Genomic DNA, 55,739 nt, shown 5'->3' with positions numbered 1-55,739 from the left:
TACCGGCGGAAGATGCTCGGCCTGCCGGTGCTGCCCAAGCCCGAGGATCTGCAGGCGATCTCCTTCGTCTGTCACAACGAGCAGGCGCCGAACCCGGACAGCCGCGTCACCCTGACGGGCGACCGGGACAGGTTCGGCATGCAGCGGGTCCGGCTCGACTGGCGCACCGGCGAGCTCGACAAGCGGACCGTGATGCGGCACGCCCGGGCGCTGGGGGCGGAGTTCTCGCGGACGGGCGCCGGGATCTTCCGGATCGAGCCCTGGGTGGAGGACGAGAGCATGTCCTGGTCGCCCAGGATGGAAGGTGGATACCACCACATGGGGACGACCCGCATGGCGGCCGACCCGCGCCAGGGCGTGGTTGACGGCGACTGCCAGGTCCATGGGGTCCGAAACCTCTACATAGCCGGGAGCTCCGTCTTCCCGACGGGGGGCAACATCAATCCGACGCTGACGATCGTCGCGCTGGCGCTGCGCCTCGCGGATCATCTGAAGGATGCCGACGCCGCCTGAGCGACAAGGTCTTCTCGGTCGAGTAATGAATGGACAAAATAAGAGGCGCTGGCGGAAGATTCCGCCAGTGCCTTTTGCTGTCCAGCGTGCATGCAGGGAGGGTACCTCGGCGCCCGGAGAAGGCGTCTAATCCCCCACGGCTAATCCGTAGGATGTTCCTTCCGGCCTGGAAATGAAGTGGCCCTTCGCGTGTTTGGAAGGCAGCGTTGATGCCGTCGACGTCCCTGTTCAAAGACAGACTAAGAACAGGTTGGGAGAGCCAACATTACGCATTTGACGGGCCCTCGCGGGTTGAACGGAATTCTATAAAAAGCATTCCGGTTCGTCTTTGTGCGTGATGCTGATGCTGTGCCCTGCCGACGTCACGACCGACGGCCTCGGCCGCGGGAGAACGGGCTGCCCTGGGCCGGCGGCCGCATGGAGCTGGAGAGAGCATGTCATCGGAGCGTTCGTTCCTCGTCGATCCGGATGTCGGCCGCGACGGCCTTCTTGTGGCTGCCAGCCAGGGCAAGGCCGTTCCCCAGCCAGTGCCTGCAAACGAGACCGAGACGGCGCTCGGCGAGCTGGCGCGGATGGGACGACCCGCGAGCCCGGTAATCCTGCCGGTCCTCGATCTGGCCGCATGCTTCTCCATTCTCGCCTTCGCGACGGCGAGCCTGGATACGGCGTCGCTCCAGGGGCGCTGGGCACTTTTCGGCCTCGCCATGAACCAGATGGCGCTGCTGGCGCTCTTCCTCGCCAACGGCCTCTACGACCGCCGCATCCTGCGGAGTGCGGGCCGCATCTTCCGCGCAACGGCGCTGCCCGCGGCCTTCGTGGTCCTGGCTTCGCTGGCCATGGGCCAGCTCGCCTCGGGCGCGTCCGTCGTTACGGGCATGCCCGCGGTCTCCGGTGCTGTCGCCGGCCATGCCGCCGCAAGCTGGGCGGCACTGGTCCTGGTCCGGCTCGGCTGGCTGGCCTACATGCGCGCCGCGGCGCGGCCCATGGACGACCCCCTGGTCCTGGTCGGCCGCGCCGAGGACGTCCGCGAGTTCCTTGACGAGACGCGCATCGCCTTCAGCCGCGATCCCGACCGTCTCCGCCAAGTGGTGGGCTACATCGCGACCGAGGGCAGCGGTCCCGTCCTGCCGGACCTGCCCAGGCTCGGGCGGATCGACACCGTTCCAGGCAACCGGAGCCTGCTCGCCAGTCTTCCGCCGACGACCCAGATCGTGGTCGTCGTGCGGGATGCGCAGGATCCCGCGGTCCAGCCGCTGCTCCACCAGCTCTACGAGACCTGCTTCGCAGTCCGCATGGCGGTCTTGCCGGCCCTGCGCCTGCGGCGCGGCGCGCTGTCGGTCGCCCTCGGCGCGGACAGCTCGTTCCTGCTCCAGCCGCCGTCGCTGTCGCCGGCGCAGTGGGTGGCCAAGCGCACCCTCGACCTGTCGATCGCCTCGGTGGGGCTGCTGCTGATCGGGCCGCTGCTGGCGATGATCGCGCTGGCCATCAAGCTCGACAGCCCCGGACCCGTGTTCTTCCGCCAGGCGCGCCACGGCATGAACAACCGGCCCTTCAGCATCCTGAAGTTCCGGACCATGCAGCATCGGCCGAACGCCGCCTTCGAGCAGGCGCGCCGCAACGATCCCCGTGTCACCCGCGTCGGCGCCTTCCTCCGGAAGACCAGCCTCGACGAGCTGCCGCAGCTCTTCAACGTGATCGGCGGGAGCATGAGCCTGGTCGGGCCGCGGCCCCACCCGCTGGAGCTGAACGAGCGCTACGAGCCGATGGTCGAGCGGCTCTTCGCCCGGCACCGCCTGCCGCCCGGCCTCACCGGGCTCGCCCAGATCAACCACAACCGTGGCGAGACCGCGACCGTGGACGTGATGCAGGACCGCGTCGACTACGACCTCCGCTATGTGCGCGAATACTCCGTCCTGAACGACGTGAAGATCATCCTGCTGACCTTCGTGATGATCTGGCGCAACAAGGACGTCTACTAGATGGCGCATCCCGGCCTTGCCAGGGCGCGATCCCGCATGGCAAGGCTGGTGTCCGAGACGGCCTGCGAGGGCAGGGCACATGGACGGAACGGTGTTCGCCGAGCGGCTTTTCGAGCTCGGCGATGAAGAGGTCGTCGCGCGGTTCTACACGCCCATGCCAGCGCCCGGCGGCGAGTTCCGATGCCGCTGGACCATCGTCTGGCCCGACCGCGAGCAGGAGCGCAGTGTTCCCGGAATAGACGGCGTCCAGGCTCTGATGCACGCGATGCGGTGCGTCCACACCGAGCTCGCCGAGAGCGACGCCTACCGCTCGGGACGGCTGACCTATCTCGGGCAGTCGGATCTGGACCTGCCGCCGAGCTGGGCCCTGGGGCCTCTCTACACCATGCGGCCGCAGGACCGGGTTCCACGCGGCTAGGCCCCGCCCGCCGGTCCGGCCGCTTGGGAGCGCAGGGCTTGCGCGCGGCGGGCCGCGGCGCCATCATCCCCGCAGGCTTGGTCGAGCCTTCCCGCCCGCGGAAAGGGCTGCGCCCGCGACCCACCGGCACCGCTGACAGGTTCCGCCGACCCCTTTTTCCGTCTGACCGCGGGCACGGACGCAGGAAAAGGGAGTCTGCCATGACCGACCTGGCCGGCCGGGCCGGATTACCATTCCGGATCGATTTCGAACAGCAGCGCAAGCGCGCGAAGGAGCTTCTCCGCGGCCTGCGCGAGGCCGAGCCCTGGGCCCTTTCGCGCTGGCGCGCGCACGGTTTCCATGCAGCCGGCGGAACGGTGCTCGGGAACCGGCCGACATTCCGCCTGGCCGACGCCCAGCGCGTGATCGCACGCGAGCTCGGCCTTCCGGGCTGGCCTGCACTGAAAGAACATGCCGGTGCCTTGGCACGGTCCAGGCGCGCGATTGCGGCGGATCCCGCACCGGACGGCGACCGGCCGACCCTGCATGTCCGCTGCGGCTCCGACATCTGCGAGACCCTTCGCGAGGCCGGGTTCGTCGGCGACTTCCTGGAATACGCCGATCCGGTCTGCCATGGCCCCGTTCCCGAGGCTGCCGACCTGCCTGCCCTGCGCGCGCGCTTCATCGCCGAGGCCTATGGCCGGGCGCTCGCCCTGTCCGAGGCCACGGTGCTGAACTCCCTGCGCCGCGCCGAAGAGGCATTGGCGCGCGCGGCGGAAGCCTATGACCGCGTGGTGCTCTGGTTCGAGCACGACAGCTACGACCAGCTCGTGCTGGCACGCTGCCTCGCAGCGCTTCGGGAGGCCGGGGTGTCGCGCTCGCTGGAGCTTGTCTCCGTCAATCGCTTTCCCGGCTCGGCACGCTTCATCGGGCTGGGCCAGCTGCCACCGGAGGCGCTGCGCATGCTGTGGCACGCGCGCCGGCCGCTCGGCCGAGCGGATCTCGACCTCGGAAGCCGCGCGTGGGATGCCCTGCGCAGCGCCGATCCGACGGCGCTGGCCGCCATCGGCCGTTCGCCGGCGGCCGGACTGCCGGACCTCGCGCCCGCGCTTCTGCGTCACCTGCGCGAGCTGCCCTGGACGGCGGACGGCCTGTCCCTCACGGAGCGCCTGACGCTCGGTATTCTGTCGGAGGGCGGGCACAGCATCGGTACAGCCTTCTCCCGTCTGATGCGCGAGCGCGAACCCTTGCCCTGGCTCGGCGATGTGATGTTTCTGGCCGTGGTGGAGGCGATGGGGCGCGCCGCAGCGCCGCCCTTCCGGGGTCCGTCAGGGGCGCCGGAGCTACCCTGGCCGCAACACCGGCTCGAGCTGACGGATGCCGGGCGCGCTGTCCTCGAAGGCCGCGCGGACTGGCTGTCGCTCGGCCCCGAGGCGCGCTGGGTCGGTGGCGTCCGGATCGTGCCCGGGGAGCCGGCATGGCGCTGGGACGAGGCGGCGAAGGCTCCGCTGCGCTCCTGAGGGGGGCGGACCTATTCGCCGGCCTCGACCGTGCCGGCCAGCGGCTTGGGCGGGGCGGGCTCGGGCGTGGCCGCAGGGCGCGCGCCGGCAACCCTGTAGGGCCGGGTCCGGCGGTGAAAGCGGGCCCAGTTGAGGCCCTTCCGGGCCTGGTCGCGTGCGAGCTGGCCAAGCTTCTCCAGGTAACTCGGCGGGCGCGGGTTTCCAAGCATGGGCTCGTAGCCGAGATAGCCCAGCAGGTCGCCGCTGACGGCCTCGAAGATCTCGATCTCCCGGCTCGTTAGGCGCCGCTTCCAGGCATCGATGCGGGCCGGATCCGGCAATGCCCCCACGAGGCGATGCTGGCTCCGGGTGAAGCGCGGCACGCGAAGCCCGCCGGACTCGGTCATGGCGTCGTCGAAAGGGATGCCGACGAAGCCTGCGATGCGACGCATTGTCTGCTCGGGCTCCCGGACGAGATCCTCGTAATGGACGTGGATCAGGCGCTCGGATCCCAGGAATGCGCCGGCCGCGAATCCGCGCGCCACCCGCTGCTCCCAGAAGTTCGCAGCGGGAAGGATCTCGTTGGGACCCCAGTCGAGCGGCATCAGCGAGGCCGCGACCGCCCGCCCGTCGCGGATGATGTGAATCGCCCTGGCATCTGGAAAATGCTGGAACAGCCGCTGCAGATGGCGTACGTGCCCCGGTTGCTGCTCGACCCACACCGATGAATGGCCGCCCTTGGTGTCGCGGTCGTATTGGCGTACCAGCCACTCCATGGCGCCACGATAGGTGGCGGGGCAATCGCCGGGCCCCGGGCGACGCCCGTCCAACGCCCACTCCCAGGCTCGGAACCGCCAGTGGCGCTCCACCGCATCGATCAGCGGGCGCGGCGCGATCTCTTGGTTGCGCGGCGACGGCGGCATCAGCTCGGCCAGGAACTGGGCTTCGGGAATGCAGACGACGTCCGGATGCGATCCCAGCATGGCGCCGAGCAGGGTCGAGCCGCTGCGCTGGCAGCCGACGACGAAAACGGGACGGAATGGCGTCTTCATGCCAGAACCGGGACCTGATGTGATGCGCGGGCTCGCCCGATGCGGGTCCGCAAGTATTCAACACCTAGGAACCGCTTTTTGTCCTAAGGAATCCGAGCGTTGGGGGACACCTTCAGGAGTCCCTATCGGGGTAGGGGGGCTGACCGATTTGCGCATTGATCCGATCAAGACCGGAAAACATTGTACCAGCGGGCCCAGGCCGTTCTCAGACAGGGATTCCGCCGTCTTGACCATCCAGGACATTGAGCTCGAAGCCGGCCGCGCCACGGCGACCGCCTCGCGCGCCGCGTCCCGTCGCCGCAGGATCGCGGTATTCCTTCAGGATCTCTACGGCGGCGGCGCGGAGCGGGTGATGCTTCTGCTGGCCGGTGCGATCGCGCGGCGCGGTGTCGATGTGGACCTCGTCCTGATCCGGCGCGAGGGCGCCTATCTGGAACAGGTGCCGCCCGGCGTGCGGGTCCACGAGCTCGGCACCCGGCGCATGTCGAAAAGCGTCGGGGCCCTCGCGCGCTACCTGCGCGCCGAGCGGCCCGAGGCGGTGCTGACCGCACTGGTGCATGTGAACGTGGGCGCGCTCCTCGCCGCGATGCTGGCGGGACGCACGCGCGTCATCGTGACCGAGCACAATCAGATCTCCCGGAACTACGCGGCCCTGCGCTCGCCGCTGCTGCGTGCCGCATACCGCCTGGTTCCGCAGCTCTACCGCCGTGCCGCGCGGATCGTCGCGGTCTCCTCCGGCGTCGCCGACGACCTGCACCGCTTCAGCGGGCTGGACCGCCGCCGCATCGACGTCGTGCACAATCCCATCGTCGCCGCCGATCTGCCGGCGCGCGCCGCCGAGCCGGTCTCGCATCCCTGGCTCAGGCCCGGGCAGCCGCCCGTGGTGATGGCGGTCGGCCGGCTGAACCCCCAGAAGGATTTCGAGACGCTGATCCGGGCCTTCGCCGCGTTGCGCGCACGGCGCGCGGCCAGGCTGATCATCCTGGGCGAAGGGGACGAGCGTGCGGCGCTCCAGCGCCTGGCGGGCGAGCTGGGCGTGGCCAACGAGGTCGACATGCCGGGCTTCGTCGACAACCCGTATGCCCACATGGCGAAGGCCAGCCTGTTCGTCCTCAGCTCGCGCTTCGAAGGGCTGCCAACGGTGCTGGTCGAGGCAATGGCCTGCGGCACCCCCGTCGTCGCCACCGATTGCCCGAGCGGCCCGCGCGAAATCCTCGAGGACGGGGCGCTGGGCGGGCTCGTGCCCGTGGGCGACGCCGACGCGCTGGCCCTGGCGATGGAACAGGCGCTCGATGCCCCGGTCACGGCCGAGCGCCTGAAGGCGCGGGCGTCCGACTTCGCGGTGGAGCGCGCGGTCGACCGGTACCTTGAGCTGGTCCTGGAGCCGGCGCGATGAGCGGCGAGTTGGCTGGCGTTCCGGCGCGGCGGCTCGACGTCGTCTGCCTGATCACGCATATGGACCAGGGCGGCGCGCAGGAGGCGATCCTGCGCCTTGCGCGGCAGCTCAGGGCGCGCGGACACAGGGCCGAGGTCTGGTTCCTGTACCAGAAGGACGCGCACTACGCCGCCGAGCCCCATACCCGGGTCCTCCTGCCGCGGGCCCGTCCGGGCGTGTCGGGCTATGCGCGCATCGCGGTCCGGCTCGTCTCGGCACTGGCGCGGCGGCGCCCGGACGCGGTCGTCTCGTTCCTGCCTCTCGCCAATGTCCTGGGGCAGGTGGCTGCACGGCTGACCGGGGTGCGGTGCCGCATTGCCTCGCAGCGCAATCCCGGCTGGACCTACGAGCCCGCCATGCAGCGGGCCGACCGGATCGTCGGGAGCCTCGGCTTCTATACCGGCAACGTCGTGAACTCGCGGGCCGTGCGCCAGAGCTTCGATAGCCATCCCGCCGCCTATCGGCGCCGCATCTCGCTGGTCTACAACGGCATCGAATGGGCGGGGTCGGACCTCGACCCGGGGCAGGCAAGGGCCCGCTTCGACCTTCCCGCGGCGCCGCCGCTGGCGCTGGTGCTCGGCCGCCTGTGCGACCAGAAGAACCAGGCCGTCGCGGTCGAGGCCCTGACGGCCACCCCCGATGCCGTCCTGGTGCTGGCGGGCGACGGCGAGGACCGCGACGAGCTCGCCGCGCTGGCCCGGGCGCGCGGGGTATCGGACCGCGTCGTCTTCCTGGGCAAGGTCGCGCGCCAGGAGGTGCCGCACCTGCTCCGGGCCGTCGATATCTTCGTCCAGCCCTCGCGCTACGAGGGCCAGAGCAACGCGCTGCTCGAGGCCCTGAACGAAGGGCTGCCCGTGATTGCCAGCCGCATCCCGCCGCAGGTCGAGACGCTGGGCGAGCCCGGCGAGCAGCCCGCCGGGATCCTGGTGGATCTCGACGACGGTCCCGGCTGGGCGGCAGCCCTGTCCGCGCTCTGCGCCGACCCGGGCCGACGGGCCGAGCTCGGCGCCCGTGCGAAGGCCAGGGCCAGGGCCTTCACGGTGGAACGGATGGCCGAGGGGTTCGAGAAGACCCTGCTGGACCATGTCCCGGCCGTGCCAGCGCAAACCGCGGTCGCCTGAGCGCCGCGCCGGAGGGAATTGATGCGTCTCGCCTACATCATCACGGCCTACAAGCAGCCCGAGCAGTTCAAGCGCCTGCTCGACGCCCTGTGGCACCCCGACGACGCCTTCGCCGTCCATGTGGACGCAAAGACACCGACAACGGTCCGCGTGGCCTTCCAGGCCGCGGCGGCCGGGCGCGAGAACGTCCATTTCGTGGACCCGATCCCGGTGGCCTGGGGCGGGTTCGGCCTGTGCGAGGCCGAATGGCGCTGCCTCACCTGGCTCGTGACGCAGGGCGAATGGGACTATCTCGCCAACATCACGGTCCAGGACTTCCCGCTGAAGCGCCGTGACGAGATGCTGGCGGAGCTCGCCCGGCACCCCGGCGCGAACTATATGGACATTCGCCGGATCGACGAGCTTCCGCCCCATTTCGCACGGCGGAGCCGCTGGCTTTGCTGGGAGACGCCCAAGAAGGTCCGCCGTCTGCCAATCCCGAACCTGCCGCCCCGAGGCTTCCGCAACGCCTATTACGGCATCGGCTTCCACGTGCTCAGCCGCGCCTTCTGCACCTGGCTGACCGAGACGCCGCTGATGGAGGAGTGCCGGCGGTATTTCCGGCGGACTTGGCACCCGCACGAGCACTGGCTGCAGGCGATGATCATGGCCAGCCCCTTCCGCGACACCGTGGTGCTCGACAACAAGCGCCACATAAACTGGGGCGGCGGCTCCGGCCATCCGAAGCTTTTGACCATGGCCAACCTTCCCGAGCTCGAGACCAGCACCGCCTTCTTCGGAAGGAAGTTCGACATGGCCATCGATGCCGAGGTGATCTCGGCGCTCGAGAAGCGTCTGAGGCTGCGCGCAGCCGCCTGACCGGCGCCCACTCTCACCGGGATCCTCCGGGAACCCGGCGCGCCGCTGCCCGGTTGGCAGGGTCGAGGAGGCGGGCGTGACGGAGTGGCTTCACCAGATCCTCGACACCATGGGCTATGGCGGGATCTTCCTGGCCCTGGTCCTGGCGCGGATGGCGCCGCCGGTCCCGGCGGAGACCGTGATCCCGCTCGCGGGGATGGGCGTCATGCGCGGCGAGTTCGATCTCGTCGGCGTCGCCGTCGCCGCCGGCCTGGGCTCCGCCGTGGGCGAGCTTTTCTGGTATCTGCCCAGCCGGCTGATCGGTCCCGAGCGGCTCTCGGCCTTTCTGGGCCGGCACGGGCATTGGCTGACCGTGAAGCCCGAGGAGGTCCGCCGCGCGACCCGCTGGTTCCAGCGGCACGGCGGGGTCGCCGTGTTCCTGTGCCAACCGCTTCCGGGGCTGCGCACGCTGATCTCCGTGCCGGCCGGAGCGTGCCGGCTGCCCGTCCTGACCTTCCTGCTCTTCGCTGCGGCCGGATCGGGGCTGTGGAGCTTCGTGCTCGCCTCGGGCGGATTCCTGCTCCAGGCGCGGCTGCCGGGCATCGCCGATTACGCCGGCCTGTTCGTTCTGGGCCTGCTGGTCACGCTGGTCGGGCTCTACCTCCTGCGCCTCGTCCGGCAGGCCAGGCGCGGGCCGACCGGCCCCTGAGCGCGCCGCCTCAGCGTCGGCGGAGCGGCCTGATGCCCAGAAGGAGGCAGACCAGGGACAGGGCGAGCCACGCGGCCCCGAGGCCCAGCAGGATCTCGGCCCCGAGGCCGTAGCGGGCCTCCCGCACGATCATCGAGGCGATGCCCACCAGCAGGGGCCCGATCAGATTGAAGGCGATCCACATGGGCGTTGTTAGCGGCTCTCGAGGTTGCGCTCGGTTTCCAGGGCCAGGATCTGGGTCGCCAGCAGCGCGGCGGCCTGCAGGTCCAGGTCCGGGCGCAGGCGGCGCACTTCGTCCCGGGCCGCGATCCAGGCATGGTACTCGGGTCCCTGGACTGAGCGGCGGCGGCGGTTGTAGACGTCGACGACGGCGCTTGCCAGGTCCGGCGCGGGAACGGAGGACATCTCGTCGGGCATGAAAACCTGCCGGGGCGGATCGGGCCTGAAGGCGAAGCAGCCGGACTCTACCGCAATGCGGCGGCGGCGCGATACCGAAACATGACACCCGCCGGCAACCGCCGGCAGGGCGTTCCGACCCGCCCGAGCGCATTCGGGCGCCGGGCCGGAACGTCGCAAGACCATTGCCGTTGTGGTGACAGGACCTGTTCCTATGGGCGCTGTTTGCGCGGCCCGGGCTGGGATGGCCCGTCGGGACGCCGTGCTGCCGTTGCCTGCGGTCCTGCAGACATCGGCAATGCATGAGCACCGGCATGGATGACAGGAAGCGGGACGAAGACAAGCACCTCGACGTGCAGGGGGACGGCCAGAGCGCCGGGATACCTGCCGCCGGCGAGCACGAAGGCCAGAGCTACTCGCCCATAGGCAATCCGGGCCTGCGGCACTGGCAAAGCGGGTACATCACGCGGCCGGGCCTCGACGACCGCAGCAGTGTCTTCTTCGCCGCCGTCGAGATGACGCGGATGCCGATGGTCGTGACCGATGCGAACCAGCCCGACAATCCCATCGTCTTCGTGAACCGCGCCTTCCTCGACCTGACGCTGTACGCCGAGGACGAGGTGCTGGGGCGGAACTGCCGGTTCCTGCAGGGGCCCGAGACAGATCCCCACACCGTCGGCGAAGTCCGCGCCGCCCTAGCGGATCAGCGCGCCATCGCCGTCGATATCCTGAACTACAAGCGCGACGGATCACCCTTCTGGAACGCGCTCTTCATCGGCCCGGTCTTCGACAGGGACGGCCGACTCCTCTACTGGTTCGCCTCGCAGATGGACGTGACCCGCCGGCGCACCTCGGAGCATGCCGCCCGGCAGGCCCAGAAGATGGAGGCGATCGGCCAGCTCACGGCCGGCCTCGCGCACGACTTCAACAACCTGCTCCAGGTCATCACCGGGAACCTTGAGATCGCCACCGCCCGCGCCGGCAGCGACGAGGCCCTGCGCCGCGCCATCGGTCATGCCGACCGGGCGGCCAGGCATGGAGCCAGGCTTACCCAGCAACTCCTGGCATTTGCGCGCAAGCAGCGGCTGGACCCGAAGCGGGTCAGCCTGAACACGCTGGTGCTCGAGTTCAGCGAGATGCTGATGCGAACGCTCAGCGACAGGGTGGACCTGCGTCTCGACCTGAAACCGGGCCTGCCCACCTGCACGATCGACCCCGTTCAGCTCGAGATGGCGCTCCTGAATGTGCTGATCAATGCGCGCGACGCGATGTCAGGCGGCGGAAAGGTCACCGTCGCCACCGCGACGCTCAGCCTGGACGGCAATGCCGCGGCCCATCACCTGCCGTCGGGCAACTACGTGGTGCTGTGCGTCACGGACGAAGGGCCGGGCATGCCGCCCGAGATTCTTCAGCGCGCCGCCGAACCGTTCTTCACGACCAAGCGTCCCGGCACCGGCCTCGGCCTCTCCATGGTCCATGGTTTCCTGCAGCAGTCCCACGGGCGGCTCGAGATCGACAGCACCCCGGGCCGCGGCACGACGGTGCGCATGATCTTCCCCGTGGATGTCGAGCGCGCCGTGCCGCCGCAGCCGAGCGTGGAGCCCGGCGAAGGTCCCGCGCCCGGTGCCGAGACCATCCTGCTCGTCGAGGACAGCGACGATGTGCGGCAGGTCGCCGAGACGCATCTGCGTGGCCTCGGCTACCGCGTCGTGCCGGCACGCAGCGGCGAGGAGGCGCTGGAACTGCTGGAACGGCAAGGACCCGTCGACCTGCTCTTCACCGATCTCGTGATGCCAGGGGGCATGGGCGGCCTCGTCCTCGCGCAGCGCGTCCGGGAGCAGCATCCGGGGACGCCCGTCCTGCTGACGACGGGCTACACCGACGACGTGGCATCCCACGGCTCTGCACCCGGTTCGACGATGCGGGTGCTGAGCAAGCCCTACCGGCGCAGCGAACTCGCCGAAGCCATTCGTGCGGCGCTGAGCGGGACCGGACGAGGAGAAGGCGGGCAGCCCCGTTTCCGCCATGAGGGTTAGCGGCCGCCAGGGGAGCGGCGAAGGATCCGCGGGCGGGCTCAGACGACGAGCGGGAAGCTGATCTCCGTGGCTGTGCCGGCCCGGCTGGGAAGCTGCTGCACGCGCCCCCCGATCTGCCGCGCCAGCCCAGCCACGAGCTCCAGGCCCGAGCCGCCGGGCCGCGGCGGTCCCATGCCGACGCCGTCATCGGCAACCGTGATCACCGCCTCCTTTGCCTCGGAGGCCAGGCTCAGCGATACGGTGATGGTGCCCTCCCGACCGTTGGGGAAGGCATGCTTGATGGCGTTCGTCACGAGCTCGTTGACGATCAGGCCGACGGGCACCGCACGGTCATGGGCGATCTCGATCTCCGCGAGCTCGTGCCGGATCCCGACCCGCTCGCTCCGATGGGTGAGATTGCCGCACAGGGCGCCCAGATACTGCCCGAGCTGGACGAGCCCCTTGCCGTCGCGTGCCGCGAGCTGGTCATGGGCAAGGCCGATTGCGGCGACGCGGTCGATGACGTGCAGGAATCCGCGGCGGGCCTCCTCGTCGGCCTGCTTGCGCATCTGCTGCATCAGCAGAAGGGTGATCAGCTGGAAATCGTTCCTGTCCCGGTGCAGCAACTCGCGCAGCAGCGTCTTCTGGGCCGCCAGGGACGCCGCGGCCTCGGCAAAAGCCTCGTCGGTGCGCGCGGCCTGCTGCCGGAAGGCGACGGCCTGGCCGAGCGTGTTCGCCAGCGCCGACAGGAAGGCGATCTCGGGCCGGCCGAAGCTCCTCGGCCGTTCGCTGTCGATCTCCAGCACGCCCCAGACCTCGCCGTCGACGCGGATCGGGACATTCATCGCGGAAACGATGCCATGGTCGCGCAGAACAGGCGAATAGCGGAACTCCGGGTCGTTCGGCAGGTCCTCGATGACGACCGGCACTCCCGTCTGCAGGCAGCGGCCGGGCGGCGAGGCGATATCGGTGCCGACGCGGACGTGACCCACGACGCGCGGCTTCCATCCCACGCCGGCGACCGTCAGCATGTCGCCATGCTCGCGCTCGTAGCGCATGATCTTAGATCGCTCCACCGCGGTCGCGCGGGCAGCCTGCAAGCACGCGAGGTTCAGGAGGCTTCCCAGGTCCGTGGCGTCACCGATCGCGCGGCTGAAATCCGCCATGATTTCCAAGTAATGGCTGCTGGCCGGCTGGCGCTTCTCCTGATGGTCTCCATCTTCCACCATTTCGCGCTCCGTGCTGGCGAACCTCGTCTGTTTTCAACAACCCGCCAGCACCCGGGATGTCGCGTCGGGGGAGCTTTCGACGCCGGCACGCAGCGCCGTCCTCACAAGGATGCCTGTCGCGGAAAAGCCAAGGGCCCGGCGCCTTCCGGCGTCCGGGCCCTTGCCACGTCTGGTCGGAGAGAGAGGATTCGAACCTCCGGCCCCTGCCTCCCGAAAGCAGTGCTCTACCAGGCTGAGCTACTCTCCGGCATCGCGTGGACCGGCGTTATAGCGGCCCGGGACGGCCGCCGCAAGCCCAAGATCGGCGATCAGAATTCGCGGTCGACCACGAAGTCGAGCACGTCCAGCATGCTCCGCTTCACCGGGCTTTCCGGGAAGAGGCCGAGCGCGTCCCGCGCGATGGCGGCGTAGTGGCGCGCCCGCTCGACGGAGTCCTTCAGCGCGCCATGGCGCGCCATGATCTCGATGCCGCGCTCGAGGTCGCCGTCCTGCTGGTCCATCTCCTCGAGGGTCCGGCGCCAGAAGCCGCGTTCCTCGTCGGTGCCGCGGCGGAAGGCCAGGACCACGGGCAGGGTGATCTTGCCCTCGCGGAAGTCGTCGCCGACGGTCTTGCCGAGCCGGGCCTGACGGGCGGAGTAGTCCAGCACGTCGTCCACGAGCTGGAAGGCGATGCCGAGATTCATGCCGTAGTCGCGCAGCGCCCGTTCCTCCGCCGAGGGGCGGGATGCGACGACCGCGCCGATCTGGCAGGCGGCGGCGAACAGCTCCGCCGTCTTCGAGCGGATCACCTCGAGATAGGCCTGCTCGCTGGTCTCGGTGTCGTTGGTCGTGGTGAGCTGGAGGACCTCGCCCTCGGCGATCACGGCCGAGGCGTTGGCGAGGATCCGCAGGACGTCGAGCGAGCCGTCCTCCACCATCAGCTGGAAGGCGCGGGAGAACAGGAAGTCGCCGACCAGGACGCTGGCCTTGTTGCCGAACACCGCATTGGCCGAGGCGCGCCCACGGCGCAGGTCGCTTTCGTCCACCACGTCGTCGTGCAGCAGCGTCGCCGTGTGGATGAACTCGACGCAGGCCGCCAGCATGAGCTGGCGCCGGCCCTCGTAGCCGCACAAGCGCGCCGAGGCGAGCGTCAGCAGCGGCCGCAGCCGCTTGCCGCCGGCGGCGACGATGTAGCCGGCGAGCTGGGGGATCAGGTCGACCGAGGACTGCATGCGCTGGACGATCAGCTCGTTGCAGGCTTCCAGATCCTCGGCGACCAGGGCCGTCAACGCGTCCAGCGCGTTCGTCTCCGGCTTGCGCCGGCCGGGGTCGAAATTGGTGACGACGGCCAAACTGGTCTCCACGGATTGACGGTCCCGATCGCTCCGGCGAGCATAAGGGGGCGGAATCTCCGGTCAAGGCCGCTCTCCGGCCGCACTCCCTTCCACCGTTCCGGTCCCATGAAGGAACTCCTGCGCACGAACGATGCCGTCCTGCTGTCCTGGGTCCAGGCGCTGCTGGCCGGCGAGGGGATCGAGGTGATCGTCCTGGACGCCCATGCCAGCGTGGTCGAGGGCAGCATCGGCGCCATCCAGCGCCGGCTGGTGGTCGACGACGACGATCATGCCGAGGCCTGCGCGCTGCTGCGCGAGGCGGGCGTGCTGCCTCCGGCCGCGGGGGCTGCAGGCCCGTGAGCGCGCCGGAAGCCGGCGGCCCCGAGCCTGGTGGTGCCGAGCCTGGTGGCTCCGAACCAGGCCGCGATGCGACGGGGGCGGCATCCAGGCGTGACCGCCTGCTGGGCGGGCGGGTCGTGCTGTCCCAGCCGGAGTCGGGCTATCGCGCGGCCATCGATCCCGTGCTGCTGGCGGCCGCGGTGCCGGCCGCGCCCGGCGAGCGCGCGCTCGACCTCGGTTGCGGCGTCGGCGCTGCGACGCTTTGCCTCGCCGTCCGCATCCCCGGGCTGAGGGTCGCTGGGATCGAGCTGCAGCCACAGCTCGCGGCGCTGGCCCGGCTGAACGCCGCCCAGACGGGTATCGCGGACCGCGTCTCGATCGCCGAGGGAGACCTGCGTGACCTTCAGGCCGGGGCGGCAGGCTACGATCACGTGCTCGCGAACCCGCCTTATCTCAGGGCCGGCACCCACACGCCGCCCCCCGATGCCTCGCGCGCGGCAGCCCATGGCGAGGGGGAGGCGGACCTTGCGGCCTGGATCGCGGCGGCCGCGCGGATGCTGCGCCCTCGGGGCTTGCTGACCCTTGTCCATAGGGCCGACCGCTTCGACGAGGTCGTGGCCTGCCTGCGGCCGCGCTTCGGAAGCATCGCGCTGTTCCCACTCTGGCCGCGGGCGGGCGTGCCGGCGCGCCGGGTGCTGGTGCAGGCGTGCAAGGGCGCGCGCGGTCCGGCGCGCGTGCTGCCGGGCCTGATCCTGCATGGCCCCGATGGCCGCTACACCGCGGAGGCCGAGGCGGTGCTGCGCGACGCGGCTGCACTGACGCTCGCAGGGCAGGGGGGCGCAGGGCAGAGGAGCGCGGAGCAGGGGGCCGTTGCAACCCGGCCGGGCAGCCCCATCTCTGGAACATGATCGTGAATCGCGTCCTCAAGGCGCTGGGGCGGACACCCGCGCCCGTCGTCCCCGTTATCCGCCTTTCGGGCGTGATCTCCGCCGGCGGCGGCCTGCGCCCCGGCATCCATCTGGCCGCGCTGGCCGGAGCCATCGAACGCGCCTTCGCGGTCCCCGACCGGCCGGCCGTGGCGCTCGCCATCAACTCGCCCGGCGGCTCGCCGGTGCAGTCGGCCCTCGTCGCCGGCCGGATCCGCCAGCTTGCCGAGGAGAAGGGCGTCCCGGTCCTGGCCTTCTGCGAGGACGTCGCGGCCTCGGGCGGCTACTGGCTTGCCTGCGCCGCCGACGAGATCTGGGCCGACCCTTCCTCGATCGTGGGTTCGATCGGCGTCGTCAGCGCCGGCTTCGGCTTCCATGCCCTGATCGACCGATGGGGCATCGAGCGGCGCGTCCACACGGCCGGGGAGCGCAAGGCGCTCCTCGATCCCTTCCGGCCCGAGGACCCGGAAGACGTGGTCCGGCTGAAGCGCATCCAGGTCGAGATCCACGACCAGTTCAAGGACATGGTGCGTCGCCGCCGCGGCGGCCGGCTCAGGGCCGAGGAAAGCGAGATCTTCACGGGCGACGTGTGGACCGGCCGCCGCGCGCTGGAGCTGGGCCTGGTCGACGGGCTCGGTGATCTGCGCACCGTGCTGCGCGGACGCTTCGGAGACAAGATCCGGCTTCGTGCCGTGCCGACCGAGCGACGCTGGCTGCCGCGCGGCCTCAGGCTGATGGGGCCCGGGTCGGGCCGCGGAGGGGGATTGATCGGTGCCGACCGGCTGGGCGACTGGGCCGCCGAGGTCGGGCACGGCGTGGTCGCCGCCGCAGAGGAGCGGGCTCTGTGGGCCCGCTACGGCCTTTGAGGGCGCCGGAGACGGGGTCGATATCGGTCCTCTTGACCATGCTGCGGCCGACGCGTAGGCAGGCGCCATGAGCAAGTGGATCTTCCTGGCCCTGGTGGTTCTCGCACTCTGGTACGGCTATCGCTGGTACGAGCGGACCAAGCGCATCCGGGCCGAGGAGCGCGGCCGCGTACGCGCCGGCGCGGCGCCGGCTTCCCGCACGTCCGAGGACATGCGCCAGTGCCCCGCCTGCGGCGTCTACATCGCCGCCGATGCGGCGCCCTGCGCGCGGCCGGACTGCCCGCAGCGCGCCCGCCGAGCCTGAACCGCCGCTTCCGACGGCTGGCTGCGCCGGACGGCGCCGGCAGGGCTCAGGCCGCGGGCGGGCGCGGTTCTTCCGGCTTGCTGTCGAGCTTCTTGGCTGTGACCTGGTCCGGCTCGTCCTCGCTGAGGCCGCGCTTGAACGATTTCATGCCCTTCGCAAGGTCGCCCATGGCCTGGGGGATGCGTCCCGCCCCGAAGAGCAGGATCACGACAACCAGCACCACGATCCAGTGCATCAAGCTGAACGAGCCCAATCCGACCTCCGTTCCTTCGGTCGCTCGGGCAGACAATAGTCGCGCGCGCAGGCCGGCGCGACGGGTTTTCAACCGATCCGCGCTCCTTCCTGCCGCCGCAAAAAAAGCCGGGCCCGCAGGCCCGGCCAGTCCTGGGAGGAGATGCGTCCTGAGACGCAGCCGTCGTTCAGCCGGTACCCCACCGGCCCCGCCGACGGCGGCGGATCTCGTCGACTTGTTCCGGCCTCACATCAGGAGGTTCGGCAGGAACAGCGAGATCTGTGGGAAGAGGACCAGCACCGTCACGAGGATCAGGATCGTGGCGATGTGCGGAAGCGCCTCCACGAAGTATTCCTCGATCGTGCAGTCGAGCAGGCTGCACACCGCGAACATGGCGACGCCAACCGGCGGGGTCATGCCGCCGAAGGTCACGATCGTCATCATCACGATGCCGAAATGGACGTCGTCCACGCCGAGCTGCCGGACGATCGGCAGGAAAATCGGCGTCAGCAGCAGGACCAGCACGGTCGATTCGACGAAGCAGCCGGCGATCAGCAGGAACACGACGATCAGGAACACCAGTGCGATCGGGTTGGTCGTGAGCTCCAGCATTGCCGCGGCGATGGTCTGGGGACCTTGCTCGAAGATGATCGCGTAGCCGACCATGCCGGACAGCATGATGATCAGCACGATCATGCCGTTGTCGATCACGCCGTGCAGCAGGGCCTCGGCCGCGCCCTGCCAGGTCAGTTCCCTGTGCAGAAGCACGCCGACGATCACGGCATAGACCACCGCGAAGGCGCCGACCTCGGACGGGGTGAAGACGCCGCCACGGATCACGACCAGGAGCGCGATCGGGAACAGCAGCGCCCATTTGGCGTCCCACACCGCGGCGCCGATCTGCGCCAGGGTCGGCCGATGCAGCGTCGCGGACTTGTAGCCGCGCCGGCGCGAGATGAACCAGACCGTGAACATCAGGCCGGCCATCATCAGCAGGCCGGGAATCACGCCAGCCAGGAAGAGCCGGCCGATTGAGACGTTGCCGACGAAGCCGTACAGGATCAGCCCCAGGCTCGGCGGGATGGTGGCGGTGATCAGCGAGCCCACCGCGATAGTGGCGCAGGTGAAGCCCTTGGAATAGCCGTTCCGGATCAGGTCCGGCCCCAGGATCCGCGCCTCCATGGCGGCGTCGGCCACGGCCGAGCCGGAGACGCCACCCATCAGCGTGGACAGCACGATGCAGACCTGGGCCAGGCCGCCCGACATCCAGGAGACCAGGACCTCGGAGCAGCGGATCAGGCGGCTGGTGATGCCGGTCTTGTTCATCATGTGCCCGGCGAGCACGAAGAACGGCACGGCCAGGAGCGGGAAGCTCTGCGAGGCGGTCGCGACCTGCTGCACGCTGATCGACAGCGGGATCATGTCGCTCATGACGAAGAAGGAGAAGCCCGAGAGGCCGATGGCGAAGGCGACCGGCGCGCCCAGCACCATCAGGCCGAAGAAGATGACGGCAAGGAGCGTCACAGCGCGGTCTCCTCGAAGTTCGGCACCGCGGCGCGCGGGCTCGTGAAGACCGGCAGGGGCTGGTTCCAGAGCGAGCGCACCGTCTCGATCAGCTGGCCCGTGAGCGTGATCGCCAGCAGCAGACAGCCCACCGGCACGGCCGAGGTGACCCAGGCATAGCTGATGCCGCTGTCGCCGAACTCGCGCTCGAGGTTGAGCATGACGAGCCGGTAGCCCATCACCACCATGGTGACGAGAAAGGCCAGGATCAGCACGCCGCAGAAGAGGTCGACGAAGGCGCGCTGGCGCGGCGACGTCCAGCGGATGAAGAGGTCGACGGCGATCAGGCTGCGCTTGCGCATGGTCATGTCGGCGCCGATGAACGTTGTCCAGACGAACAGCAGCTGCGCCACGTCCATCGACCAAACGAGCGGGTAGCCGAACGAGCGCGATACGCCCGCGCAGAAGACCAGGAGGACGATCGTGGCCAGGAGGATCCTGCCGACGACTGACTCGATGAAGTAGATCGTGTTGGACATGGTGACGCAGTCCAATGACGTTGCCGGGACGAAGGGGAAGAAGCGACCGGGCGTCTCCGCCCGGTCGCGATCATCTGGTAAGGCGGATGCCGGAGGGCCTTACTTGACGGCCTGGTCCAACTCCTTCTTCAGGTCGGAGTAGCCGAGCTTCTCGTAGACGCCCGCGGTGGCCTGGCGGAACGGGGCGACATCGATCTCCTCGATGGTGACGCCCTTTTCCTGCATCTTCTTCTCGAAGTCGGCGAGCGAGGCCTGGGTCGCCCGCGAGGCGTTGTCGCCGGCCGCCAGGGCCTCCTCGCGCAGGACCTTCTTGTGGTCGGCCGGCAGCTTGTCGAACCAGGCGGCGCTGGTGACGATGCCGGTGATCAGGTTGATGTGGCCGGTCTTGGTGATGCGGTTGGTGACCTCGTAGAGTCGCGCGCCGAAGCTGGCGGGGTGCTGGGCTTCGACCGCGTCGATCACCTTCTGCTGCAGGGCGGGGTAGACCTCGGACCAGCCCATGGGCGTCGGCGTCGCGCCCATGGCGCGGATCGTCTCCATCCAGACCGGCGCGCCCGGGGTGCGCATGCGCAGGCCTGCCAGGTCGGCGGGCGTCTTCACCGGCTTGTTGGTCAACAGGTGGCGCTCGCCCTGCCACCAGTTGAAGGACAGGACCTGCAGGCCGGCGGACTTGCGCAGCTTCTCCGACCAGCCCTCGAACTGCGGCGAGGTCACGACCTTGCGCACGCCCTCGAAGCCCGAGGCCAGGTAGGGGGCGCCGAGGACGCCGAATTCCTTGGTGTAGACGGCCAGGCGGCCGCCATCGACGACGACCGCGACGCCGGCGCCGGCACGGGCCTGCTCCAGCACGTCCTCGTCCTTGCCGAGCTGCGAGCCCGGGAACAGGCGCACCGCGACCTTGCCCTGGGTCTTCGTCTCGACGCGCGCCTTGAACTCCTCAAGACCCTTGTAGAGCGGGTCCTCCATGGTCAGCGCGGTGTTGACGTTCAGCGTGTAGTCGGCGGCCCAGGCGCCGGTGGCGGAGACCGCGAAGGCCGCGCCAAGAGCAGCGGCACGCAGGCTTGTCAGCAAGGTCATCGTTTCCTCCAGGGAGTGTGCGCGCCGTTGCGGCGGCCTTGTTCGACGCGTGGTATGGTAGTATGTTGGCCAAGCAATTGGCAATGGCCTACTTTCCACACCTCCGAGGGGACCATCCCGCGATGCTGGCAAAGCTCGACACCAACTCCGACGAGCCAATCGCGAAGCGGGTGTTCCGGGAGCTGCGGAACGCCATTGTATCCATGCGGTTCCGGCCCGGCCGCGCCCTGTCCGAGCAGGAGATCGCGCGCCAGCTCGGTGTCAGCCGCCAGCCCGTGCGCGAGGCCTTCATCAAGCTCAGCGAGGCCGGCCTGGTGACGGTGCGCCCGCAGCGCGGGACCTTCGTCGTGAAGATCTCGGTGAAGCAGGTCTTCGACGTGCGATTCGTCCGGGAGGCGGTGGAGCTGGCCGTCGTGCGCAGGGCCTGCGAGGCGCTTTCGGCCGAGTCGCTCGACGAGATCCATGCGAACATGGCCGCTCAGCGCGCGGCCGCGGAGGCGCGGGACAACGAGCGTTTCCTGGAGCTGGACGAGGCGTTCCATCGCGCCATCGCGCTCGGCGCCGGGTGCGAGCGGGCGTGGCGCGTCGTCGAGGAAGCCAAGGCGCAAATGGACCGCGTGCGTTATCTGAGCCTTCCGAACGCCACGCCCATCGAGCGACTGATCGAGCAGCATCAGGAGGTCGTGGACGGCATCATCGCCCACGACGCCGAGCGCGCCGAGAGCGCCATGCGGCTGCACCTGCGGGAGATCCTGAGCTCGCTGCCCGAACTCGAGCGACGGTTCCCCGATCTGTTCGAGCATGACGGGCCGGGGACATCCAGCGCGGCGGCTTAAGCCGGACGGGGTATGTCGCCTCGGCTTGATCGCGTCGGAACTTGTATACTAGTATACAAAATTATTTCGGAAGGTTGCTCATGGTTGCCCTGGCCGTCGATAAGCCGCACGTACTGACTCTCCGCGAGGACGAGGCGCCCGCACCTCGGGCCGGCGAGGTGCTCGTCAAGGTGGCGCGGGCGGGGATCTGCGGCTCCGACCTGCACATCTTCCATGGCTCGAACCCCTTCGCGCGCTATCCGCGGATCATCGGCCATGAATTCGCGGGAGTGGTGGAGCAGGTCGGAAGCGGGGTCGAGGGGATCTCGCCCGGCGACCACGTGGTGGTCGACCCCGTGGTCGCCTGTGGGCACTGCTATGCCTGCCGGGTCGGCCGGCCGAACGTCTGCGCCAATCTCGAGGTGTTCGGCGTGCACCGGGACGGCGGCTTCCGGACCCGGGTTCCCGTGCCCGCCGGCAATGTCGTGAAGGTCGCGCCCGACCTGCCCCTGCCGATCGCGGCGCTCGCCGAGCCCTTCTCCATCGCGGCCAACGTGCTCCTGCGGACCGGGATCGATTCCGGCGATACGGTGCTGATCTACGGAGCCGGCACGGTCGGCCTGACCGTGCTGCAGGTCGCGCGCATGCACGGCGCGCGTTGCATCGTGACGGACCTCGATGATTCGCGGCTGGAACGCGCCCGCGCCTTTGGCGCCGATGTCGTGGTGAACCCGCGCCGTCAGCCGGTGCCGGACGCCGTCCGGGACGAGAACGACGGCCTGGGCCCGACCATCGTGATCGATGGCGCGGGCGTGCCGGCGCTGCTCGAGGAGGCGTGCCGCGTTGCGAGCCCGGCCGGTCGCATCGGCGTGCTGGGCTTCTCGCCCGCGCCCTGCAACATCAGCCAGCAGGAGATCGTCAAGAAGGAGCTGACCCTGGTCGGCTCGCGCCTGAACCGGGCCCTTCTGCCGCAGGTCATCCAGTGGCTCGAGACGGGCCGCCTGTCTCCTGCCGCGATGATCACCCAGACCTTCCCGATCGAGGCGGCGCCCGATGCCTTCGCCCTGATTGAGAAGGACCCGGGCTCGACCGTGAAGGTCCAGCTCGCCTTCGACGCCTAGAGCGGATCGCTCCCAGCCACCGCGTGTCAGTCAACGAAAGCGGGCGGAAGCCAGCCGCCCTGCCATAGGAGAGGATGCCATGGTTCTGAAGACCCCGATCACCCGCCGCGCCGCCACCGTCGGCCTCGGCGCCGCCTTCGCGCTCGGCATGGCCCCGGCCATCGTGCGCGCCCAAGCCAAGACGACGCTGAAGCTCGGCCATCTCGGCAACGAGGACAATGTCTGGCACAAGGCGGCGCTGCGCTTCGCCGAGGAAGTCGCCAAGCGCACCAACGGCGAGATCGAGGTCCGCGTCTTCCCCAACGAGCAGCTCGGCAAGGAGACCGACCTGATCAAGGGGATCCAGCTCGGCACCGTGGACTTCACCATCACCGGCGAATCGCTGCAGAACTGGGCACCCAGCGCCGCCCTGCTGGCGGTGCCCTATGCGATCCGCGACCTCGACCACCTCGACAAGATCGTGAACGGCGCGGTCGGGCAGAAGATCTCGGCCAATATCGAGGACAAGACCCAGCTCCGGACGCTGGCCTTCTTCGCCCGCGGGCCGCGGAACCTGACCTCGAACCGGCCGATCCGCACGCCGGACGAGCTGAACGGCCTGAAGATGCGCGTGCCCAACGTGCCACTCTTCGTGAAGTTCTGGGAATCCCTCGGTGCCAAGCCCACGCCCATGGCCTTCTCCGAGGTTTTCACCGGCCTGCAGAGCCATGTGATCGAGGCGCAGGAGAACCCGCTGGCCCTGATCAAGTCGGCGAGCTTCCACGAGGTTCAGTCCCACCTGAACCTCACCGAGCACGTGATCAGCTGGATCTATCTCGTGGGCGGCGCGCGCAAGCTCTCCCGCATGCCGCAGGCCCAGCAGCAGGCCATCGCAGAGGCCGCGAAGGCCGCCCAGGCCTACGAGCGCGGCCTCTTCGTCGAGGACGAGAGGCAGCTCGCCGCCGACCTAAAGGCCAAGGGCATGCAGTTCGTGGAGGTCGACAAGAAGGCCTTCGCCGAAAAGGGGCGCGCCGCGGTCGTCGCGGCCCTGAATCCCGAGGTCAAGCCGATCTACGAGGAAATCCTCGCGGCCTGAGGCATCGGCGCCGCGCGGCGCTTCAGGCACGAGACGACAAGCACGGGACAAGGGGCAGGAGTTCGGGATGCGTGGGATCCTCGGGGGGCTGGTCGCCGTCGTCGGCGCGATCTGCCGGTACGGCACGCTGGCGGCCTTCGCCGTCCTGGTGGCCGTCGTCACGTTGCAGGTGCTGGGACGGATCCCGGGCTTCCCCTCGCCCTCCTGGACCGAGGAGGTGGCGCGCTTCGCCCTGGTCTATCTCGTGGCCTTCTCCTGCGGCCTTGCGCTGCTCCGGGGCGAGCTCGTGAACGTCGACCTCTTCGTCGCCCCGCTGTCCGAGGGGGCCCGGCGCGTCGTCGACCGCGTCGTGGACCTGGTCATCCTGCTCTTCTCGCTGGCGATCATTCCGGGCGCCTATCTCTACGTCATGAACAGCTTCGGCGAGCGGGCGCGCTCCATCGACCTGCCCATGGTCGCGGTCTATCTGGTCGTGCTGATCATCCCGGTCTCGCTCGCCTTCTTCGCCTTCATCCGGCTCATCGGCGCCGCGCCAACCGCGCATCCGGCCAGCCATGGGGAGCTCGTCTGATATGGTCGCTGCGCTTTTCGGCACCTTCGCGGTCGCCCTTATCCTGGGGGTCCCGGTCGGCATCTCGCTCGGCCTCGCCTCGGCGGTCTATCTCTTCATGGCGGATATCGACCTCGCGGTCGTGTCGCAGTTCATGTTCGCGGGGATGGATTCCTTCGTCCTTCTCTGCATCCCCGGCTTCGTGCTGGCCGGCAACCTGATGAACGGCGGCGGCATCACCGACCAGATCGTCCGCTTCGGCAACTGCCTTGTCGGCCATATACGCGGCGGGCTCGGCCTCGCCAACGTGACGGGCTCCATGATCTTCGCCGGAATCTCCGGGACCGCGGTCGCCGAGACCGCCTCCATCGGCTCGGTGATGATCCCCGCCATGCGCAAGTCCGGCTACGACGCGCCCTTCGCGGCGGCGGTGACGGCGGCGGCCTCGACGGTCGGGCCCATCATCCCGCCCAGCGTGCCGATGATCATCGTGGGCACGCTGACGGGCCTTTCCGTCGGCAAGATGTTCCTGGCGGGCGCCATCCCCGGGCTGCTCCTCGGGCTCGGGATGATGCTCACGGTCTGGATCCTGGCCCGCCGGCGCGGCTATCCCAAGGGGACCTGGGTGGGCTTCCGGGAGCTCCTGCGGTCGAGCCGCGGCGCCTTCTGGGCGCTGCTGATGACGGCGATCATCCTGTTCGGCATCATCGGCGGCTACTTCACGCCGACCGAGGCCTCGATCGTCGCGGCCCTCTACGCCTTCGTGATCGGCCTCTTCGTCTACAAGGGCTTCCGGCTGTCCGACCTGCCGGGGATCATGCTGGAGAGCGCCATCGGATCCGGCGGGCTGATCCTGCTGGTCGGCCTCGCCAACGTGTTCGGCTGGATCCTGACCAGCGAGCAGATCCCGCAGGCCATCGCCGCGGCGATGCTCTCGGTGACGACCAACAAGTACATCATCATCCTGCTGATCAACATCCTGCTGCTGATCGTCGGCACCTTCATGGAGACGATCGCGGCGCTGATCATCCTGTTCCCGCCGCTGCTGGCCGTGGCGACCCAGGTGGGCATCGATCCCATCCACTTCGCGACCTTCGCGGTGCTGAACCTGATGATCGGGCTGACGACACCCCCGGTGGGCGTCTGCCTCTTCGTCGCGGCCAACATCGCCAAGATCTCGCTGGGCGCCATCACCCGCGCGGTCTGGCCCTTCCTGGTCTGCAACATCCTGATCCTGTTCCTGGTCTCCTTCGTCCCGGCGATCTCGCTGTGGCTGCCCAACCTGCTGCTGGACTGAGGGAGCGATGGTCCTGGCGCGGGGAACCGTGATGGACCGGCAGCGCGCCCAGGCGGCCGAGGGGCCGGCCAGCGCGCCCGGCATCCATGCCGCGCTGCGCCGGGACATCGTGGTGCTGGGCCTGCGGCCGGGCACGCGCCTCTCGGAGAACGAGCTGGCGGAGCGCTTCGGCACCAGCCGCACCCCCGTGCGCGAGGCGCTGATCCGCCTGGCCGAGGAGGGGCTGATCGAGGTGCGTCCGCAGCGCGGCAGCTTCGTGACCCGGATCTCGCTGCGCGCAGTGCGGCGCGCCCGCTTCGTGCGCCTCGCCCTCGAGGTCGCGATCGTGCGCAAGGCGGCGGAGGACGGGCTGTCGGCCGCCGCGATCGCGGAGATCGAGGCCGCCCTGGCCGAGCAGGAGGCTGAGAGGGCGGTCCCCGTGCGCTTCACTGTCGCCGACGAGCGCTTCCATCAGGCGCTTGCGGTCGGTATCGGGCTGGGCGAGGTCTGGGCCGTGGTCGAGCGGGAGAAGGCCCAGTTCGACCGGATCCGGTTCCTCAGCCTGTCGCGGGCGACGCCGGTCGACCTGCTGATCGAGCAGCACCGCGCGATCTTCAGCGCGGTCATGGCGCGCGATGCCGCCGCGGCCGAGGGTGCCATGCGGCGCCACATGGCCGAGGTGCTGAAGGTGGTGGACGACCTCGCGGCTGCCCATCCCGAACTGATCGCCGCGGACGAATGACTTGAAACCGCCGGAGCGCCGGGCCCTGTGCCGCGGCGCCCGGGAACGACGACGCCACGCCGCCGCACGGCCGGGCGCGAGCTTGAGGAGAGACGAGAATGGAACAGACGTGGCGCTGGTTCGGACCGGAGGATGCGATCCGGCTTCCGCACATTACCCAGGCCGGGGCGAGCGGCATCGTGACGGCGCTGCACCACATCCCCTACGGCGTCGAATGGACCGTCGAGGAGATCGAGAAGCGCAAGGCCGAGATCGCAGCCGATCCCGCGCTCGGCCTGCGCTGGAGCGTGGTCGAGAGCCTGCCGGTCCACGAATCCATCAAGATCGGGGAGGGCGACCTGGAGCCGCTCTTCGAGAACTACCGGCGCTCCATGCGCAACCTGGCAGCCTGCGGCATCACCAACATCTGCTACAACTTCATGCCGGTCCTCGACTGGACCCGCACCGACCTGGCCGCGCCGGTTCCGGGCGGCGGCCGCTCCCTGCGCTTCAACGCCCATGAGTACGCCGCCTTCGACTGCTTCATCCTGGAGCGTCCGGGCGCCGAGAACGACCACGCGCCCGAGGTGATGGCGCGCGCCCGCGCCTGGTTCGAAAAGGCCTCGGAGAGCGACAAGGCCAAGCTCCTCGGCAACATCATGGCCGGGCTTCCTGGCGCATTCGACCGCTACGACGCCCCGGGCCTGCGGCGCATGCTCGACCGCTACCGCGACATCGACCGCAACCGTCTGCGCGAGAACCTCGCCCGCTTCCTGCGCGAGGTGATCCCCACGGCCGAGGAGGTCGGGATCACCATGGCGATCCACCCCGACGACCCGCCGCGGCCGCTGCTGGGCCTGCCGCGGATCGTCAGCACCGAGGACGATCTGGCCTTCATCGTGGGCGCGGTCGATTCGCCGGCAAACGGCCTGACCTTCTGCACGGGGTCTCTGGGGGCGGGGCAGACCAACGACGTCCCGGCCATGGCCAGGCGCTTCGCGCGGCACGTCCACTTCGCCCATCTGCGCAACGTCCGCAAGGACCCCGACGGCTCGTTCGAGGAGGCCGCCCACCTGGGCGGCGACGTGGACATGGTCTCGGTGGTCACGACCCTGCTCCAGGAGCAGAAGCGACGCCGCGATGCCGGCCAGGAGCGCTGGCGGATCCCGTTCCGTCCCGACCACGGCCACGAGCTGCTGGACGACATCGGCAAGAAGACCCACCCGGGCTATCCGATGATCGGACGGCTGCGCGGCCTCGCCGAGATCCGCGGCGTGATGACCGCGGTCTCGTCGTTGCAGGGGTTGCCTCTCTGACCAGGCCAGCGGGCGGAGGGGCCCCGCTGAGTGGAAGCCCCTCCGCCGCCCTCAGCCCCGCGCTGCGGGCGGCTCCGGCCAGGGGCGCCGGGGGCCGCGGCGCTCCTCGTAGGCGCGGGCCAGGCGCAGCACGCCCAGGTCGTCGAAGCGGCGCCCGACGATCTGCAGCCCGATGGGCATGCCGTCGGGACCGAAGCCGCAGTTCAGCGAGACCGCGGGATTGGCGGCCATGTTCCAGACGACCGTGTAGCCGATATGCTCGAAGGGGCGCTCGGGGTCGTTGACAGGCGAGGCCCAGTCGGCCGGGAAGGCGCCGTTCGGCGAGGTCGGGGACAGGACGAAGTCGAGGTCGCGGAACAGCAGGGCGGCGCCCTGCGCCATCTCGACGGTGCGGTTGTAGCCGCGCATCACGTCCAGGCCGGAGCGGGTCGCCCCGGACTCCGCCCATTGCCTGATATAGGGCAGGATGCGGTCCCGCTCGCCCGGCGACAGGCGCGAGATGTCGTCCCAGGCCCGGGCACGCCAGAAATCGTCGAGCCCGTCCAGCATCGCCCGGGTCAACACGGGCGCGACCGGAACGATGTGGCAGCCCGCCTCCTCCAGCAGCCGGGCCGCCGCGGCGACCGCGTCGAGAATCTCCGGCCGGGGATCCATGCCCGCTCCGATGTCCAGCATCAGGCCCAGCCGCAGGCCGCGCAGGTCGATGCCGAGGTCCGACCAGTCGATCTCCGCGGGCGGCAGGCTCGACCAGTCGCGCCAGTCCGGCCGGGACAGGACCGACATCGCAAGCGCCGCATCGGCCACCGTGCGCGTCATGGGCCCCGCGACCCGGCCGAGATAGGCGGGATCGATGGGAACCCGACCATTGCTGGGCTTCAAGCCGACGATCCCGCACCAGGCGGCGGGAAGGCGGATCGAACCGCCGATGTCGGTCCCGAGATGCAGCGGGCCGTAGCCCGCCGCAGCGGCGGCGGCTGCCCCCGCGCTGGATCCGCCGGGATTGCAGGCGGGCTGCCAGGGGTTGCGCGTCAGCGGATGGAAGCTGGAGAGTCCGGAGGACAGCATCCCGAAGTCCGGCATCGTCGTCTTGCCGAGGATCACGGCGCCGCCCTCCCGCAGGCGGGCCGCGGGCGGGGCGTCCGCCCGCGCGGGCTCCAGCGGCCTGGCCGCGGTGCCGAGCGGGACCGGTGTCCCGGCGGTGGCGATGTTCTCCTTGATGGTCACCGGCACGCCGTCCAGCGGGCCGAGCGGCTCGCCGGCCAGCCAGCGCGCGTCCGATGCCGCGGCCGATGCCAGTGCCGCTTCGGGATCGAAGGCGTAGAGCGCCCGGAGGTGCGGCTCCCACGCCGCGATACGCCCGATCACCGCCTCGGCCACCTCGCTCGGCCGCAGCGCCCGGCGGCGGTACAGGGCGGCGAGCTCATGGGCCTCGATGTCGGGGATTCCGTTCATGGGTCTGCGCCTCGGGCTACGGTTGCGGGGCGGTGATGGCAGGCCGGTAATGGCAGGGCTGGGCTGGCCCGGTGCCGGCCGCGGGTGATGCGACCTCGGACGGGCCCGGCAAGGTTCCCGTAGGAGAGCCGCGAGCGTCAACCGCCAAGCAGCCGCCGAGCGCTGCCTGCTGCCCGAACGGGGCCGCCCCTCCGCGCCCGGAAGCCGTCCGGGCGACCCCGGCAGGGCACCGCGCGGCCGGGCTGGCAGCCTTGATTCCGGGGTATCGCCCGCGTATCGTGCGCCGCACCGCAACGAAACCCATGTGACGAGAATGGCGCCAGCCAGCGCGCCCCCGGCCGCTACCGGGTCCGGCGACCGGCCCCTAGCCTTCCAGGGGCTGATCCTCAAGCTTCAGGAGTTCTGGGCGAGGCAGGGATGCGTGATCCTGCAGCCCTATGACATGGAGGTGGGCGCGGGCACATCGCATCCCGCGACCACGCTGCGGACCCTGGGGCCGAACCCCTGGCGCACGGCCTATGTGCAGCCGTCCCGCCGGCCGAAGGACGGCCGCTACGGCGACAACCCCAACCGGCTCTACCAGCACCACCAGTTCCAGGTGATCCTGAAGCCCTCGCCCGAGAACGTGCAGGAGCTGTACCTGGAAAGCCTGCGGGCGCTCGGGGTCGACACGCTTCAGCACGACATCCGCTTCGTCGAGGACGACTGGGAAAACCCGACGCTGGGCGCCTGGGGCCTGGGCTGGGAAGTCTGGTGCGACGGGATGGAGGTGACGCAGTTCACCTACTTCCAGCAGCTCGGCGGCTTCGACTGTACCCCCGTGGCGGCGGAGCTGACCTACGGGCTCGAGCGGCTGGCCATGTACATCCAGGGCATCGAGAACGTCTACGATCTCGACTTCAACGCCGCCGGCTTCTCCTACGGGGACGTCTTCCGTCGGCCGGAATACGAGCATTCCGCCTACACCTTCGAGCATTCGACGGTGGAGCGGCTGTTCCGCTGGTTCGGCGACTACGAGGCCGAGTGCAAGGTGCTGCTGGAGGCGGGCCTGGCGCTGCCGGCCTACGAGTACTGCCTGAAGGCCGGGCACGTCTTCAACCTGCTGGATGCGCGCGGCGTGATTTCGGTCGTCGAGCGCGCCGCCTATATCGGCCGGGTGCGCACCCTGGCCCGCGCCTGCTGCGAGGCCTGGATGGCCGGCCTCGCCGCGGCCGAAGCCTGAGCCCGGGACGCGAACCATGGCCGAACTCCTGATCGAACTCTTCTCCGAGGAGATCCCCGCCCGCATGCAGGCGAAGGCGGCGGAGGACCTCCACCGGCTGGTCACGCAGAGGCTGGCCGCCAACGGCATCGTCCACGCGACCGCGCGCTCCTACGTCACGCCGCGCCGGCTGACGCTCGTGGTCGAGGGAATCCCGCCCCAGCAGGAGGCCGTCACCGAGGAGCGCCGCGGCCCGCGCGTGGGCGCACCGCAGGCGGCCCTGGACGGCTTCCTGAAGGCCGCAGGCGTCACGCTGGAGCAGTGCGAGCAGCGCGATACCGGCAAGGGCGTCTTCTACTTCGCGACGATCCACCGCGAGGGCCGGCGCACGGCCGAGGTGCTGCCCGAGCTGATCGCCGGCGCCATCCTCGAGATGCCCTGGCCGAAATCCATGCGCTGGGCCGGGCATGCCATGCGCTGGGTGCGCCCGCTGCACACGATCCTGGCGGTCTTCGACGGGAAGCCCCTTTCGGGCGGCATCGCGCTCGGCAGCGCCGTGACCGGCGAGGCGCCGTCCTTCCGCCGTGATGGCGGGGACCGCCCCTTCGGCGCCACGACCCGTGGCCACCGCTTCCTCACCCCAGGCGTCTTCGAGGTCGTCTCCTTCGCGGAGTATCGCGACCGGCTGCGCGCCGCCCATGTGGTGCTGGACCGCGACGAGCGGAAGGCGACGATCCTTTCCGAGGCGCACCGCCTGGCCGCGGCCGAGGGGCTCGAGCTGATCGAGGACGAGGGCCTGCTGGACGAGGTCGCGGGTCTGGTCGAATGGCCCGTGCTGTTCATGGGCCGCATCGACGAGCAGTTCATGGACGTGCCGCCCGAGGTGCTGATCACCTCCATGCGCACGCACCAGCGCTACTTCGCCCTGCGCGGCGCGGACGGGCGCTTGGCCCCGCGCTTCGTGGTGGCGGCCAACATCGTGCCGAGCGACGGCGGGGCGACCATCGTCCACGGCAACGAGCGCGTGCTGCGCGCCCGCCTGTCGGACGCCAAGTTCTTCTGGGACCAGGACCGCAAGACGCCGCTCGAGGAGCGGGTCCCCGCGCTGAAGGACATCGTCTTCCACGCGAAGCTGGGGACCCTGGCGGACAAGGTCTCGCGCCTGGAGTGCCTGGCTGCGGACCTGGCCCGGCGCCTCGGCGCGGATGCCGACCAGGCGCGCGCCGCGGCCCGCCTCGCCAAGGCGGATCTCGTCACCGGCATGGTCGGCGAGTTCCCCGAGCTCCAGGGCGTCATGGGGCGCTACTATGCCCTGCAGCAGGGCGCCGACGTCGCGATCGCCGACGCCGTTGCCGAGCACTACAAGCCGCTGGGGCCGTCGGACCGCTGCCCGCAGGCGCCGGTCTCGGTCTGCGTGGCCCTGGCCGACAAGCTGGACACGCTGGCCGGCTTCTTCGCCATCGACGAGAAGCCCACGGGCTCCAAGGATCCCTATGCGCTGCGCCGGGCGGCGCTGGGCGTCATCCGGCTGATCGTCGAGAACGGCTTGCGCCTGCCGCTCCGCGCCGTGCTGGGCGAGGCCGTCCGGCTCTATGCCGGGGCCGGAATCGCCGCGGCCGCCGCGCGCGCCGAGGCCGTGCCCGGCGAGCTGATCGAGTTCTTCGCCGATCGGCTGAAGGTCGTGCTGCGCGACCAGGGCGTGCGCCACGACCTCGTGGACGCCGTCTTCGCCCTGGGCGACGAGCACGACCTGGTGCGGCTGCTGGCCCGGGTGCGGGCGCTGCAGGACTTCGTCGGCTCGGATGCGGGGGCGAACCTGCTTGCGGCCTATCGCCGCGCCACGAACATCGTGCGCATCGAGGAGAAGAAGGACGGCGCCGTCTACGGCGGCGATCCCGCCGACGCGCTTCTCGATCAGGAGGAGGAGAAAGCCCTGTTCCGCGCGCTGCGCGACGCACGGGCGCGGGCGGTACCCCTGCTGGAGCGGGAAGACTTTTCCGGATGCATGGCCTCGCTCTCGGATCTCCGGGGGCCGGTCGATGCGTTCTTCGACCGTGTGACCGTCAACACGGACAGAGCGGAGCTGCGGGCCAATCGTCTGCGGCTGCTGAGCCAGATCCGCGCCACGCTCGACCAGGTGGCCGAGTTCTCGCGGGTCGAAGGATAAGAGAGGGATCGAGATGGCGAGCCAGGCCAAGTGGGTCTACGGCTTCGGCGATGGAAGCGCCGAGGGCCGGGCGGACATGAAGAACCTCCTCGGCGGCAAGGGCGCGAACCTGGCCGAGATGAGCAATCTGGGACTGCCCGTCCCGCCCGGCTTCACCATCACCACCGAGGTCTGCACCTATTTCTACGACAACGGGAAGACCTACCCGCCCGAGCTGAAGGACCAGGTCGCAGCGGCCGTCGCCCGCATCGAGGCGAGCGTCGGCGCAAGGTTCGGCGAACCCGCGAATCCGCTGCTGGTCTCGGTCCGCTCGGGCGCCCGCGCGTCCATGCCGGGCATGATGGACACGGTGCTGAACCTTGGGCTGAACGACACGACCGCCGAGGGGCTGGCGAAGCGCTCGGGCGATCCGCGCTTCGCCTATGACAGCTACCGCCGCTTCATCCAGATGTACGGCAATGTCGTCCTCGGCGTGGACCACCACCATTTCGAGGAGATCCTCGAGCACGCCAAGCGCGACCGCGGCATCGACCTCGATACCGACATGAAGGCCGAGGACTGGCAGGCCGTCATCAAGGACTACAAGAAGATGGTCGAGTCCGAGCTGGGCCGGCCCTTCCCGCAGGACGTCCAGGAGCAGCTCTGGGGCGCCATCGGCGCCGTCTTCGGCTCGTGGATGAACCAGCGCGCCATCACCTACCGCCGGCTCCACGAGATCCCGGCGAGCTGGGGCACGGCCGTCAACGTGCAGGCCATGGTCTTCGGCAACATGGGCCAGGACTGCGCCACCGGCGTCGCCTTCACGCGCAATCCCTCGACCGGCGAGAACAAGTTCTACGGCGAGTACCTCGTCAACGCCCAGGGCGAGGACGTGGTCGCCGGCATCCGCACCCCGCAGCACCTGACGATCGCCGGCAAGGTCGCGAACAAGTCCGACCTGCCCGCCATGGAAGAGGTGATGCCGGAGGTCTTCGCCCAGCTCGACGCCGTGCGCCTGAAGCTGGAGCGGCACTACCGCGACATGCAGGACATCGAGTTCACGGTGCAGCAGGGCAAGCTCTACATGCTGCAGACGCGGACCGGGAAGCGCACCGCGGCCGCCGCCCTCAAGATCGCCGTCGACATGGCTGAGGAGGGGCTGGTCGACCGCCGCGAGGCGATCAAGCGCATCGACCCGGCCTCGCTGGACCAGCTTCTGCACCCGACGCTGGACCCGAAGGCGAACAAGACCGTGATCGCCCGCGGCCTGCCTGCAAGCCCCGGCGCCGCCTCGGGCAAGGTGGTCTTCACCGCCGACGAGGCCGAGCAGCTCTCCGGTCGCGGCGAGGCGGTAATCCTGTGCCGGGTCGAGACCAGCCCCGAGGACATCCACGGCATGCACGCCGCCCGCGGCATCCTGACCACCCGCGGCGGCATGACCAGCCACGCGGCGGTCGTGGCCCGCGGCATGGGCCGGGCCTGCGTGGCCGGCGCCGGCGAGCTGCGCATCGACCACAAGACGCAGACGATCTCGGTGCGCAACGTCACCATCAAGGCCGGCGAGATGCTGACCATCGACGGCTCGACCGGCGAGGTGATGCTGGGCGAGGTGCCGACCGTGCAGCCCGAGCTCTCCGGCGACTTCGCGACCCTGATGGGCTGGGCCGACGAGATCCGGCGCATGAAGGTTCGCACCAATGCCGAGACGCCGCTCGACGCCCGCACCGCGCGGCGCTTCGGCGCCGAGGGCATCGGCCTGTGCCGGACCGAGCACATGTTCTTCGATCCCGAGCGCATCCTTGCGGTGCGCGAGATGATCCTGGCCGAGGACGAGGCCGGCCGGCGGGCGGCGCTCGCCAAGATCGAGCCCATGCAGCGCCGCGACTTCGTCGAGCTGTTCTCGATCATGAAGGGCCTGCCGGTCACGATCCGCCTGCTGGATCCGCCGCTGCACGAGTTCCTGCCGACCTCCGAGGAGGACATGGCCGAGGTCGCCAAGGCCGCGGGGCAGGACGTGCCGAAGGTGCGCCAGCGCGCCCTGCAGCTCCACGAGGCCAACCCGATGCTCGGCCATCGCGGCTGCCGTCTCGGCGTCTCCTATCCCGAGATCTACGAGATGCAGGCCCGGGCCATCTTCGAGGCCGCCGCCGAGGTGCAGAAGAGCTCCGGCGAGACCGTCACCCCGGAGGTGATGATCCCGCTGGTGGGCACGAAGCGCGAGCTCGACATCCTGAAGGCGGTGATCGACCGGGTGGCGGGCGAGGTGCAGCAGAGCTCGGGCGTGAAGTTCGACTATCTCGTCGGAACCATGATCGAGCTGCCGCGGGCTGCCCTGCGCGCCGCCGAGATCGCCGAGAGCGCCGAGTTCTTCAGCTTCGGCACGAACGACCTGACCCAGACTACGCTCGGCATCAGCCGTGACGACGCGGCCTCGTTCCTGCCGGAATACCAGCGCCAGGGGATCTTCGAGCAGGATCCCTTCGTGACCCTGGACCAGGAGGGCGTGGGCGAGCTGGTGCGCCTGGCCGCCGAGCGCGGCCGCAAGACGCGCGCCGACATCAAGCTCGGCATCTGCGGCGAGCACGGCGGCGACCCGGCCTCGGTCCATTTCTGCGAGACCGTGGGCCTCGACTACGTCTCCTGCTCGCCCTACCGCGTCCCGATCGCCCGCCTGGCGGCCGCCCAGGCGGCTATCAGCAAGGAGCGCACGGCCCGCGACTGACGGCCGCCCCGGCGGCCGGCCATGCTACGTAGGGCAGGGGCCCGCGCGGAAACGCGCGGGCCCTTTCCATTTGGAAGCCGTCCTGGGCAGACCGCGTTGGCGGTTATGATCGTCCATGCCTGGAAGGCGCCGGCCTCGTGCGCCGTTGCGCCGGCCGCGGCGGGGCGCTAGCTCTGCGTTTCCGGCCCGGCCGCGCCGCCGGGCCTTGCCGCTGCAGGAGTGACAGTCGCCATGAGAGCCGCGCTCTTCGAGAGGTTCGGGGGTCCCATCGGGGTGGTGGAGGTCCCGGATCCCTCCTGTCCTCCCGACGGGGTCGTGGTGCGGGTCGAGGCCTGCGGGGTCTGCCGGTCCGACTGGCACGCCTGGAAGGGCGCCGATCCCGACGTGGCGGCGCCTCATGTGCCCGGCCACGAGTTCGCCGGGGTCATCGAGGCGGTGGGGCCCGAATGCCGCCGCTTCCAGGTCGGCGACCGTGTCACCGCCCCCTTCATCCTGGCCTGCGGGCAATGCCCGGACTGCCTGGGCGGCGATCCCACCGTGTGCGACCGGCAGCAGGTGATCGGCTTCACCGCCTGGGGCGCCTATGCCGAGCTTCTGCCCGTACCGCGAGCGGATTTCAACCTCGTGCGCCTGCCCGAGGCGATCGGCTTCGTCGAGGCCGCCGGCATGGGCTGCCGGGTCACCACCGCCTTCCGCGGGCTCGTGGACCGCGCCCGGCTCGCACCCGGCGAATGGCTGGCGGTGCATGGCTGCGGCGGCGTCGGGCTCTCGGCGGTGGCGATCGCCGCCGCGATCGGCGCGCCCGTGCTGGCCATCGACGTCAACGAGGGCGCACTGGAGATGGCCCGGTCCCTGGGCGCCACGCTCACGCTGAACGCCGCCGGTCAGGACAAGGTCGCCGAGGCGGTGAGGGACCTGACCGGCGGCGGCGCGCATGTCTCCATCGACGCGCTCGGCGTCACGGAGACCTTCCACAACTCGATCCGCGGGTTGCGCAAGCTCGGCCGGCACGTGCAGATCGGCATGCCTCTGGGCCGCCATGCCGAGCCGCCGATCCCGCTGCTCGAGACCGTCTATTCCCGCCAGATCGCGATCCTCGGCACCCGCGGCATTCCCGCGAGCCGCGTGCCGGCCTTGCTGGAGATGATTGCGGCGGGGCGCCTGGACCCCGCGCGGCTGGTGACCAAGCGCATCCCGCTGGCAGAGGCCGGGGACGCGCTGGCCGCCATGGACGGCTATGCCGGCGTCGGCATCACGGTGATCGACCGGTTCTGAGGGGGCCGGGGTGCCCCGCCCCAATCAGGGCTGCCCCGAGGTCAGGGCCGCGCCGGCAGCATCGCCTTGATCTTCTCGGCGACGCCGGTGCCGATCGCCTTGTGGGCCTCGGGGCTCAGATGCACCCCGTCGACGCCGTCGGTCGATGCGAGCTTGCCGACGTCGAGGAACTCGGCCCCGGCGGCCCTGGCGACGGGCTCGTAGTAGCGCGGCAGCTCCTTCGTCTTCTCGACGCCCCCGGCGAAGCGCTCCGCGCGCGATGGCGGGGCGAGCTTGCCGAGGGGCGGCGGCGCGAGGACGAGGACTTTCGGGGCGGGGTAGGCCGTGCCGACGCCGCCCTTGGTCTGGGCCACGATGTCGATCAGCTTCCCCATGCCGAGCGCGATGCGGTAGGCCGAACGGTCGAACATCGTCTTGACGTCGTTCGTGCCCAGCATGATCACGACGAGGTCGAGCGGATGGTGCGTCGCGACCGCCGCCGAGAGATAGGCCGACCCGTCCAACCCCGCGCCCGAGATGTGGGGCAGCGTCGGGTCGGGCACGTCGGTCGTGCGCGCGCTCAGCCCCTCCTCGACGACCTCGTAGCCGGATCCCAGCGCGGCCTGGAGGACCCCTGGCCAGCGCACGTCCTTGGGATAGCGCGTGGTCACGCCGCTCTCGACGGGGATGTAGCCCCAGGTGTTGGAATCTCCGTAGACCATGATGCGCCTGGTCGTCCCCTCGGCCGCATGGGCTGCGCTTCCGGCAAGCAGGGCGACGGCCGCCAGGGCCCCGATGAGGCTTCGCCGTGTGATCATGGGTGCTTCCCTCCCGTTCCGTTGTCGGTCTTGATCCTGCACCGGGGCACGTGCCCGCGCGCCAGCGTCACTCCGCGGCGGCGCTGGCGGGCACGGCGAAGCGCCGCTCCATCTCGCGCCGGGTGCGCACGGCCTCGCTGTCGGGAACCTCGGCGTCGGCCCAGCGCACCATGGTGCCGGCCGGCACGTCGCGCAGCAGCCGGACCCTGTGGGCGAGGCCGATGGGCAGGCCGCCCTCGCGCAGGCTGCGCTCGGCCGGGACCACCTTGCCCCAGACGGTGTAGCCGCCTTCGCCGTCCAGCATCTCGCCTGCCCGGAGGTCACGCTTGGCGACCGCCACCACGTCGCCTCGGAAGGCGCGGGTCTGGCCCGTGGGCTCGCCCCGAAGGGCGGCCGAGAGCACCGAGATGCCAAGCTCGAGCCCGATCAGGTGATAGGGCTTGTACATGGCGGCGAACCAGCCGCTGTCGTCGGTCCGCAGCCCGTACTGGCGGAAGCAGGACCGGGCATAGTCGTTGGGCGCCTTCAGCACGACATAGACGCCCCAGCGCAGGTCCCGGAAGACCGGGCGCCCGTCGCGCTCCAGCGACGAGACGACCTCGACGGTGCCTTCGGCCTCCAGCATGCCGCCGGCCGCGCGCGGCCGCAGCACATGCGGCAGGTCGTCGACGCCGCAGGGCGGGAAGGCGAGCCCGTCCGCGGGTACGGCGAGGTCGCAGCCATTGGCGATGGCCGCCATCTCGATGGCCGACTTGGTCCCGTCCAGGAAGGAGTTGAACATCTGCGGGTTCATGCCCGCGCGCTGCGCCTCCTCGGGCGTCAGGCCGTAATGGCCCCAGACGTCGTCCGGCGTCACCGTATGGTAGGCCGGGAGGTACTTCGTGCCTTTGCCGGCGGCCACTACCTGGAAGCCGCAGGCGCGCGCCCAGTCCACCATCTCGGAGGTCAGGGCCGGCTGGTCGCCATAGGCCATGGAATAGACGACGCCCCGCTCGCGGGCCTCCTCGGCCAGGAGCGCGCCGGCCAGCACGTCGGCCTCGACGTTCACCATCACCACATGCCTGCCCGCGGCGATGGCCGCGCGCGCATGCGCGATCCCGGCCGCGGGCGAGCCGGTCGCCTCGATCACCACCTCGACCCCGGGCGCGGCGCAGGCATCAAGGCCGCTCCCGACGAAGGCGGTGCGTCCGATGCGCGCCTCGTCCCAGCCGACGCGGCGGCAGGCCTCCCGCGCCCGGTCGGGATCGAGATCGGCGATCACCGCCACCTCCACCCCGGGCGTGGTCGGGACCTGGGACAGGAACATGGAGCCGAACTTGCCGGCCCCGATCAGGCCGACCCTGACCGGGCGGCCGGCCCGGATCCGTGCCTGGAGCAGGTGATGGAGGTTCATGGGGCGGGTCCTTCCGCGATCGTTCCGGCGAAGGGCCCGGGCGTTCCGGTTGGATGCCCGGGCCTCGATCTCACGTCATTCGGCGGCGATGCGGTGCGCCTGCGCGTAGCGCAGCAGGGCGTCGTCCGCGACCGTCGCGATGGGCGTGAAGTCGGTATGCGCGATCCACTCGGGACGGGTCGGCTTGCGGATATGGTTCGAGACCGTGCAGAGCGTCAGGTACACGATCTTCCGGGGATAGGGCGTGATGTTGCCGGCGGAGCCGTGGACGAGGTTGCCGTGGAACATCAGGACCGAGCCCGGCTTGCCCGTGGGCGCGACGATCCCGCCTTCCTCCACCAGCCGCGCAACCGTGTCGTTGTCGAGCGTCCACAGCGGGTAGGAGGTCGTGCTGCGGTCATGGCCGGCCGCCAGGGTCCCGTGCGTGTGGCTGCGCGGGATCAGCATCAGCGGGCCGTTGATCGGCATCACCTCATCGATGAAGACCGAGATGTTCATGGCCCGCGGCTCGGGCATGCCGTCGTCGCGCGCCCAGGTGCCGTAGTCCTGGTGCCACTGCCAGACCTCGCCGTCGAAGGCCGACTTGGCGTTGATCTTGTACTGGTGCATGTAGAGCTTCTCGCCGAAGAACTGCTCCACCGGCTCGATCAGCCTCGGATGGGCGCCCAGGATGCGGAAGGCCTCATTGTAGGTATGCGCCGCGAAGGCGGTGCGGGGCGAGCCGTTCTTCTCGCGCCAGACCTCCTGGCGGGGGCTCCTGTAGATGGTCTCTGCCTCCCGGCGCAGGAGATCGACCTCCTCCTGCGAGAAGACCTCGGGCAGGAAGATGTAGCCCTGCTCTTCGAACTCCTGGAGCTGCGCGGGGGTGAGCTTCATGGATGGTTCCTCCGTTGGGCCGTCGTGTGTTGAGCCGAGGTCGGCTCCGCGGGCTCGGTCGCCGCGGAGTGCGGGGCGGGAAGGGCGGTCAGGCGGCGGTCGACAGGGCGGCAAGGCGCAGGTTCGTCGCCTCCGCCGCGCGCATCGTATGGGCGCGGGCCGCCTTCTCGGCCCCGTCGGCATCGCCCACCAGGATCCGGTCGGCGATGGCGGCGTGCTCCTCCCAGACCAGGGGGCGCTCGCCCGCATTCACCAGCACCATGCCCATGGACCGCTTCAGGTGCGGCCATTGGGCGGCGAGCGTCTCCTCGATGGCGGCGTTGCCGGACAGGCGGTAGACCGCGCCGTGGAAGGCGACATCGGCCGCGACGAACGCGGCCACGGGATCCTCTGTCCCCAGGGCCGCGCCGCGCGCCAGCGTCTCGCCGAGGGACGCGCGGTCCCCGGCGGGTGCGGATCCAGCCGCCACCCGCCCGGCGGCAAGGCGCGCGGCCAGCGAGTCCAGTGCGCTGCGAACCTGATAGAGATCGCGGATACGGCCGGGCTCGATGCGCGCGACGATGAGGCCGCGCCGACCCGTCTCCTCCAGCAGCCCCTGGTGCCGCAGGAGCTGAAGGGCGTGGCTGACCGGCTGGCGCGAGACGCCCAGGGTGGCAGCCAGCTCGTCCTGGCGGATGCGTTCGCCGGGCTCGAGAAGGCCCTCGGTGATCGCCTCGACCAGCCGCGCATGGACCTGCGCGATCAGGCTCGGCTGGGATTCCAGGGGCCTCATACCGCCTCCGGCACGGTCATGTTTCAGATTTCCGAATTCGGAATTCCGAACGCGATCGTCCGCCTTGCGGATTGTTCGAGTCAAGTGCGAATACGGGTGAGGCTTGGCCGGGCTCCGCGCCGCTGCGCCGAGCCGTCATGGACTTCAGAACGGGTTCCCGGTTGCTCTCGTCCCCCTACACCTGCGCCAGCCAGGGCGGACATTGCTGAGGGCTCATGCGCCTTGTGATCTCGAATCGTCTCAGCCAGCGGTCGACGGCGTCCACCAGATGCGTGCGCAGCGCCTCGGCCGCACGCTCCGGCTGGCCGGCCAGGAGAAGGTCGATGATGGCGAGATGCTCGTTCAGGGCGTCCTCGATCATTTCGATGGGGATGCCCAGGTAAGGGTCGAAGAGGTAGCGCGTCGGGCCGAACAGGAGGTGCGTCCGGCGCAGCGCCGACAGGATCTCCTGGTTCGGGCACAGGCCCAGCAGATCGATGTGGAGCTCCTTCTCCACCCCGTTGAACTCGGCGCTGTCGATGGGCGACGCGGCCCGCGTGGCGACCACGTGGTCGCGCATGGCTGCAAGCGTCGCACGCGGCGCGATTCGGGCTGCCTGCAGCAGGGCCGGGGGCTCGAGCAGCCAGCGCATCTCGTAGAGGTCGCGGATACGGTCCGGATTCATCCGGCCGGCAATCCAATGCCCGGCGCTGTCCTTGGTGACGAGGCCGAAGCCATGCATGCGCGCCAGCAGATCGCGCGTCACGGTCCGGCTCACGTCGAAATGCTGGGCGAGGCGCTGCTCGTTGATCCGGACCGAGCCGAACAGCGTCTGGGCGAAGAGCTGCTGTTCGACCTCCTTGTACATGCGCTCCCATTGCCGCGGGGTGGAGATCTTGACGGGGTCGAGAACGGCGTCGCCGACCGTCCCCGCCGGCGCCCCGGCGACGCGGTAGCCGCGGCCGGGCAGCTCCTCGACCAGGCCGTCGCGGCACAGCCACTTCAGCGCTTGCCGCGCGGGCGACCGGCTGATTCCGAAGGCGCGCACGATCTCGGCCTCCAGCAGGCGTTCACCCCTCTTGATCTGGCCGTCCTCGATCATGCCCCGCAGCAGCCGGTAGGCGCGTTCCCGCAGCGATCCCTCCCGATCGGCTTTCCCGTCCGTCCGAACGGCGGTCTCGGCGTTCTTCATCGGCGTTAGCGCCTCCCGATTTCGTCCCACAGGCCTCGCCAGGCGAGCCCTGAGGAGCTACCCGAGGCCGCATGCCCACTGCAAGCACGCGCGACCGGCTGCTGCAGCCTTGACGACGCCCCGCGGATAGTTTTATACGGAAACGTATTTTGGATGCAAAGTACGAAAGCAGGCTTGCGCTAAGCCGCATGCCCGCGAATGGGACACGGGCGGGACAGGAAACGACGGGGCGGATCAGTGACGGCGCCGCAGGCCAGCATCACCAGCATCGAGGATCTGCGCCGTCTGGCGGCACGGCGCGTGCCGCGGATGTTCTACGACTACGTGGATGCCGGCTCCTGGACCGAGCAGACCTACCTCTCGAACGCCGAGGACCTCGCGCGGATCAGGCTGCGCCAGCGCGTGGGCGTGAACATCGCCATGCGCAACCAGCGCTCGTCCATGCTCGGCGAGCCAGTCACGATGCCCGTGGCGCTGGCGCCTACCGGGCTTGCCGGCATGCAATGGGCCGATGGCGAGATCCTGGCGGCCCGCGCGGCAGAGCTGTTCGGCGTGCCCTTCACCCTCTCGACCGTCAGCGTCTGCTCGATCGAGGACGTGGCCGAGCACACGACGCGCCCCTTCTGGTTCCAGCTCTACATGATGAGGGACCGCGCCTTCATGGAGCGGCTGATCAGGAGGGCGCACGCGGCAGGCTGTTCGGCGCTGGTCCTGACGCTGGACCTTCAGGTCCAGGGGCAGCGCCACAAGGACATCAAGAACGGCCTCTCGACGCCTCCCAAGCCGACGCTCCGGAACCTCGCCGACCTGGCGAGGAGGCCCGCCTGGTGCCTCGCCATGCTGCGCACACGGCGCCGGACCTTCCGGAACATCGTGGGGCATGTCGAGGGGGTCGGGGACGTCTCGTCGCTCGCCCATTGGGTCAGCGCGCAGTTCGACCAGACGCTGAGCTGGGATGACGTGCGCTGGGTGCGGCGGCTCTGGGACCGCAAGCTGATCCTCAAGGGAATTCTCGACGTGGAGGACGCCCGCATCGCGGCCTCGACTGGCGCGGACGCGCTCGTCGTCTCGAACCATGGCGGGCGACAGCTCGACGGTGCCCCCTCGTCGATTGCCATGCTCCCGCGGATCGCGGAGGCGGTCGGCGGGAGCATCGAGGTGCTGTTCGACAGCGGCATCCGGTCGGGGCAGGACGTCCTGAAGGCGCTCGCGCTCGGGGCCAAGGGCGTGATGATCGGCCGCGCCTTCCTCTACGGCCTCGGTGCACTCGGCGAGGACGGCGTCACCCGCTGCCTCGAGATCATGCACCGGGAGCTGGACCTGACGATGGCGCTCTGCGGCATCACCGACATCGCGGATGCGGAAAGGGTCATTCTGCCGGTGCCGGACAAGGACCTGATCCGGCAGCTCGCGTGAAAACGGCATCGTCGGCCGTCGGTGCGGCCGGCTCTGGGAGGTCACAAGATGGACAAGATGTTCGGCGACTACGAGATGCACCCCGGCAGCGGCGTGAACCCGCCCTATTCGCCGGCCTATCCGGTGGAATGGGAATGCGCGCTGCGCACGCTCGAGGTGATGACGCGGGTCGATCGGAGGAAGACGGAGGCCCTGCTGGCCGACACACCCTTCGAGCTCGTCAACGATCGGGTGGCGTTCCGCTTCATGGCCTCGCCCGGGCATACCCTGTCGCTGCACAACGGCCGGATGTTCGACCTGATGGTCACCGTCCCCGTGCGCTACGAGGGGCTTTTCACCCAGACCCACATCTACATGTACTGCAGCGATCCCATGGGTATCGCTGCGGGGCGTGAGCTCTTCGGCTACACGAAGAAGGACTGCACCTACCGCTTCGACGAGACCCCCAACGGCGCGATCGAGGGCTGGGTCAACCGGCGCGGCGGCCAGCTTGCGGACTTCTCCTTCGCGCCGGACCCGACGGCCCCGGTCGTGCGGCTCGTCGACGGCGCCGAGCAGCCGGCCGGCGAGATCCATGTGCGGCGCCTGCCCCATCCGGAGCGTCTCGAGACCGCCTATGCCGACGTCGTGTACCGGCGCACGCCGCTCTCCTATTCGGCGCCGGTGCCGGGCTACGCCGCCATGAAGCTCCACCCGAGCCGGTTCGATCCCCTCACCGCGCTCGAGCCCGAAATCCTGTCGGCGCAGTTCATGGTGTCCGACGTCTATGGCGGCGGCTTCGCCGTGGAAGACCGGCGGCTCCTGAAGCGCCTGATCCCCTAACTCCCTGATCCCCTGACTCGCTGATCGCCGACCGCCTGATCCCGGCCGACCATGTTCGCCGGACCTGAAGAGAGAACAACCATCGGGAGGACCACGAGATGAACGCGGACATCTTCGACAGCGTCAGGCGGATCGGCCGGCTGGGCACCCTCGCCCTCGCGGGGGCGCTTGCCCTCGCCGCAGCGCCCTGGGCTGCCTCGGCGCAGGACGCGAAGCCGCTGCGCATCGGCGTGCTCACCGACATGTCGAGCCTCTACGCCGACGTGACGGGCAAGGGCTCGGTCCTCGCGGCGCAGATGGCTGTCGAAGACTTCAATGCTGCCGGCGGCAAGCTGAAGGTGGAGGTCATCGGCGCCGACCACCAGAACAAGGCGGATATCGCGGCCGCCACCGCGCGCCGATGGATCGACCAGGACGGCGTCGACGTGATCGTCGACGTCCCCAACTCCGCGGTGGCGCTCGCGGTCGGCAACATCGTGCGCGACAAGAACAAGGTCATGCTGGCGTCGGGCCCGTCGTCCTCGGACCTGACCGGCAAGGCCTGCTCGCCCAACACCATCCACTGGACCTACGACACCTACGCGCTCGCCACCGGCGCCGCCACGGCCGTCGTGCAGTCCGGCGGCAAGACCTGGTTCACCCTGACGGCCGACTACGCCTTCGGCCATGCCATGGAGCAGGACGTCAAGAACGTCGTGGCCCGCAACGGCGGCCAGGTCATCGGCAGCGTGCGCGCCCCCCTGAACACGCCGGACTTCTCCTCCTACATCCTACAGGCGCAGACCTCGCAGGCCCAGGTGATCGGCCTCATCAACGCCGGCGGCGACACCATCACCTCCATCAAGCAGGCGGTGGAGTTCGGCGTGCCCCAGGGCGGCCAGCGCCTGGTCGCGACCGTCCTCTACGTCACCGATGTCCACTCCCTCGGGCTCGACGTCGCCAAGGGGCTGCAGTTCACCGAGGCATTCTACTGGGATCTCAACGACGAGACGCGCGCGTGGACGAAGCGCTTCGCGCCGCGCAACGAAGGCCGCTATCCCAGCGCGCTCCATGCCGGCGCCTACGCTTCGGTGCTGCACTATCTCCGCGCCGTGGAGGCCGCGGGCGGCAGCGCGGACGGCGCCGAGGTCGTCGCCAGGATGAAGGCGCTGCCGACCGATGATCCGCTGTTCGGCAAGGGCAGCATCCGCGTCGACGGGCGCAAGGTCCATCCGATGTACCTGTTCCAGGTGAAGATGCCGGCGGAATCCAGGTATCCCTGGGACTACTACCATGTCCTGCGGACGATCCCGGCCGAGCAGGTCTGGCGTCCACTGAACGAAGGCGGCTGCCCCCTGGTGAAGTCGTGAGCGTGGCGCTGGTGACGGGCGGGGGCGGTGGCATCGGACGTGCCATCGCCCTGCGGCTCGCCGCTGGCGGCGCCGACGTGGCGGTCGTCGACCTGGACGGCGACCGCGGTGCGCAGACCGCCCGGCTTGTCGAGGCCATGGGACGCAGGGCCCTCTTCCTGAAGGCCGACGTCTCGCGCAGCGCCGAGGTCGAGGGCTTCGTCGCAGCGACCGAGGAGCGTCTGGGGGCGATCGACGCATTCGCCAACAATGCGGGAGTCGAAGGCGTCGTCGCTCCCATCTTCGACTATCCAGACGAGGTGTTCGACCAGCTCATGGCCGTGAACGCGAGGGGCGTATTCCTCGGCCTCAAGCACGTCCTCGGCCGCATGCGCCGGCGCGGGACGGGGGCGGTCGTGAATACCGCCTCCAGCTCGGCCGTCCGCGGCCGGCCGGGGCTCGCAGGCTACGTTGCGACGAAGCACGCCGTCCTCGGGCTCACGCGCGTCGCCGCGCTCGACGTCGCGGGCACCGCGATCCGGGTCAACGCGGTCCTAACGGGCCCGATCGAGACGCGCATGATCCGCGCGCTCGACGCCCAGGCCCGGAAGGACGGCGGCATCCGGCGGGCAGCCATGTCCGCAGCCTACGGACGGCCGGAGGACGTGGCGGGGGTCGTCGCCTTTCTCCTGTCGGCGGAGGCGGCGCATGTGAACGGCGCGGCCTGGGCCGTAGACGCAGGCGCGACCGTCGCCTGAAACGTGCCGGCGATCCGGACCCAGACGATCGCCTATGCGGAGGCAGCGTGCGCATCGGCCAGTCCTGGGGCGGTCGGCTCCGTTCCGGCGCTGCCCGCAGCAGTTCCACTCAATCCGACAACGCTCCGGTCCCGAGGCAATGGCCGATTGTTGCCCGGGGCTGGCGTGTGGCGATCGGCGTGGACTTTCCCGTGGGGCGGGCCGAGACCGTCACGCGAGGCTCGCGGCCGTTTCCATGCGCGCGAGGTCCTGCCGTGCCGCGGCGTTCCCGGGCTCCAGCTCCAGGCCGCGGCGCTGGTGATGCAAGGCACCGGCGTGGTCGCCGATTTCGGTCAGGACCCCGGCGAGGTTCAAGTGCAGCTCGGCCGATTCCTCCTGGAGTGCGACCGCGCGCTCCAGCGCCCGCCTTGCCTCTGCCGGGCGTCCCATGGCGCGTGCGACCAGACCGAGATTGGCGCTGATCATCCAGTTGGCCGGCCGCTGCGAGGCGGCGCCGGCCAGCAGGTCGAACGCCGCCTCCGCATATCCCAGGCGCCATGCGGTGACGCCCGCGAGCGCCGCCTCCTCGGGCGTCAGGCTGCCGCGGGACAGCGTGTGCTGCAGCAGGACGCGCGCCTCGTGGTCCTTCCCCTTGCCGAGCTGCTCGACCGCGAGGTCCAGCAGGACGCCCGCGGCCTCGGACGCGTTGTCGACGATGCCGTAGACCACCCGCGCGTGCTGGCGGTCGGCCTCTCGGTTCGCGACGACGAAGGCGGGATGCTCGAGCTCCGCCGGAAGGGTGCCGCAGGGCCGGTTGGCAAGCGGGCTGTCGTGCGGGGTGTGGGTGGCGTCCGGCCTGGCGAAGCCGATGTTCGACACAAGGTTCACGGAGGGGACGATGTTCAGCAGGCCCTGGGCCATCAGCGCAAAGCTGAGCTGATAGTCCCAGGTGAAGTGCGGGTCGGCCTGGATGCGGCGGAAGATCGCCTTCCAGTAATGGGCCACGGGGGGATCGAACAGGTTGTCGAGCACGCCCTCGCGCTCGGCCTCGGCCAGGCGCGCGACCCGCCAGTCGTAATGGCGCCATGTGCGCCGCCAGGTGGCCCAGCCCCAGATGAAGGGATAGCGTGAGAAGAAATAGCTGCCGGGCGGCCGGAAGTCCTCGGACAGGTGATAGTTGCCGCTGATCACGCCGATGCGGGGATCGTCGGCGTAGCGGTCCAGCATCTCCTCGCAGAAACGGAAGAAGTCGGGCCCGGCCAGGCAGTCATCCTCCAGGATGATGGCGCGATCGACGGTCTCGAACACCCAGTCGAGCCCGGAGGACACGCGCAGCCCGCAGCCGAGGTTGGTATCCGAGAAGTTCGTCAGAACCCGGCAGTCCCAGTCGACGGCGGTCGCGATGCGCCGGGTCTGCTCGCACAGCTCGGCCTCGCCGGGCCGGTCTGCGCGCGGACCATCCGCGACGACCAGCAGCGTCCTGGGCTTCTGGGCGGCGATGCGCGCGAAGACCTGTGCCGTCACGTCAGGGCGGTTGAAGACGAGCAGCGCGATCGGCGTATCCATGAAACCCTCACGAGGCCGCGGCGGGCCGTCCCGGGCCGAACCGGCCGCGGCACTTTTTCCCGTGCGCTTTGGAGGGATATCACGCGGTGTCCCGGGCCATCAAGGAAGCCACCCGGCGGCCAAGGATCGTCACAGGTCGCACGCCGGGCCGCTCCCGCCGGGCGGCCCGGTCCGCGTTGGCCGACGCGCGCCTCAGGCGGGTCACCTCAGGCAGGGCGGGGCGGGTTGCGCAGGTACCAGCGCCAGGCCGTGCCCACGATGGTCTCGACGTCCTCAAAGCGCGGCCGCCACTCCAGCAGCTCGCGCGCCCGGGTTGAATCGGCGACCAGGACGGGCGGGTCGCCCGCGCGCTTCGGCGCCATCTCGACGGGGACGGCGGAGCCGGTGACGCGGCGCACGGCCTCTATCAGGGTCGCGACCGAGGTGCCCGCGCCGCTGCCGAGGTTCAGCGTCAGCCCCGACCCTCCGGACAGCAGCCGGTCGACGGCGGCGCAATGGGCCTGCGCCAGGTCGGAGACGTGCACGTAGTCGCGCACGGCCGTGCCGTCGGGGGTCGCGTAGTCGGTGCCGAAGACGCGGAAGGCGGGCCGGTGCCCCATGGCGGCGAAGAGCAGCAGCGGGATCGCGTGGGTCTCCGGATCGTGTCGCTCGCCGAGCTCGCCGTCGGGGTCCGCGCCCGAGGCGTTGAAGTAGCGCAGCACGACGGTCCGCAGCCCATGCGCGCTGCCGAAATCGCGCATCATGGTCTCGGCCATGACCTTCCCCGCGCCATAGGGATTGATCGGCGCGATCGGATGGTCCTCGGTCAGCGGCACCGCCTGCGGCGTACCGTAGACGGCGGCCGTGCTGGAGAAGACCAGCGCGCCGACGCCGGCCGTCCGCATCGCCTCAAGCAGGGAGAGGGTGCCGCGGACGTTGTTGTGGTAGTAGCGGCCGGGGTCGCTGACGGATTCGCCAACGGAGATCGAGGCCGCGCAGTGGATCACGCATTCGATCCCGTGGCGGGCCAGGATTTCCTCCAAGGCGCCGGTGTCGTGCAGCGACGCGACCTCCAGCGGCCCCCAGCGCACGGCGTCCCTGTGCCCCTGGGAAAGATCGTCCAGCACCACCGGCCGGTGGCCGCGCGCGGCGAGCGCCTTGGCAACATGCGATCCGACGAAGCCGGCGCCGCCGGTCACGAGAACACCCGCCATCTCACCCCACCCGTCGTTGTCAGCGCTGCGCCCGCGCGGATGCGCGGGCCGGGCACAGCTTCGCAGCCCGGCGCCGCGACGCCAAGGCTACAGCCGGGTGTTCCAGGCAGCCCGTTCGGGGTGCAGCCGCGCCTCGCCGGCCGTCAGCTCGCCCCCTTCCTCGGCCAGGCGGTCGAGCTCCTCGATCCGGAGGAGGGCGAGCGCCCGGTCTCCGAGGCCAGCGCGGAGCTGGCCTGCATCGCGCCCGCCGAGGGTCACGGGCGTTCCGGGCGGCGGCATCGGCCCCTCGACGCGAACCGGTACCAGGCGCTTCTTCACGAGGCCGCGATAGCGGGTCCGGGCCGTCAGCTCCTGCCCGACGTAGCAACCCTTGTCCCACGCAACCCCGTCCAGGGCGTCGAAGCCGTTCTCCAGCAGGATGGCCTTCTCGACCTCCATGTCGCCGCTCCCCTCGGGCACGCCGAGGCGTAGTCGCAGCTCCTGCCACCTGTCGGCCGGCAGGGCCGGCAGGCCCGCCGCGGCAAGGGCGGTGGTGGCCTCCTCGCGCGGCAGAATGGCGCGGGCGCCGAGCGCCGGCAGGCGCGGGTCGACGAAGGCGATGCCGGCATCCAGGGGACGCGCCGCACCCGGCTCCTCGGCCGGAAGGCCCAGCGCCTCGGCGGCGCCCTGCCCGAAGGCTGCCGCGACCGTCAGGGTGGCGGTGACGTCCTCGATGGTAACCTTGGCGCGCAGGCGATAGATCTTCAGGCGGCGCATCAGATCGTCGCGCCGCTCGGCCTCGCAGTCGAGCAACAGCGTCTCGCCCAGGCCCACGACAAGGAAGTCGTGGAGATACTTGCCCTGGGGCGTCAGCAACGCCGACCAGACCGCGCGGTCGGGTCCGGCGCGACGCATGTCGTTGGTCACCAGACCCTGGAGGAACTCAACGCGTTCCGCGCCGCCCACCGCCAGCACGCCGCGGCCCTCCAGCATTGCATAGCCCCTGTCGCCCTGCGCCATGATCGTTCCCGGTTTCCCGCAGCAGGTCCCAGAGGTATGCCGTCCCGGCGGGGCCGGCAAGGGTGCGGAACGAGGACCCGGGCCCGACCGTTCGATCTGCGGGCGTCGATCCGAGGGGCAGGGCGCCGCGCGCCCTTGCGCGCGGGCCGGCCCTGCATATCTCGAAACCGCCCGGCCGGGCCCGCCGCATGGACGTCCAGGCCTGCCTCGGGAGGGAGAGTTGTCGATGAAGATTGCCCGGATCGCCGTCCTCGCGCTCGCATGCGGCCTTGCCGCTCCTCAGCCCGTCCTGTCCCAGACTGCACCGGTCCCCACCTTGGCGCCGATGCTGCAGGAAGTGACGCCCGGGGTCGTGAACATCGCCGTGCGCGGCCGCGCGCCGAACCAGAACCCGCTGTTCAACGATCCCTTCTTCCGGCGCTTCTTCGATCTGCCCAACATGCCGCGTCAGCGCGAGACGCGCTCGAGCGGGTCGGGCGTGATCGTCGATGCCCGCCGGGGCTTCGTGCTCACCAACAACCATGTGGTGGAGAACGCGGACGCGATCGAGGTGACGACCAAGGACAACCGCCGCTTCCAGGCCCAGCTCGTCGGGCGTGATCCCGGGACCGACATCGCCGTGCTGCGCATCCAGGGCGCGAACCTGACGGCCGTGCCGCTGGGTGACAGCGACCGGATCGAGGTCGGCGATTACGTGGTGGCGATCGGCAACCCGTTCGGGCTCGGCCAGACGGTGACCTCGGGGATCATCAGCGCCCTCGGCCGCAGCGGCATCGAGGTCGAGGGCTACGAGGACTTCATCCAGACCGACGCTTCGATCAACCCCGGGAATTCCGGCGGGGCGCTGGTCGACCTCCGGGGGAGGCTGATCGGCATCAACACGGCGATCCTCGCGCCGAGCGGCGGCAATGTGGGCATCGGCTTCGCCGTGCCGGTCAACATGGCACGCGCCGTGATGGAGCAGATCGTCGAGTATGGCGAGGTGCGCCGCGGCCGGATCGGCGTGGCGATCCAGGACCTGACACCGGATCTCGCCGAGGCGGCTGGCGTGTCCCTGATGGAGGGGGCGGTGATCGGCGGCGTCGAACCGGGCTCTCCCGCGGAGCGCGCGGGACTGCGCTCGGGCGACATCGTGCTGGCCATCGACGGCACCCCGGTGCGCAGCGCGACACAGGTGCGCAACCGAGTGGGGCTCAAGCGCGTTGGTGAAAGCGTGGCCATGACGGTCGAGCGCGGCGGCAGCCGTCGCGAGATCGCCGTCCGCATCCAGGAGGCGCCGCGAGCGGCGCGCCAGTGACGGCCCGCAGCGGCGGGCCCGGGAGTCCGGGAACTTTACAGCCGCGTCTCGTCGGCGTGAATAAGTATTTGATTTTACGCGATTTTTGAGATTGGCACAGTTTTAGCTTTTCTCCCCGCATGGCCGGCCCAGCCCGGGCGGCCCTCTAGGGGAGGACATCATGACCAAGCTTCGCACGCTCGCCATCGCCGCCGGAATGTTCGCGCCGGTGCTCTTCGCCGGGTCCATGGCCGAGGCCGCCATCGTGGCCGGCACCTCGGGCGGTGCATTCTCGAACCTTTCGGGCTGCACCTACGGCGAGACCTGCAGAATCTCCGACACTCAGGCGAACGGCCAGAACACCATGGTCGAGTGGGGTTACCAGGGTGGCTGGTTCCCCTCGGCTGGCTCGACCCTGACGGCGGTCGACCGTACCTGGAATGTCGCCACTGACGCCAACGACGTGATCCTGGCGGAGCTGGTCTGGACCAACCGCGCCACCTCCTCCAGCATCACGCCCGACGACTTCAACGTGAAGTACACGCTGTCGATCAACTTCACGCAGCCGAACGCCGCGGGCGATGTCGAGGCCTTCTCGCTCGAGATCCTGAACTCCATCAACCCCCCGGGCGACAAGCTCTTCGGCCTCACCCTGGCGGACCTCTCGAACCTCTCGTTCAACCTGAACGGCATCCTGGTCTCGGATCTGAAGTACAGCCTCGCCGGCGGCGATCCGGGCAGCCTCAACGGCCAGGCCTGGTTCAACCCCGAGGGCAAGACGTCGAAGATGTACATCACCGCGGACTTCAAGGCGGTGCCCGAGCCCGCGACGCTCGCGCTGCTGGGCGCCGGCATCGCCGGCTTCGGCGCGGTGCGGCGCCGGAAGGCAGCGGCCTGACCGGCGGCCTCGGGCAGGCGGCAGGCGTACTGCCCGAGGCCGGAGATACCTTGCCAAGGTACGCGGGCCGGAGCCTTCGGGGTTCCGGCCCGCCTGTCCTCGCGGGAGAGCCCGATGCCATGTGAAGCGGCCCCTATAGGCCCGGGCCCGGAGCCATGCTATAGCGCCCGGCCAGGAGGAGCTTTCACATGGGCATTCAGATCGAGGTCGCCCCTGGCGAGCTGATCGACAAGCTGTCGATCCTCGAGATCAAGCTGGAGCGGATCGGGGACGAGGCCAAGCGGCGCAACGTCGCCATCGAGTTCGACATCCTGACCCGCGCGCTCGAGGAATCGGTCGAGGACAGCCAGGCGCTGAACGCGCTGCGCGCCGAGCTCAAGTCCATCAACGAGGCCCTGTGGGTCATCGAGGACGAGATCCGGGAGTGCGAGCGGGCGAAGGATTTCGGCCCCGAGTTCATCCGGCTCGCGCGCGCGGTCTATCACACCAACGACCGCCGGGCCGAGGTGAAGCGCCAGATCAACGATCTCCTCGGCAGCGAGATCCGCGAGGAAAAGTCCTACGCGCCCTACGATCCGTCAGGCCCCGGGGCGTAGCCGCTCCTCCAGGTAGGCCATCACCCGCTCGACGCATTCCTCGATGCCCAGCGCGGCCGTGTCGACGACGAGCTCCGGCTTCTCGGGCTCCTCGTAGGGCGCGGATATGCCGGTGAACTCCGGGATCTTTCCTTCGCGCGCCTTGCGGTACAGGCCCTTGGGGTCGCGACCCTCGCAGGTGGCGAGGTCGGCCTGCACATGGATCTCGTGGAAGGCGTCGCCGGCCGCTTGGCGGGCCCGGTCGCGGTCGGAGCGGTAGGGCGAGATGAAGGCCGTCAGCACCACGAGCCCGGCATCGGCGAACAGCGCAGCCACCTCGCCGACCCGGCGGATGTTCTCCGCCCGGTCCTGCGGCGAGAAGCCGAGATCCGCGCAGAGCCCCGCGCGCACGTTGTCTCCGTCCAGCACGTAGGTCTGCACGCCGCGGTCGAAGAGCCGCTTCTCCAGCCGCATGGCAAGGGTCGACTTGCCTGCGCCCGACAGGCCGGTCAGCCAGACCACGGCGCCCTTGTGCCCGTTGCGGGCGGAGCGCAGGTCCCGCGTCAGCAGGTGGTCGACCTCGTGGATGTTCGTGGCCTTGCGGACGGTGAGCTGGCGCTGGTCGGGATAGCCCTTCATAGAGATCACGCCCCCGGCCACGGTGTCGTAGACGTCCACCAGGACGCAACGGCCCGTCGCCGGCGTGCGGCTGCCCTCGTCCAGGGCAAGCGTCTCGCGCGAGCGCAGGACGACCTCCGCCACCTCGTTGGTGCGGACTTCCTCCGCCTGGCCGGAGCCCAGGGACTGCGTGTCGATGACGCGCTCGATCGCCTCGACCCTGACGCTCGCCTCGGCGGTGGCGAGCTTCAGCTTCAGCTGCTTGCCGGCGCGCAGCGGCTCGCGGCCGAGCCAGAACAGATGCGCCCGGAACACGTTCGAGAGCATCGGGGCGCTTTCGGCATGGCTGAGCACGTCGCCGCGCTCGGCGAAGATCTGCTCGTCGAGGGTGATGCCCACGCATTGTCCGGCGCGCGCCTCCACGGGCGCCGCGCCCGGCCCCCAGTGCTCGATGGAGCGGATCCGGGCGGTGCGGTTGGTCGGCGAGAACAGCACCGTGTCGCCGACGCCGAGACGCCCGGTCTCGATCCGCCCCACCAGGATGCGCCGCTCGTCGAACTTGTAGACGTCCTGGATCGGCAGGCGCAGCGGCTGGTCCACGGGGCTGGTCTGGGGCGCGAAGCGGTCCAGCACCTCGAGCAGCGTATCGCCCTCGTACCAATCCATGCTTGTCGCGCGGATCGCGAGATTCTCGCCATGGCGCGCCGAGACCGGCACGATGGCGCTGGCCGGAACGCCGATCTCGGCGAGATAGGCCTCGATCTCGCCCCGGACGGCGGCGAAGCGGGCCGCGTCATGCGCCACCGCATCCATCTTGTTGACGACCACCACCACCTGCCGCAGCCCCAGCAGGCGCAGCAGATAGGCATGGCGGCGGGACTGCTCGCGCACGCCCTCCTGGGCGTCGACCACCAGCACCGCCGCGTCGGCCTGCGCCGCGCCCGACACCATGTTCTTCAGGAACTCGCGGTGGCCAGGCGCATCGATGATCACGTAGTCGCGCAGCGCGCTCTTGAACCAGATCTGCGTGGTGTCGATGGTGATCGCCTGGTCTCGCTCGGCCTGGAAGGCGTCGAGTACGAAGCTCCACTCCAGCGGCATGCCCCGGCGCTCGGACACAGCTCTGAGCTCCTCGACCTTGCCGTCGGGCAGGGAGCCGGTGTCGTGAAGCAGCCGGCCGATCAGCGTCGACTTGCCATGATCGACGTGGCCGACCACCACGATCCTGAGCTGGTTGCGCTCCATCGATCCAAACTCCCGGTAACCGAGACCTGCTATCCACCGGGAACGCCACGCGCAGCGTTCCCTCCATGGGCCTGCGCGCGCCGGCCCGTCCCGATCTGATTACCAGCCCGGCCGCCAGAATGAAGGGGAAACTGGCGCGGGACGGCATTTTTCCCGGCGAACCGGCACGTGACCCCGCAGCGTCGGAGATACAGAGCTAATAGTTCCTTAACCGCAGCTTCATAGCCTTGCCAGGGGAGCGAGAGGAATACCCGGTGTCCGAGAACCGTCCGCATGTGCCATTCATGGATCTGGCCTGGCAGTGGCGCGTGATCGCCGAGGCGGCGCGGCCCGACATCGAGCGGACCTTCGAGACCAGCGCCTTCTGCCTCGGCCCCGCGGTCGAGGCGTTCGAGCGCCGCTTCGCGGACTATCTCGGCGTCGCCTACGTGGTGGGCGTCAACTCGGGCACATCGGCCCTGCATCTGGCGATGATCGCCGCCGGCATCGGCCCGGGGGATGCGGTTCTGCTGCCCGCCCATACCTTCGTGGCCACGGCCTGGGCCGTGCTTTATGTCGGCGCGCGGCCGGTCCTGTGCGATGTGGATGAGGATAGCGGGCTGATCGACCTCGCCGATGCGGAGCGGAGGTGCGATCCCACGGTGAAGGCGATCATGCCGGTGCATCTGTACGGCCGGGCCGTCGACATGGACGCGGTCGGAGCCTTTGCGGCGCGCCGTGGCCTGGTCGTGATCGAGGACGCCGCCCAGGCACAGGGGGCGGAGTGGCGCGGCCGCCGTGTCGGCGGCCACGGCTATGCCGGCTGCTTCAGCTTCTATCCCGGCAAGAACCTGGGCGCCGCAGGCGAGGCGGGGGCGATCGCCACCAACGACGCCGAAGCGGCGGCACGGATGCGTTCCCTGCGCAACCACGCCCAGGGCGCCCGCTACGTGCACGACGAGCTCGGCTTCAACTACCGGATGGAGGGGCTGCAGGGCGTCGTTCTCGGCCACAAGCTCCGGCATCTCGACGACTGGAACGCGCGGCGCGGCCGGATCGCGGGGCTGTACGACGAGATGCTGGCGGGCCTCCCGCTCGTCAGACCCGGGCGCGTGCCTGGCCATGTCTGGCATCTCTACGTCGTCCGCACGCCCGAGCGCGACGCCCTCAAGGCATGGCTCCATGAACGGGGCATCGAGACGGGTCTGCACTATCCGGTGCCGCTGCACCGCCAGCCCTGCCTCGCAGGGCTGGGACACGGGGCTGACGAGTTCGCTGTCTCCGTGCGCTGGGCGGAGCAGTGCCTGTCGCTGCCCATGCATCCTGGAATGGCCGACGTTCAGGTCCAGGCCGTGACGGAAGCTGTCCGCGGCTTCTATGGGCGCGGCTGACGCCCATGCGCCTGCCTGACTTCATCATCGGCGGTGCTGCCCGCTCGGGAACCACCTGGCTCTACCACGCGATGGATGCCCATCCGGGCATCGCCCTGGCGAAGCCCGTCAAGCCCGAGCCGAAGTTCTTCATCGACGAGGACCGGTACGGGCAGGGGCTTGGATACTATTCCCGGAGCTGGTTCGCGGACCTGCCGGAGGGTCTGGTCACAGGCGAGAAGAGCACGAACTACCTGGAATCGCCGCAGGCCGCGGCGCGGATCGCCGACGCGCTCCCGGAGGTCCGGATGATCTTCGTGCTCCGCGATCCCGTCGACCGCGCCTACTCGAACTGGCGCTGGTCCGTGCAGAACGGGCGCGAGACCGAGAATTTCACGGAGGCGCTCGCTCTCGAGGCGGAGCGCGACGCGGCGGCCAGCGCGGCGGGTGATCGGGTGAGAGCCCACGCCTATTTCTCGCGCGGCCTGTATGCCGACCTGCTGGCGCCCTTTTTCGCGCGCCTCCCGCGCGAGCGGATCCTCGTGCTGCGCTACGAGGACATCGCCGAAAACCCGGGGGCCGTCGCCGCGACGGCTCACGGCTTCGTCGGCGCCCGGCCGATGCCCGAAGTCGCCCGTGACCTCGGGCGCATCAACGAGGGGGCCGTCGCCCGGGAGGAGCGGGTGCTCGCCGCCGCCCGTCCGGCGCTAACGGCGCGGTATGCCGAGCCCAACCGGCGCCTGTCCGCGCTGCTGGG

At 70.0% G+C, this 55,739-nt stretch carries 52 protein-coding genes and 1 tRNA gene (2 of these 53 cut by a window edge); 33 read left to right on the top strand and 20 right to left on the bottom strand.

The annotated features are described in order from the left end of the window. The 4 genes from JUB13_RS05100 to JUB13_RS05085 all read left to right on the top strand — a co-directional run. On the top strand, nt 1-513 hold the 3' end of the coding sequence (locus JUB13_RS05100) for an FAD-dependent oxidoreductase (protein ID WP_207477682.1). Its footprint begins 1,074 nt before the window's first position; 513 of the gene's 1,587 nt are visible here — the last part of the coding sequence; its start codon lies off the left edge, out of view; the stop codon is at nt 511-513. Nucleotides 514-947: 434 nt separating this feature from the next. Beyond that, entirely contained in the window at nt 948-2,492 is a 1,545-nt protein-coding gene (locus JUB13_RS05095; protein WP_207477679.1) for a sugar transferase, read from the top strand. A gap of 79 nt (nt 2,493-2,571) precedes the next feature. Then, on the top strand, nt 2,572-2,910 hold the full coding sequence (locus tag JUB13_RS05090; protein ID WP_207477678.1) for a DUF6968 family protein: 339 nt from the start codon (nt 2,572-2,574) through the stop codon (nt 2,908-2,910). 200 nt (nt 2,911-3,110) lie between these two features. Then, nucleotides 3,111-4,409 (top strand): DUF1835 domain-containing protein, encoded by a 1,299-nt coding sequence (locus JUB13_RS05085; RefSeq protein WP_207477677.1) that lies wholly within the window; start codon nt 3,111-3,113, stop codon nt 4,407-4,409. 11 nt (nt 4,410-4,420) lie between these two features. Here JUB13_RS05085 and JUB13_RS05080 read toward each other — a convergent pair whose 3' ends face one another. Continuing rightward, a complete protein-coding gene (locus tag JUB13_RS05080) occupies nt 4,421-5,440 on the bottom strand; it encodes a sulfotransferase family protein (protein ID WP_207477675.1) in 1,020 nt (339 codons plus the stop codon). A gap of 226 nt (nt 5,441-5,666) precedes the next feature. Between JUB13_RS05080 and JUB13_RS05075 the strand changes: the two genes are divergently transcribed. The 4 genes from JUB13_RS05075 to JUB13_RS05060 all read left to right on the top strand — a co-directional run bounded on the left by JUB13_RS05075 (nt 5,667) and on the right by JUB13_RS05060 (nt 9,542). Next, nucleotides 5,667-6,836, top strand: a complete 1,170-nt coding sequence (locus tag JUB13_RS05075; protein ID WP_207477673.1) for a glycosyltransferase — start codon at nt 5,667-5,669, stop codon at nt 6,834-6,836. Continuing rightward, complete coding sequence (locus JUB13_RS05070) at nt 6,833-7,996, top strand: glycosyltransferase family 4 protein (RefSeq protein WP_207477671.1); 1,164 nt, start codon at nt 6,833-6,835, stop codon at nt 7,994-7,996. Before JUB13_RS05075 ends, JUB13_RS05070 begins: the two co-directional genes overlap by 4 nt. A gap of 21 nt (nt 7,997-8,017) precedes the next feature. Then, a complete protein-coding gene (locus JUB13_RS05065; protein WP_207477669.1) occupies nt 8,018-8,854 on the top strand; it encodes a beta-1,6-N-acetylglucosaminyltransferase in 837 nt (278 codons plus the stop codon). 76 nt (nt 8,855-8,930) lie between these two features. After that, a complete protein-coding gene (locus tag JUB13_RS05060; protein ID WP_207477668.1) occupies nt 8,931-9,542 on the top strand; it encodes a DedA family protein in 612 nt (203 codons plus the stop codon). A 10-nt stretch (nt 9,543-9,552) separates the two neighbouring features. On the opposite strand, the gene JUB13_RS05055 is transcribed toward JUB13_RS05060, so the two are convergent. Next, nucleotides 9,553-9,726 (bottom strand): hypothetical protein, encoded by a 174-nt coding sequence (locus JUB13_RS05055; protein WP_207477666.1) that lies wholly within the window; start codon nt 9,724-9,726, stop codon nt 9,553-9,555. Nucleotides 9,727-9,734: 8 nt separating this feature from the next. After that, on the bottom strand, nt 9,735-9,959 hold the full coding sequence (locus JUB13_RS05050) for a hypothetical protein (RefSeq protein ID WP_207477664.1): 225 nt from the start codon (nt 9,957-9,959) through the stop codon (nt 9,735-9,737). Between the two features lie 293 nt (nt 9,960-10,252). Here JUB13_RS05050 and JUB13_RS05045 point away from each other — a divergent pair, with 293 nt between their 5' ends. Then, entirely contained in the window at nt 10,253-11,974 is a 1,722-nt protein-coding gene (locus JUB13_RS05045; RefSeq protein WP_207477662.1) for a histidine kinase famiy protein, read from the top strand. A gap of 38 nt (nt 11,975-12,012) precedes the next feature. On the opposite strand, the gene JUB13_RS05040 is transcribed toward JUB13_RS05045, so the two are convergent. The 3 genes from JUB13_RS05040 to JUB13_RS05030 form a co-directional block, all read right to left on the bottom strand. Then, the gene (locus JUB13_RS05040; RefSeq protein ID WP_207477661.1) at nt 12,013-13,182 is read right to left on the bottom strand and encodes a sensor histidine kinase; all 1,170 of its coding nucleotides are present in this window, start codon (nt 13,180-13,182) and stop codon (nt 12,013-12,015) included. A 170-nt stretch (nt 13,183-13,352) separates the two neighbouring features. After that, a tRNA-Pro gene (locus tag JUB13_RS05035) sits at nt 13,353-13,429 on the bottom strand. Nucleotides 13,430-13,490: 61 nt separating this feature from the next. Then, on the bottom strand, nt 13,491-14,513 hold the full coding sequence (locus tag JUB13_RS05030) for a polyprenyl synthetase family protein (RefSeq protein WP_207478088.1): 1,023 nt from the start codon (nt 14,511-14,513) through the stop codon (nt 13,491-13,493). A 108-nt stretch (nt 14,514-14,621) separates the two neighbouring features. On the opposite strand from JUB13_RS05030, the gene JUB13_RS05025 reads away from it, so the two are divergent. From JUB13_RS05025 to JUB13_RS05010, 4 genes are all read left to right on the top strand, one after another. Continuing rightward, complete coding sequence (locus JUB13_RS05025) at nt 14,622-14,855, top strand: putative signal transducing protein (RefSeq protein ID WP_207477659.1); 234 nt, start codon at nt 14,622-14,624, stop codon at nt 14,853-14,855. Then, complete coding sequence (locus tag JUB13_RS05020) at nt 14,852-15,742, top strand: tRNA1(Val) (adenine(37)-N6)-methyltransferase (protein WP_207477657.1); 891 nt, start codon at nt 14,852-14,854, stop codon at nt 15,740-15,742. The genes JUB13_RS05025 and JUB13_RS05020 overlap by 4 nt, the downstream gene beginning before the upstream one ends. After that, nucleotides 15,739-16,626: a S49 family peptidase gene (locus tag JUB13_RS05015; protein WP_207477655.1), complete on the top strand. Its 888-nt coding sequence runs from the start codon at nt 15,739-15,741 to the stop codon at nt 16,624-16,626. Before JUB13_RS05020 ends, JUB13_RS05015 begins: the two co-directional genes overlap by 4 nt. Nucleotides 16,627-16,693: 67 nt before the next feature. Further along, nucleotides 16,694-16,930, top strand: a complete 237-nt coding sequence (locus JUB13_RS05010; RefSeq protein WP_207477653.1) for a hypothetical protein — start codon at nt 16,694-16,696, stop codon at nt 16,928-16,930. 46 nt (nt 16,931-16,976) lie between these two features. Here JUB13_RS05010 and JUB13_RS05005 read toward each other — a convergent pair whose 3' ends face one another. The 4 genes from JUB13_RS05005 to JUB13_RS04990 all read right to left on the bottom strand — a co-directional run bounded on the left by JUB13_RS05005 (nt 16,977) and on the right by JUB13_RS04990 (nt 20,281). After that, entirely contained in the window at nt 16,977-17,183 is a 207-nt protein-coding gene (locus JUB13_RS05005; protein WP_207477651.1) for a twin-arginine translocase TatA/TatE family subunit, read from the bottom strand. Between the two features lie 225 nt (nt 17,184-17,408). Further along, the gene (locus tag JUB13_RS05000) at nt 17,409-18,686 is read right to left on the bottom strand and encodes a TRAP transporter large permease (protein WP_207477649.1); all 1,278 of its coding nucleotides are present in this window, start codon (nt 18,684-18,686) and stop codon (nt 17,409-17,411) included. Next, nucleotides 18,683-19,204, bottom strand: coding sequence for a TRAP transporter small permease (locus JUB13_RS04995; RefSeq protein WP_207477648.1), 522 nt, complete (start codon nt 19,202-19,204; stop codon nt 18,683-18,685). The genes JUB13_RS05000 and JUB13_RS04995 overlap by 4 nt, the downstream gene beginning before the upstream one ends. A gap of 99 nt (nt 19,205-19,303) precedes the next feature. Next, nucleotides 19,304-20,281 carry a C4-dicarboxylate TRAP transporter substrate-binding protein gene (locus JUB13_RS04990; protein ID WP_207477646.1) on the bottom strand — a complete coding sequence of 326 codons (978 nt, stop codon included), beginning with the start codon at nt 20,279-20,281 and terminating at the stop codon, nt 19,304-19,306. A gap of 122 nt (nt 20,282-20,403) precedes the next feature. On the opposite strand from JUB13_RS04990, the gene JUB13_RS04985 reads away from it, so the two are divergent. The 7 genes from JUB13_RS04985 to uxuA all read left to right on the top strand — a co-directional run bounded on the left by JUB13_RS04985 (nt 20,404) and on the right by uxuA (nt 27,155). Further along, complete coding sequence (locus JUB13_RS04985; protein WP_207477644.1) at nt 20,404-21,117, top strand: GntR family transcriptional regulator; 714 nt, start codon at nt 20,404-20,406, stop codon at nt 21,115-21,117. An 80-nt stretch (nt 21,118-21,197) separates the two neighbouring features. After that, complete coding sequence (locus tag JUB13_RS04980; protein WP_207477643.1) at nt 21,198-22,217, top strand: Zn-dependent oxidoreductase; 1,020 nt, start codon at nt 21,198-21,200, stop codon at nt 22,215-22,217. Nucleotides 22,218-22,296: 79 nt separating this feature from the next. Continuing rightward, nucleotides 22,297-23,292 carry a TRAP transporter substrate-binding protein gene (locus tag JUB13_RS04975; protein WP_207477641.1) on the top strand — a complete coding sequence of 332 codons (996 nt, stop codon included), beginning with the start codon at nt 22,297-22,299 and terminating at the stop codon, nt 23,290-23,292. 67 nt (nt 23,293-23,359) lie between these two features. After that, a complete protein-coding gene (locus JUB13_RS04970) occupies nt 23,360-23,863 on the top strand; it encodes a TRAP transporter small permease (protein WP_207477639.1) in 504 nt (167 codons plus the stop codon). A gap of 1 nt (nt 23,864) precedes the next feature. Further along, the gene (locus JUB13_RS04965) at nt 23,865-25,139 is read left to right on the top strand and encodes a TRAP transporter large permease (RefSeq protein ID WP_207477638.1); all 1,275 of its coding nucleotides are present in this window, start codon (nt 23,865-23,867) and stop codon (nt 25,137-25,139) included. Nucleotides 25,140-25,146: 7 nt separating this feature from the next. Next, nucleotides 25,147-25,860: a GntR family transcriptional regulator gene (locus JUB13_RS04960; RefSeq protein ID WP_207477637.1), complete on the top strand. Its 714-nt coding sequence runs from the start codon at nt 25,147-25,149 to the stop codon at nt 25,858-25,860. 98 nt (nt 25,861-25,958) lie between these two features. Continuing rightward, nucleotides 25,959-27,155: a mannonate dehydratase gene (uxuA, locus tag JUB13_RS04955; protein ID WP_207477635.1), complete on the top strand. Its 1,197-nt coding sequence runs from the start codon at nt 25,959-25,961 to the stop codon at nt 27,153-27,155. Between the two features lie 51 nt (nt 27,156-27,206). Here the strand turns inward: uxuA and JUB13_RS04950 are convergent, their stop codons facing one another. Further along, nucleotides 27,207-28,607, bottom strand: coding sequence for an amidase (locus JUB13_RS04950; protein ID WP_207477633.1), 1,401 nt, complete (start codon nt 28,605-28,607; stop codon nt 27,207-27,209). Between the two features lie 313 nt (nt 28,608-28,920). Between JUB13_RS04950 and JUB13_RS04945 the strand changes: the two genes are divergently transcribed. The 4 genes from JUB13_RS04945 (at nt 28,921) to JUB13_RS04930 (ending at nt 35,951) form a co-directional block, all read left to right on the top strand. Further along, entirely contained in the window at nt 28,921-29,829 is a 909-nt protein-coding gene (locus JUB13_RS04945; protein WP_207477631.1) for a glycine--tRNA ligase subunit alpha, read from the top strand. Between the two features lie 16 nt (nt 29,830-29,845). Beyond that, nucleotides 29,846-31,975, top strand: a complete 2,130-nt coding sequence (glyS, locus tag JUB13_RS04940; protein WP_207477630.1) for a glycine--tRNA ligase subunit beta — start codon at nt 29,846-29,848, stop codon at nt 31,973-31,975. A 13-nt stretch (nt 31,976-31,988) separates the two neighbouring features. Beyond that, nucleotides 31,989-34,676 (top strand): pyruvate, phosphate dikinase, encoded by a 2,688-nt coding sequence (gene ppdK, locus JUB13_RS04935; RefSeq protein ID WP_207477628.1) that lies wholly within the window; start codon nt 31,989-31,991, stop codon nt 34,674-34,676. A gap of 231 nt (nt 34,677-34,907) precedes the next feature. After that, nucleotides 34,908-35,951, top strand: coding sequence for a zinc-dependent alcohol dehydrogenase family protein (locus tag JUB13_RS04930; protein ID WP_207477625.1), 1,044 nt, complete (start codon nt 34,908-34,910; stop codon nt 35,949-35,951). 41 nt (nt 35,952-35,992) lie between these two features. Here JUB13_RS04930 and JUB13_RS04925 read toward each other — a convergent pair whose 3' ends face one another. The 5 genes from JUB13_RS04925 to JUB13_RS04905 form a co-directional block, all read right to left on the bottom strand. Next, a complete protein-coding gene (locus JUB13_RS04925) occupies nt 35,993-36,748 on the bottom strand; it encodes an SGNH/GDSL hydrolase family protein (RefSeq protein ID WP_207477623.1) in 756 nt (251 codons plus the stop codon). Nucleotides 36,749-36,815: 67 nt separating this feature from the next. Continuing rightward, nucleotides 36,816-38,141 (bottom strand): NAD(P)H-dependent oxidoreductase, encoded by a 1,326-nt coding sequence (locus JUB13_RS04920; RefSeq protein WP_207477622.1) that lies wholly within the window; start codon nt 38,139-38,141, stop codon nt 36,816-36,818. A 75-nt stretch (nt 38,142-38,216) separates the two neighbouring features. Next, nucleotides 38,217-39,017 carry a phytanoyl-CoA dioxygenase family protein gene (locus JUB13_RS04915; protein ID WP_207477620.1) on the bottom strand — a complete coding sequence of 267 codons (801 nt, stop codon included), beginning with the start codon at nt 39,015-39,017 and terminating at the stop codon, nt 38,217-38,219. 88 nt (nt 39,018-39,105) lie between these two features. Then, entirely contained in the window at nt 39,106-39,789 is a 684-nt protein-coding gene (locus JUB13_RS04910) for a GntR family transcriptional regulator (RefSeq protein ID WP_207477618.1), read from the bottom strand. A gap of 175 nt (nt 39,790-39,964) precedes the next feature. Continuing rightward, nucleotides 39,965-40,960 carry an FCD domain-containing protein gene (locus tag JUB13_RS04905; RefSeq protein WP_207477617.1) on the bottom strand — a complete coding sequence of 332 codons (996 nt, stop codon included), beginning with the start codon at nt 40,958-40,960 and terminating at the stop codon, nt 39,965-39,967. A gap of 237 nt (nt 40,961-41,197) precedes the next feature. Here JUB13_RS04905 and JUB13_RS04900 point away from each other — a divergent pair, with 237 nt between their 5' ends. From JUB13_RS04900 to JUB13_RS04885, 4 genes are all read left to right on the top strand, one after another. Beyond that, nucleotides 41,198-42,376, top strand: a complete 1,179-nt coding sequence (locus JUB13_RS04900) for an alpha-hydroxy acid oxidase (RefSeq protein WP_328702866.1) — start codon at nt 41,198-41,200, stop codon at nt 42,374-42,376. A 48-nt stretch (nt 42,377-42,424) separates the two neighbouring features. Then, the gene (locus tag JUB13_RS04895; protein WP_207477614.1) at nt 42,425-43,198 is read left to right on the top strand and encodes an acetoacetate decarboxylase family protein; all 774 of its coding nucleotides are present in this window, start codon (nt 42,425-42,427) and stop codon (nt 43,196-43,198) included. Nucleotides 43,199-43,296: 98 nt separating this feature from the next. Continuing rightward, nucleotides 43,297-44,547 (top strand): ABC transporter substrate-binding protein, encoded by a 1,251-nt coding sequence (locus JUB13_RS04890; RefSeq protein WP_207477613.1) that lies wholly within the window; start codon nt 43,297-43,299, stop codon nt 44,545-44,547. Further along, nucleotides 44,544-45,284: an SDR family NAD(P)-dependent oxidoreductase gene (locus JUB13_RS04885; RefSeq protein WP_207477612.1), complete on the top strand. Its 741-nt coding sequence runs from the start codon at nt 44,544-44,546 to the stop codon at nt 45,282-45,284. The genes JUB13_RS04890 and JUB13_RS04885 overlap by 4 nt, the downstream gene beginning before the upstream one ends. 210 nt (nt 45,285-45,494) lie before the next feature. Here the strand turns inward: JUB13_RS04885 and JUB13_RS04880 are convergent, their stop codons facing one another. From JUB13_RS04880 to ygfZ, 3 genes are all read right to left on the bottom strand, one after another. Next, nucleotides 45,495-46,829, bottom strand: coding sequence for a tetratricopeptide repeat protein (locus JUB13_RS04880; RefSeq protein WP_207477611.1), 1,335 nt, complete (start codon nt 46,827-46,829; stop codon nt 45,495-45,497). Between the two features lie 206 nt (nt 46,830-47,035). Further along, a complete protein-coding gene (gene galE, locus JUB13_RS04875) occupies nt 47,036-48,022 on the bottom strand; it encodes a UDP-glucose 4-epimerase GalE (RefSeq protein ID WP_207477610.1) in 987 nt (328 codons plus the stop codon). Between the two features lie 87 nt (nt 48,023-48,109). Continuing rightward, nucleotides 48,110-49,021, bottom strand: a complete 912-nt coding sequence (ygfZ, locus tag JUB13_RS04870) for a CAF17-like 4Fe-4S cluster assembly/insertion protein YgfZ (protein ID WP_207477609.1) — start codon at nt 49,019-49,021, stop codon at nt 48,110-48,112. A 226-nt stretch (nt 49,022-49,247) separates the two neighbouring features. On the opposite strand from ygfZ, the gene JUB13_RS04865 reads away from it, so the two are divergent. The 3 genes from JUB13_RS04865 to JUB13_RS04855 all read left to right on the top strand — a co-directional run bounded on the left by JUB13_RS04865 (nt 49,248) and on the right by JUB13_RS04855 (nt 51,791). Next, nucleotides 49,248-50,318 (top strand): Do family serine endopeptidase, encoded by a 1,071-nt coding sequence (locus JUB13_RS04865; protein ID WP_207477600.1) that lies wholly within the window; start codon nt 49,248-49,250, stop codon nt 50,316-50,318. A gap of 160 nt (nt 50,319-50,478) precedes the next feature. Further along, complete coding sequence (locus tag JUB13_RS04860) at nt 50,479-51,195, top strand: choice-of-anchor K domain-containing protein (RefSeq protein ID WP_207477598.1); 717 nt, start codon at nt 50,479-50,481, stop codon at nt 51,193-51,195. Between the two features lie 188 nt (nt 51,196-51,383). Next, nucleotides 51,384-51,791 (top strand): DUF6165 family protein, encoded by a 408-nt coding sequence (locus tag JUB13_RS04855; RefSeq protein WP_207477597.1) that lies wholly within the window; start codon nt 51,384-51,386, stop codon nt 51,789-51,791. On the opposite strand, the gene cysC is transcribed toward JUB13_RS04855, so the two are convergent. Beyond that, nucleotides 51,774-53,633 carry an adenylyl-sulfate kinase gene (gene cysC, locus JUB13_RS04850; RefSeq protein WP_207477595.1) on the bottom strand — a complete coding sequence of 620 codons (1,860 nt, stop codon included), beginning with the start codon at nt 53,631-53,633 and terminating at the stop codon, nt 51,774-51,776. The genes JUB13_RS04855 and cysC overlap by 18 nt on opposite strands. A 254-nt stretch (nt 53,634-53,887) precedes the next feature. On the opposite strand from cysC, the gene JUB13_RS04845 reads away from it, so the two are divergent. Beyond that, nucleotides 53,888-55,003, top strand: coding sequence for a DegT/DnrJ/EryC1/StrS family aminotransferase (locus JUB13_RS04845; protein ID WP_207477593.1), 1,116 nt, complete (start codon nt 53,888-53,890; stop codon nt 55,001-55,003). Nucleotides 55,004-55,008: 5 nt separating this feature from the next. Further along, a protein-coding gene (locus JUB13_RS04840; RefSeq protein ID WP_207477592.1) for a sulfotransferase family protein crosses the window boundary here: on the top strand, nt 55,009-55,739 show its 5' portion. Its footprint extends 25 nt past the window's final position; only the first 731 of its 756 coding nucleotides appear in the window; the start codon lies at nt 55,009-55,011; the stop codon falls past the right edge of the window.

The organism is Arenibaculum pallidiluteum, from assembly GCF_017355985.1.
Taxonomy (GTDB): domain Bacteria; phylum Pseudomonadota; class Alphaproteobacteria; order Azospirillales; family Azospirillaceae; genus Arenibaculum; species Arenibaculum pallidiluteum.
The sequence above is the reverse complement of the archived record's forward strand: the minus strand, read 5'-3'. Positions and strand labels throughout refer to the sequence as shown.

Bases quoted from the DNA above. Each gene is read 5' to 3' on its own strand.
- JUB13_RS04930 (WP_207477625.1), top strand. From the start codon at position 34,908: ATGAGAGCCGCGCTCTTCGAGAGGTTCGGGGGTCCCATCGGGGTGGTG.
- galE (WP_207477610.1), bottom strand. From the start codon at position 48,022: ATGGCGGGTGTTCTCGTGACCGGCGGCGCCGGCTTCGTCGGATCGCAT.
- ygfZ (WP_207477609.1), bottom strand. From the start codon at position 49,021: ATGGCGCAGGGCGACAGGGGCTATGCAATGCTGGAGGGCCGCGGCGTG.
- JUB13_RS04990 (WP_207477646.1), bottom strand. From the start codon at position 20,281: ATGACCTTGCTGACAAGCCTGCGTGCCGCTGCTCTTGGCGCGGCCTTC.
- cysC (WP_207477595.1), bottom strand. From the start codon at position 53,633: ATGGAGCGCAACCAGCTCAGGATCGTGGTGGTCGGCCACGTCGATCAT.
- JUB13_RS04945 (WP_207477631.1), top strand. From the start codon at position 28,921: ATGGCGCCAGCCAGCGCGCCCCCGGCCGCTACCGGGTCCGGCGACCGG.
- JUB13_RS04950 (WP_207477633.1), bottom strand. From the start codon at position 28,607: ATGAACGGAATCCCCGACATCGAGGCCCATGAGCTCGCCGCCCTGTAC.
- JUB13_RS05010 (WP_207477653.1), top strand. From the start codon at position 16,694: ATGAGCAAGTGGATCTTCCTGGCCCTGGTGGTTCTCGCACTCTGGTAC.
- JUB13_RS05050 (WP_207477664.1), bottom strand. From the start codon at position 9,959: ATGCCCGACGAGATGTCCTCCGTTCCCGCGCCGGACCTGGCAAGCGCC.
- JUB13_RS05015 (WP_207477655.1), top strand. From the start codon at position 15,739: ATGATCGTGAATCGCGTCCTCAAGGCGCTGGGGCGGACACCCGCGCCC.
- JUB13_RS04860 (WP_207477598.1), top strand. From the start codon at position 50,479: ATGACCAAGCTTCGCACGCTCGCCATCGCCGCCGGAATGTTCGCGCCG.
- JUB13_RS05090 (WP_207477678.1), top strand. From the start codon at position 2,572: ATGGACGGAACGGTGTTCGCCGAGCGGCTTTTCGAGCTCGGCGATGAA.
- JUB13_RS05085 (WP_207477677.1), top strand. From the start codon at position 3,111: ATGACCGACCTGGCCGGCCGGGCCGGATTACCATTCCGGATCGATTTC.
- JUB13_RS04890 (WP_207477613.1), top strand. From the start codon at position 43,297: ATGAACGCGGACATCTTCGACAGCGTCAGGCGGATCGGCCGGCTGGGC.
- glyS (WP_207477630.1), top strand. From the start codon at position 29,846: ATGGCCGAACTCCTGATCGAACTCTTCTCCGAGGAGATCCCCGCCCGC.
- JUB13_RS04905 (WP_207477617.1), bottom strand. From the start codon at position 40,960: ATGAAGAACGCCGAGACCGCCGTTCGGACGGACGGGAAAGCCGATCGG.
- uxuA (WP_207477635.1), top strand. From the start codon at position 25,959: ATGGAACAGACGTGGCGCTGGTTCGGACCGGAGGATGCGATCCGGCTT.
- JUB13_RS04975 (WP_207477641.1), top strand. From the start codon at position 22,297: ATGGTTCTGAAGACCCCGATCACCCGCCGCGCCGCCACCGTCGGCCTC.
- JUB13_RS04915 (WP_207477620.1), bottom strand. From the start codon at position 39,017: ATGAAGCTCACCCCCGCGCAGCTCCAGGAGTTCGAAGAGCAGGGCTAC.
- JUB13_RS04970 (WP_207477639.1), top strand. From the start codon at position 23,360: ATGCGTGGGATCCTCGGGGGGCTGGTCGCCGTCGTCGGCGCGATCTGC.
- JUB13_RS04910 (WP_207477618.1), bottom strand. From the start codon at position 39,789: ATGAGGCCCCTGGAATCCCAGCCGAGCCTGATCGCGCAGGTCCATGCG.
- JUB13_RS04995 (WP_207477648.1), bottom strand. From the start codon at position 19,204: ATGTCCAACACGATCTACTTCATCGAGTCAGTCGTCGGCAGGATCCTC.
- JUB13_RS04980 (WP_207477643.1), top strand. From the start codon at position 21,198: ATGGTTGCCCTGGCCGTCGATAAGCCGCACGTACTGACTCTCCGCGAG.
- JUB13_RS04965 (WP_207477638.1), top strand. From the start codon at position 23,865: ATGGTCGCTGCGCTTTTCGGCACCTTCGCGGTCGCCCTTATCCTGGGG.
- JUB13_RS05025 (WP_207477659.1), top strand. From the start codon at position 14,622: ATGAAGGAACTCCTGCGCACGAACGATGCCGTCCTGCTGTCCTGGGTC.
- JUB13_RS04985 (WP_207477644.1), top strand. From the start codon at position 20,404: ATGCTGGCAAAGCTCGACACCAACTCCGACGAGCCAATCGCGAAGCGG.
- JUB13_RS05095 (WP_207477679.1), top strand. From the start codon at position 948: ATGTCATCGGAGCGTTCGTTCCTCGTCGATCCGGATGTCGGCCGCGAC.
- ppdK (WP_207477628.1), top strand. From the start codon at position 31,989: ATGGCGAGCCAGGCCAAGTGGGTCTACGGCTTCGGCGATGGAAGCGCC.
- JUB13_RS04895 (WP_207477614.1), top strand. From the start codon at position 42,425: ATGGACAAGATGTTCGGCGACTACGAGATGCACCCCGGCAGCGGCGTG.
- JUB13_RS05065 (WP_207477669.1), top strand. From the start codon at position 8,018: ATGCGTCTCGCCTACATCATCACGGCCTACAAGCAGCCCGAGCAGTTC.
- JUB13_RS05045 (WP_207477662.1), top strand. From the start codon at position 10,253: ATGGATGACAGGAAGCGGGACGAAGACAAGCACCTCGACGTGCAGGGG.
- JUB13_RS05080 (WP_207477675.1), bottom strand. From the start codon at position 5,440: ATGAAGACGCCATTCCGTCCCGTTTTCGTCGTCGGCTGCCAGCGCAGC.
- JUB13_RS04880 (WP_207477611.1), bottom strand. From the start codon at position 46,829: ATGGATACGCCGATCGCGCTGCTCGTCTTCAACCGCCCTGACGTGACG.
- JUB13_RS04855 (WP_207477597.1), top strand. From the start codon at position 51,384: ATGGGCATTCAGATCGAGGTCGCCCCTGGCGAGCTGATCGACAAGCTG.
- JUB13_RS04960 (WP_207477637.1), top strand. From the start codon at position 25,147: ATGGTCCTGGCGCGGGGAACCGTGATGGACCGGCAGCGCGCCCAGGCG.
- JUB13_RS04925 (WP_207477623.1), bottom strand. From the start codon at position 36,748: ATGATCACACGGCGAAGCCTCATCGGGGCCCTGGCGGCCGTCGCCCTG.
- JUB13_RS04920 (WP_207477622.1), bottom strand. From the start codon at position 38,141: ATGAACCTCCATCACCTGCTCCAGGCACGGATCCGGGCCGGCCGCCCG.
- JUB13_RS05040 (WP_207477661.1), bottom strand. From the start codon at position 13,182: ATGGTGGAAGATGGAGACCATCAGGAGAAGCGCCAGCCGGCCAGCAGC.
- JUB13_RS05070 (WP_207477671.1), top strand. From the start codon at position 6,833: ATGAGCGGCGAGTTGGCTGGCGTTCCGGCGCGGCGGCTCGACGTCGTC.
- JUB13_RS05055 (WP_207477666.1), bottom strand. From the start codon at position 9,726: ATGTGGATCGCCTTCAATCTGATCGGGCCCCTGCTGGTGGGCATCGCC.
- JUB13_RS04865 (WP_207477600.1), top strand. From the start codon at position 49,248: ATGAAGATTGCCCGGATCGCCGTCCTCGCGCTCGCATGCGGCCTTGCC.